This is a genomic window from Stenotrophomonas sp. STEN083, assembly GCF_056759195.1.
In genome coordinates, this window is record NZ_JBRRCU010000005.1 from 57,672 (window position 1) to 115,342 (window position 57,671).

The following is a 57,671-nucleotide window of genomic DNA, read 5'->3' on the forward strand; positions in this document are numbered from 1 at the left end:
CGATCGAAGCCGTGCTGGGCAGGGTCGGCTTCAGCCGCCGGGACCTGGCAGCGATCTACTTCGGCAACTGGCTGCGCGACTATTCGCAGCTGCTGGATCCGAAGATCGTGCGCCCGCCGAACATGCCGAAAGACCTCGGCAAGTACATTTCCCGCGAGGCACTGACCAAGATCGTCGACATCCTTGCTGGCGGCGAATTCCACGAGCTGCGTTACCGCGACAAGGCCCATTACGAGGTCACGCCTGCGCGCCTTGGTGTCTATCGGCCCAGCGAGCATATCGACAACCCAAAGAACATAAAGCCCGATCCAGCCGACCCGAAAACCATCGACAAGGACTTCGAGCCCTGGGTCACTGCCAACAGCCCGCTGCTTGGGGTCGACAAGACCACATCGCTGAAGCGCTACATCAGCAGCTCCAGCGCCTTCATGGCATCGGAACTGAGGCAGGCGATTTCCCTGGGCCGCACTGCCGACGGTATGCGTCACTTTGGCTCCGCGCTGCATGTACTGGAAGACTATTTCGCCCATTCCAACTTCTGCGAATTGAGCCTGCGCAAGATCGGGCACAACAACGTACTGGTCTGGACGGGGAAGGCGGACTGCAAACACACGTACCCGGTGGTTACCGGCATGTTCGGTTCCACCGACGTGATTGCCAGCCTGGCCGAACCCATCGCGCACAAACTGTTCAGCGTGGAGAGTTGGGAGTTCAAGGCCAGCAAGCCAGGTGATCGTTCGGACAGCGAAAGAATCATGCTCGTCCTGCTTTCCGAGCAGAGCGACCAGCGCTACTTCACCGCCTTCCAGAACTTCCTGAAACTGCGCGACCGCATGCTCAGCATTCCTGGCCACGAGTACCTGGAACGCGCTGGCTGGATCGCCTCGGCACCGATGCGGCTGATACTGAACAGCTACAACCTTGTCTACCAGCAGCTGCTGCTGCTGATCGGCAACAGCGTCGACGACGCCCAGACCATGTTCGACTCGGACCCGAACAAGAACGGTTCGACCGACCCCAGCCATTCGCAGCTTGCCAAGGATCACGACGTGCATCCGCTGCACACGTTGGCCGCGAAGCTGGCCCAGCAGGCAGTGACCGAGGTTGGCAAGGCCATGATTGGACGCTGGAACGGCAATGGGCTTTGTGATCCGGTGAAGATCGCGCAGGGCTACCTGGTGCATCCTTACGACAGCACCTGGCAATGTCCACATGTATCGGCCTGGGCCAAAGACCATGCCGCCAATATCCGCAGGGCTGCATCGGCGACCGAGATCGAGCACCTGCACGAAGAGCATGGCAAGGACGCACTCGAGGGCATCCGCCGCGTTGGTCGCTACGGTACCGAGAGCTGGGATTACATCACCAAGTTCTATGAAGATCTTTTCGGCGAGAAGAACCAGGTCAAAGGGAGCGGCAAGAAGTGAAAAAGCGCGTACTGGTCACCGCACTGCTCGGTTTGGCGCTCATCGGCTGCGATGTCAGCTCATCGCATGCAGAGTCGTCGAAGACCACAAGCACCGCGGCGGCCAGCACCGCGAAGCCCGCACTTGAAACCACGCCCACAGGCCTGACCTACCAAGGCAAGGCACTGCAGCTTGGCGCACCGATGAGCGCGTGGATCCAGGCACTGGGCCCAGACCATCGAAGCACGCAACCAAACCCCAGCCTGACGGTTCTGGTCTGGGACAAGCTCGGCATCCGCGTCTATCCGGATAATGCCAAAGAGCCAAACGCCAGCATCGTCACCATCGTCCTGAATCACATGGACAGCGAAGCGGCAGGCTTTGACGTACCCGCGCCCGGCACCGAGCTGGAACCACGGAGCGTCTTCAACCAGACAATCTCTTTGCAAGGGCTGCCGATCACCAACCGGACCACGGTACGCGAGCTGCGCGCTGCCGGTGGTGATGCCTGGGATGTCAGCTGCACCAAAGGCGTGGCCACCTGCTTCACCCATCGCACCGATCTTGCAGCGGACCAGCTGTCCATCGCCTTTGCGGTTGACGGGCGGATCGAAGACAGCGTGATCTACACAGTGGAACTGCAGATGGCAGATAAGCGATAGGCACGCAGTAGGCACTGGCAAAGCGCTGGGGAGTCGCTACTGCATCATGCCGACAAGACGTCCGACGGTAGCTTGGGAACTGAACACCTTTTTACCAAGGTGGAGCCAGCGACCGGCCACGGAAACAGGTACACCTGCACCCGCACCTTCTTCACCATCTCTAGCGCATCAATGATGCGGACGGTGGCTCAAAGGCAGCAGGCGTCTATAGCCTCAATCCCAGAAGTCACTCTTGGTATACGACGTGATTTCTTCGAAACCCATGCCCTGCAAGCCAGCATCTTCACACGCTGCACGAAACAACGCGTTGCACACCAAGGTGTGGCCGAGATCCAAGCAAAGAAACGCCGCACTTCCAGGCACCTTTTTCTCATCGACAACAAAACTCTCAACCGACTCCAGGACCGGCGCATCCGGAAAATACTTTTGATGCAAGACTTCGCCAGTCGCCAGGTCTTTCTCGAGCTCATAGCGAGAACGATCCAAGTCGATGACAGAAGCCCACGCGGACCATCTTAAATAGAAGTATTTCTTAACCGACGATGCGCCATCGGAAAGCACTACATCCACTGGAACGGCATCAACGCCAACATCAAATTTCCGGCATATCTCGACAAACTGCTCCGACGCCATCCAGTTCAGGTCCCAGTAGTCGAAGTTCAGAAATTTGTGTTTGGCTTCGTAAACATATCCGACCTCAAATCCGGCATTTGACAAATCCGGATCGAACGCATTCCACGCCCAAGGCTTGTTCAACTTTCCTTTCAAGACTACAGGGCATCCAACGTTGTCAGGAATGTAACGAACCATGTAAAGCATAATCAATCACCCCATCCTGCATGCATTTGATAGCGCGCGTGCCACCTTGCCGCTTTCAATATCGGCAAAAGCCCGCGACTGAACATTGCGAATACCTAACAAAAGCTGCATATCCGACAACTTTCCACTCTTCCAAGCGGTATTCAGCTTATCAATTTTTGCGGAGATATCGGCGGTATACATGTCATGATTACTCCAGTGCCCTACCATGCCTGTCTTTTTTGAAAGACTCTCAGAGCCCGGCATATGTATGCCATTTGCAGCACCGTTTCTATCAAAGCCCATCGACTCCAGGTGATCAAACATATCCTTGAAGGCGGGATTGTCCATCACCTCCTCAGGGATTAGATGATGCGCCTGCATGCCATCACCGACCCTGCCACCGATATTTCTGTCGAGCTCGGTACTCCCCCCCTTCAAGCCAAGTGGATCGGCCCACCTCAGCGTATTGACTGCGTACTCATATATGTTGATACCGCCGAGTATCCTGATGGGATCCTTCGAAACGAACGCGCAGATGTCAGAGGAAAAGTACCTATGCCTGGCATATGCGAGCCCGGTCTCGTCATCGTGGTACTGCCCTTGCAGGCCAATCCGGTTGGCTACCCGGCTTTGATAGGGACCTGACGAACCGCCGATACCAGAGCCTGCGGACCAGGCAATAGTTCCGAACCTGTCAATCAAGGCATGCGGAGCTCCATTCGGATCACACTGGTAGATGTATACCCGGTGCAGCCCCTTCCCCGCCAGAACCGACCCACTGTCTGGACGGGATCCCATTACCACGCCTACGGGCGTGCGTTTCGAGTCCTCGGTTTCGCCAATACGCTGCTGCGTCACCAAAGATGCCCCCATCGAACGCACCGGGCCCACCCCCACAGAGATACCAAGCTCCGTGGCTGCCCCCCCCAGAACCATCCCACCCAATCGACCTAGCGATGATTGATCTATCGATGTACCGATCTGCACTCGTTGTTCCAATGATGTAGACGAATCGACAGCAGCGATTTCGCTGATGGCGCCCGCCTTGATATCGGCCTGAGCGACTGGTGCGAGCCGATCGTTGGCCGCTTTGCCAGGTTCAATCAGGGCCAGGGGAACAAACGATTTGGCGCAGTAAACATACTCCCGCACCCGTTCATGCAACCTGGAGAGCTGCTGCTGTCGCGCCCGTACCTCCACCAGACTTGCAACATCTCCGACCCAGATCGGTGCGACCTCATCTTCATCGTTGGCCTGCTGGACTTCGCCCAGCAACGCGTCACCATCCCAGAAGAACCAGGTTGTGCAAGCCTGATTCCGTTTGAATACCCGTCGCCCAAGGGGGTCGTATCCATAGTCGGTCGTTACGTGATTCTTTGTACTTTCAGCAAGCCGATGATTCGCATCCCAGACAAGAGTGAGATCATCCGATCCACCTTGCAGACTCCCCCTGCGTACCAGGTCACCGCCCCTATCGAACACATAGTGCACTCCCTGATAGGTCCCCTCGCGCGTCCATGTTCCTTGAGCGTCGCTTTCACCACCCACGATCCTGCGCGCTTGTACCTGTTTGATCTCTGTCCGCAGACGATCACCCGCCGGATCAGTGAAAAATCGCTCTATCTTGCCCTTTGGATCGGTGTGCTGCAGCAGCCGCCCAATGACGTCGTACCGATACTCGTCCACGCCTTGGTCACTGTCATTGCGCCGTACTAGGTTGCCGCTCCGATCGTAGTCGTAACTTGTTTCAAGCAGCGGCGCCGCGTCCTTCAGGATGGACTGGGAGATCATCAGGTTGCGACTGTTGTAACTGAAGTGGCGCAGCAGATGCGGGCTTAGTACTTCCTGCGTAATCCGACCCAACGCATCGCGCTGCATCAGGATTGGCGACTCATCATTGATCGCGATCGACACCGCTTGATCGAGAAGATCGTAGACAATCGCCACAAGGTTGCCGGCGGAAGTCCGCCGCGACACGCGATTTCCAACCTCATCGTATCCATAGCTGACCTTGAAGCCGTCCTGCAGCTCCTCCAGCATTTTTCCGGCAGGATCGTAGCGTCGCTTTATGCTCCTCGCCGGATTCCGCAGTTCAGTCAGGCGTCCGACCTTGTCGTAGCCGAAATGCTCCTGCACCTGCCTTCCTGGATGCCTTACATCGGGCATTGTCTTGCAGACGATGCGCCCCAGCTTGTCGTTTGCGAAAGAGATTCGCTGCCCCAGCGCATCCACCACGCTTTTGAGGCGCCCCGCCGCATCGTAGTCATAGCGGCGTTCCTGACCCCAATAATCGACCTCGTTGACGATACGTCCAAGCGCGTCGCGTACCAGCTGATAGGACTCTCCGCGCTGGTTGATCACCGCGATCAGTTGTTGCTCGCTATCGTAACGGTACTGCACGCTATGGCCATCTGCCTGCATGCGGGTAGACACCTGCCCGACACCCACATACTCCAGACGAGTCTCTGTACCCGCCTCGTCGACGTACCGGATCAACTGGTCTTCAGCATCGTACTCACATCGGATGCTGGTTCCCTCTGGAGCTCGGACAACCAACAGGCGGCCCTTTTTGTCGTATTCGTAATGATTGGCCTGCCCTAGCGCATCCATCTGTTGCAAAAGATTGCCGAGAGGGTCGCTTGCATAGCGCGCTTCAGAGCCGAGCGCATCAATCACCGCACAGACCAGACCGTGCCGATCGTAACGCAACCGTGTCATCGCCTGCCGGGCATTCTGCTGGGCTAGAAGTTGACCTTCCGGGCTGTACTCGAAGCTTGTTCTCGCACCGAGTGGATCCACCTGTGCCACCAGCTTGAACTTATCGTCGAATTCCTGCTGCCACGTCGCGCCGTCTGGGGTCCGCAGAACAACCATGTTGTCCAGCGGATCATAGTCAAACTGAAAGCTGCTTCCATCTGCCCGTGTCAGGCAGCACAAGTTGCCGCGTGCATCGTAAGCAAAGCCCGTGCGCAGGCCTTCCGGATCCGTGACCGCCACCGTACGCCCGAAGTCGTCGTACTCAAAGAAGGTGACGCCATCGAGCGGATCAATTTCGCACAGTGGTAGCTGGTTCTCATCGAACTTGATCACACTCAGGTGGCCGAGCGAATCAGTCACGCGCGTCTCGCGCAGCAGTGCGTCGTACTCGAAGTGATAGTCGTACAGGCCGCCATCGCCCCAGGAGTGCACTACCCGTCCCTGCGCATCGAACGCGTAGTAGAACGACAGCCCGACCCGGTCCGTGTGCTGCACCAATCGATGCTGTTGATAGACAAATGTGCGCGCCGCACCCAAAGCGTCCAGCGCTGCAGCCAGATCACCTTCACCGCTATAGCGGTAACTCACCAGCGGATGCACCAGCCCGGTTGCCGGGTCGTGCAGTGCCATCCGCTCGATGCGGCCATGGCGCGTATCCACGTCGATGAAGCGGCCCTGTAAGCCGTCAACTCCGCTTTCAACGATACGTACCAGATGGCCATCATTGCGCTCGAAGCGCCAGAAGTTGCCACTGGCGTCTTCGATGCGTTCCAACGCCAGCAGGCCATGCACTGGTAGCGCAGCAACTCCACTCGGCAGGTCCCCGCCGAACACATATTGCAGCCCGCCCTTGAAGCGCACCCGCAGCTGACCGTTCCGGCGCAGCAGGCGCGCGCCATCCACAAAATCGAGTATCGCTGCCGCTTCACCATCAACCGGTGGCAGCTCGGGGAAGAAGGCCACCTGCCCCGGCCCCGACATCCACACCGAGCCGTCGGCCAACACTTCCAAAGTAATATCGGCAGGTGTCTGCCAGCCGATACCACAGGCGCCGCCGCGCCCGATCTGGGCGGAACTGTAGCTGCGCTGCCACGCGAACGGCAGACGGCCTGGGATTTCAAAATCCCGGTGACTGACCACCACGCTGCCGTCGCGGATATCAACCGGTTCAGCGCGCAGGATCTTGCACTTCAACGTGCCAGACGGCAGATGGCCCCACTTACCTTGACGCCAAGCCTTGAAGGCATCCATCTTGCCCTGGAAGAATTTGCTCTTGCGCAGCTTGCCCAACCCGGCAAACGCGGCGCGGAACGCCATCGCTGTCCACGAAATTGTTGGCGGCCCGCCCACGGTCACGCTACTGGGAATGGCCACGTTCAAACCGGTCGGCAGTGACATCGCGCGCAGCGGTTTCTTCGGCTTCTTCACCCGAAAGGGATTGATCATCCCGGCCAGGTTGCAGTCCAGCACCGGCATCGCCAGCCGGGAGAACGGCTCGCCATCCGCGGATACGGTACGGCTACCCATGAAGATTTCTTCGCCGTCGAACTGCGGACCCATTGGTGCCGCCAACGGTGGCGCCCACACGCCCAATGGAATATGCACGTCCAGCCCGCCAGTTCCGGCGGTGGCGCGGTGCACACCATTGACCTTGATCGTCGAGCCGATAAACGGAATGTAATCGAAGGGATCCAGCACCAAGCCGATATGCGGCGTTGGCAGCGGGCTTGGCGGCACCGCATACATGTGGATGTCGATGCCCAACTGCGGATCGAGGTGTTTGGCGGCGATGCTCATGGCAACACTCCTTGTCGCTCAGATCGCGCGCAGCAACGCACGCAGGAAGGCTTTGACCTCGTCGCGATAGTCGGCGCTGATCCAGGCCACCACGATGATCCCGACCACGATAGCCACCGCCATCACTACTGTTTTTCTGCTTGGCGTCATGCCAGTGCTGCTCCTGCCGTTGTTGATGCGTCACGTGTCACAGCCGATGGCTGCAGTAGTGCTGATGGATCGGGCAGTGGCTGCATCGCCGGCGGCTCGCTCCATACGGGTATCTCGTGGTCCAGCGGGTGTTCGAGCGTCGGAATACCGTTCCAATGGGGATCGAGGAAGTCGCGGCCCACGGCCACGATCTTGCGGAAGAACTCATCGCCGGCCTGGATCAAGCGCTCGCGTTCCTGCTGGGCGCGATGGAATCCCTGCTCCAACGCTGCGTCCAACTGCACCTCGATGGCGTCGAGCGCAGCGCGTGCGGGCCGCGGGCCCAGCGCCATGGCGTTGCTCTCGGCATCGACAAACACCTTGGTACTGGCCTGTATATAGTCTGCCGAAACCCCTTGCAGCTTCTCGCAGCGTCGTGTGTCCTGCAGCAACAGTAGGTCCCACAATGCCTGCGGCAAGGTCGTCGTCTTGCGGTCTGCCGGCGACAACGGCTTTGCGATGCGAATCGCTTCCAGCAGCTCGGTGCGCGCGACTTCTTTATTACCCGCCTGCAACTGGCACCAACCGGCCATGCGCTGCCCTTCCAGCTGGAACATCGGATTGGGGATACTGGCAGCCGACGCCGATGCCTGCAGATAGGTCTGTGCTGCGCGTTCTGGCTGCTTCGCAGTCAACCAGCAACCGGCTTCGCCAAACCAGCTCTGCATCACCAGATCCGCGCCTGCGGCATTGCCGCCTGAGCGGGCACTCTCAGCAGCGCTGCGGGCAGTGCGGTAAGCATGGATGGCATTGGCGTGGTCGCCGTGCTTGAGCCAGCTGCCCGCCACCATCATCTGCACTACCGATTGCTGATCGTGCCAGCCGCTGCGTGACGCCAGCGCCTGCGCGCGCTCGGCGCGGGCAAGCACCTGTGCGGGGCTACCGCGTTCGATCAGCAGCATCAGGTCAGCAAGCAACTGACGGTACAGCACCTCGGGGCCGCGTCCACTCGCCTGCGCGGCGGTGTCACGGGCAATGGCGAACATATCGACGTCGCCGCCGATCAAGGTAGCCGTGTCACTGTGCTTGTCCAACAGCGGCTGCCAACGCGGATCTTCCTGGGTGTCGACCAATACCAATCGCAGTCGCTTGCCAAAGCCAGCGCTGAGCGCCGCCGAGACCCAGCGTTCAAAGCCGTCACCCGGGGCATGACGTTCTGGTTCCAACACCGCCGCCATCAAGCGCATATGGTCGCCATGATGTTCAACAAAGCTCTCAAGCACTTCGACCACGCCCGCAGCCGAATCCGGGTGGGTTTCATTGGGGCCGCGCCAGCCGAGTGACACGCCCTGCTCGCGCAGTTCATCCTGACTGCCGAGGTAGCGCTCCAACAAGTCCTGCTTGATCTGCCGGCTGTAGCGGAAGCCGAGCTCGTAGCGCGCATCGATACGCAGGAAATAGTCCGGCGTATTGCGTCCTTCGTCGTGCCGCTGCATCTCGAAGAAAGCAGCAAGCAGACGGCTGGCGTTGGCCGGCAAACGCCATATCAGCAATCGCCTGGAAGGATCGGAGCTGGCCTGTAACCAGGCTTCGCGCAAGGTATCGAGGCCGCGCAACATGGGTGTGTCCTGCACGCTGAATCTCCGTTCTGCTTAGCAGTTGAGCTTGATCTCGCTACCGTTGACCGACACGCCACTGGCGTTGATCACCACCTCAGAACCACCGGCGCTGATCCTGATCTCACCGGCGGTAATCTCGATGGCGGATGATTCGCCCACTGCAGCGATCAGCTTGGCTGCGGACGACAAGGTCATGTCGCCGGTCGAGAACTGCGAATGGGTTTCAGTGACACCCTGCTCGAACGTTCCCTCCACACCGATGGTGCGCGAGCCCTTGTTGGCATCCTCCACCGCGCCGGTCACGCCGCGCTTGTCCAGGCCAGTAATCGTGGTTTCCCGTCCCGCCAGGTACTGCTCGGTAACTTTTCCCTGCACCTGCTCCCACGAGGTCGAGGTGATGGTTTGCTTCCACGTGCCAGTGCGCTGACTGATGTAGTTGCCGGTCAACGTCGTGGTGAAAGGACCGGTGATGGTTTCGGTATAGCCGAAAGCGAGAATCGTCTTGGTCTGACCTGTGTGATAGGTCTCGGCGACTGCGCCGGTGACATCGGTAGTGCGAGTGCCGGTGACGGTCGAGGTATCGGTGCCGGTAACGGTGATGCCGCGATTGCCGGTGATACCGATGGTCTGGTTGCCGCCCACCGTCATGCCGTGGTCAACCGTAACACTCGTGGTTTTGTTGTTGAGAATGCTAGCGGTCTGGTCATTGAGCACAGTGGTGACCATGTCGCGCTGCGCGCGCATGTTCAACAGCTCGCCACCCGCACCATCGTGCATGGTGACTTCGTTCCAGCCGCCACCCTTGACCGTTTTCGACTTCAGGCCGCTGACTTCCATGCCGAACGGCGGCATGTTCTGCTCGTTGTAGACACGACCGGTGATGATCGGGCGGTCCGGATCGCCGTCAAGAAAATCGACGATGACTTCCTGGCCGATGCGTGGCGGCGACACACCACCCATGTCAGCGCCAGCCCAGGGACTGGAGCTACGGATCCAGCACGAGGCGTTCTCACGTCGATCCAGCTTCCTGTCCCAGTGGAACTGCACTTTCACCCGGCCATAGGCATCGGCATGCAGCTCTTCCCCAGGCGGGCCGACCACGGTTGCGGTCTGCGGCCCAGGCATGCGTGGCCACGGCGTCTGCCGCAAGGGTCGGTACGGAATACGCCGACGCAATACCTGCGCCTTCATCTCAACGCTGGGCAACTCCGCACTGGAGAAATCGCTGGCGAAGTTGTTGTGGCCCTCGCGCTGCATCGACACCACGAAGAACTCACGATCCGCCTCGTCGCGACCAATGAAATCGGGATGCCGCTCCAAACTGAAGCAGGCGCCTGCCCCAAGTTCCCTCGCATTACCTGCGCACTCGAACAACTTGGTCGGCCAGCTGACCTCCTCATTACGCACGGCCGCCAGCGCTTCTCCAACGCGACTGTTCGCAAAGCGCGCTGCACCGTCATAACGGTATTGCTCCAGTGGCGGCAATAAGCCCATCGGCACCTGATTGCCCTGGTTTCCGTCGAGTTGTTGCTTGGGCTGCTTGAAATCGAAACTGCGCAACGTCTGCGCGCTTGGCCCTACCCTGCGCCGCGCACCCCAACGATGCAGGCCGGTACGTGCCAAGGTGCCTTGATCGGACACATACGCGATCGCAGCTGGTTCACCGTGTACGACACTGAGCGTGGAGTCATCGCTGATGATCAGCGTATGCCCTTCGTCATCGTGCACGAAGCTGTAGTACAGACCCGCGTCTTCCAGCAGGCGACTGACAAAGGCAAAGTCGGATTCGTTGTACTGCACGCAATACGACAAGGGCGGCAGCTTGCCCGCGTTGAGATCGTAGCGATAGCGCGCCAACTGCTCGTAGCCGGCAAACACTTCTTCGATGATCTGCAGAACATTCTTGTCCTGGAAGATACGGCAATTGCTGGTGTAATCGAGGAAGGCGAACCACGGCGCCACCTCGGCGCGGTAGCTGTTGAACTGCGCCTGTTGCCCGGTGCTGGCGAACTCGCGTACATAGCCGTGCACGCTACGGCCACCAAACTCATCGCCAAGCAGCAGACGTAGCGGCTGCCCAACCAGCTGCTTCAGCTCCAGCCTTGGCTGGGTAGACAGCAACTCGACGTGATAGAGGAATGGTGCGGAGACCGATTCATTGCCGTCAAAACGCTTGACCAGAAAGGTCTCTGGTGAAAGCGCGGTTTCCACGCGAACCAGGCGGCGGTCTTGATGCAGGCGTTGCAAGCCGCCTGCTGCTGAAAGTGATTCTGCAAACATCGGGCGTTCCGTCGTCCCATGCGTTGTGGAGAACCCGACTGTGCCATCGCTTTATGTAACGCGCCAGTTTTCTGACACCCATATCGGGTCATTGAATGCTGAATTCGTAGGAATGTATTGGTCGAAGATGAACTTCATCACGCCGCCCTCACGCAATCAAAGCGGGGTCTGGCGGTGAACTGCGCGGATTCTGTTGTCGGTGGCTTGCAGACGGTGTTCGTTGTCTGGGCATTCGAGACAGGTCTTTAGCGATGTAGATCACACAAAGCTGTGCAGGCGGGTACCGTTGTCTGGATAAGCGCAGCGCAACCGGGGGAAAAGGAACCAGAATTCCTTCAGGCTTTCTGCCTGCGTTTCCAGGTGCGCTGCCCGCACCGGGGATACGTGCTACGAGTGCTGATGGATCGGGGGCGAAGCCCCTGCCGAGCATGGCTCGGCACTACCGGAGGTACGCACGCGTTGGATCAAGCGGATGCGCAGTGCTCGACTATCAGCTGGATGGCTTTGCCGCCGCGGTAGTCGTCGCTCACCAGTCGGTAGGCGAGCTGCACGTGCTGCGCGGGCGCGGTGCCGGTCCAGCCGCTGAAATGGATCGCGTTGATCCGCGCCGTGCTGCCTGTCTGACGCAGTACGAACTTCAGATGACGCTCCTTGAGCACGCGCCATTCAAGCACTTCGAAAGCACCGTCAAACAAAGGTTCGGCGAAGCCCTGCCCCCACGGACCGGCAAGACGCAGTGCTTCGGCGTGCTGGAAATCCAGTTCGGCAGGTGACAACTCGCCATCGCTGAGCAGCTGCTGTTGCAGCAATGCCGGGTCCAGACTGCGTTGCACCTGCTGCTCGAAGGCTGCCTTGAATGCATCCAGATTTGCCAATGGCAAACTCAGCCCCGCAGCCATCGCGTGACCACCGAACTTTTCCATCAATCCTGGATGATTGGCGTTGATCGCGGCCAAGGCATCACGAATGTGGAAGCCGCTGATCGAACGCGCCGAGCCACGCAATGCATCGCCACCGGGTTCAGCCGGTGCAAAGGCGATCACCGGCCGATGCAGGCGATCCTTCATCTTCGATGCAACCAGGCCCACCACACCCGGGTGCCACTCAGCGTCGAACAGACAGGCCGCGACGGGGCGCTGCATGTCGTCATCCAGCACGGCGCGGGCAACAGCACGTTCGGCATCGTCGGTCATGATCTGCTGCACGGCGCGGCGCTCGGCATTGATCTCTTCCAGCAACGTGGCAATTTCCCGTGCCTGTGCTGGATCTTCGGTCAACAACAGCTCAATGCCCAGCGCCATGTCTTCCAGACGCCCTGCCGCATTCAAACGCGGCGCAACGGCGTAACCGATGTCGCTGGCGCTGAGCCGACGCGGGTCACGTCCGCTCACTTCGATCAAGGCCTGCAGGCCGACGCTGGCCTTGCCGGCGCGCAGACGGCGTAAACCCGCTGAAACCAGGGCGCGATTGTTTTCATCCAGTGCCACCAGGTCGGCGACAGTGCCGACGGCGACCAGGTCCAGCAGCGTCAGCAGATCAGGTTCCGGCTGGGTCCCGAATGCTGCCTGCTCGCGCAGGTGGCGACGCAGCGCCATCAGCACATAAAAGATGACGCCGACACCGGCCAGTGCTTTGCTGGGGAATGCGTCACCGTCCACGTTCGGATCGACGATCGCATCGGCTGGCGGCAGCTGTTCACCAGGAAGATGGTGATCGGTGACCAGCACCTGCCAACCCAAGGCTTTTGCTGCGCGCACGCCAGCATGGCAGGCGATGCCATGGTCGACCGTGACCAGCAGATCCGGCTTCAACCCAGCCAGTTCTTCCACCAAGGATGGCGACAAGCCATAGCCATGCACCATCCGGTTCGGCACCGCATGCACCACATCACGCGCGCCCAGCATGCGCAGGCCACGCACACCCACCGCGCAGGCGGTGGCACCATCGCAATCGAAATCACCGACGATCAGGATGCGCTTGTCGCTGGCAATGGCATCGGCCAACAGCTGCACCGCTGCCTGCATGCCGCCCAGCAGATCAGGCGCGTGCAACTGGGCAAGCCGGGGCTGTGCCTGCTCTGGCGTGGCAGCACCGCGTGCGGCATAGATACGGCGCAGCAACGGCAGGGTCTCATCGTTCCAGCCGTCGACCGCGACCATGTCGCGGCGAACGATCTTCAAACTGTCACTCATCAGCAAGCGTCATGATCGGTTTCTTCCACAGGAGCCAACGCTGTCCGCGGGTGATGCGGTAGCCGGTGCCATCTTCGAAATCCAGCTGCAACTCGCTAAGTTCGCCACGCTTGAGTGCATCGAGCAAGGGGGCGATTGCATCCCGTGCAAGCTGCTGCAGCGAGCGTAGCTGACGCAGATCGACCAGTGCATCCACGCTCTGCTCGCCGCCCAGGCGCACGCCGGCCATAGCGGCCAAACCCTGCACCAGGGCATCGCGGCTGCGCACCTGCGCGTGCGCGGTATGTACCGATGCCGGCAGGCTGCCAGCGCCCCAGAACCACAGCGAATTGACCGCACGCTGGCCTTGGGCCACACGTTGTTCATTCCATGGATGCTGGTGCAGGACCACCTGCGCTTCGGTCAGCAAAGCGCGCCACCGGCGTCCGTTCTCACCGTTGGGCAGATGCGAAAACAAGTCGTCGCCGAGCACGACATCCGGTTCTGCGAACTCGGGCAGCGGCGTGTCGGCCGGCAAACGCAGGTACCAACGAGACGGCGTCGGCGCATCCAATTGGTAGCCGAAGCCGGCGAACAAAGGCTGCAACGCAGGCAACAAGGCGTCCACGTCAGCTTGTTCCAAGCGCAGCGTCTCGGCAGCTGCCATCAGACGCGCGCCTTGCATGTCCGGCACGATATTGGCTGGATCGGCGCGCAGCCAAAAGCCGCCAGCAGCATCGCCGGCATCGGTCTGGCGGGTCAAGGCGGCAGCCGACCAGTTGGCCGGCTGCACGCTGAAGTGACGGCGCAGCTGCGCCGACTCACCGGCCGTACCGAGCGAACGCTCGGCACGGCCCAGTGCCGCGGCCACCTGCGTCGGCAGTTCGCCTGCCGGAAAACGGCTGCGCGCTGGCAGCAGCAGTGTGGCCTTGGCCATCGTCAGTCGAGGTATTCGACGCTGACGATTTCGTACTCGCGCTGGCCAGCCGGCGCGTCGATGGCGATGGCGTCGCCTTCGTGCTTGCCGATCAGGGCACGCGCTACCGGCGAGGAAATGGCAATCAAGCCCAGCTTGATGTCCGCTTCCAGGTCACCGACGATCTGGTAACGCTTCTCTTCGTCGCTCTCGACGTCAGCCAGGGTCACCGTTGCGCCGAACACCACCTTGCTGCCGGCGTTGAGCTTGCTGATGTCGATCACTTCCGAATGCGACAATTCACCTTCCAGCTGCTTGATGCGGCCTTCGATGAAGCCCTGCTCTTCGCGCGCAGCGTGGTACTCGGCGTTTTCCTTCAGATCACCGTGCTCGCGCGCTTCGGCGATGGCGGCGATGACCTTGGGGCGCTTTTCCGACTTCAGGTGATCCAGTTCCTCACGCAGGCGTTTGGCGCCCTTCATCGTGATGGGGGCTCTCATGCATTCAACTCCTTGTGCAGTTCCTGCAGCGACAACACCGGACCGGTGCCACGGAACTCCAGCGACTGCACCAGCGCCTTGGCGCCAGCAACGGTGGTGGAGTACGTGATGCGGTTCTGCAGTGCCTCGCGGCGGATCGAGAACGAGTCGTTGATCGCAGCACGGCCTTCGGTCGTGTTGACGATGTAGACGATCTCGCCATTCTTGATGCTGTCCACGATGTGCGGACGGCCTTCAACTACCTTGTTGACGACGTCACAGGTATAGCCATGCTGCTGCAACCACGCGGCCGTGCCACGGGTGGCAACCAGCGAGTAGCCACGTTCGACCAGACCTTGCACCGCCGGCATCACGCGCTGCTTGTCAGCGTCGCGTACCGAGATGAAGACCTTGCCGACCGGCGGGGTCTTGATGCTGCCAGCTTCCTGCGCGCGTGCAAACGCAGCGCTGAAGCTGCGGCCCACGCCCATCACTTCACCGGTGGAGCGCATTTCCGGCCCGAGGATAGGATCCACGCCCTGGAACTTGGCGAACGGGAAGATGGCCTCCTTCACCGAGTAATAGCCCGGCACGATTTCCTTGGTCGCGCCCTGCTCGGCCAGCGTCTTGCCGGCCATGCAGCGGGCGGCGATCTTGGCCAGCGCCATACCGGTTGCCTTGGACACGAACGGCACGGTGCGCGAAGCACGCGGGTTCACTTCCAGCAGGTAGATCACGTCCTTGCCATCGGCATCGGTCTGCACCGCGAACTGGGTGTTCATCAGGCCGACAACCTGCAGTGCCTTGGCCAGCTCGGTGACCTGCCGACGCAGTTCGGCCTGGGTTTCAGCCGACAGCGAGTACGGCGGCAGCGAGCAGGACGAGTCACCGGAGTGCACGCCGGCTTCTTCGATGTGCTCCATCACGCCGCCGATCAGGACTTTGCCGTCCTTGTCGCAGATGATGTCGACGTCGGCTTCGACAGCCGCATCAAGGAAATGATCCAGCAGCACCGGCGAATCGTTGGACACCTTGACCGCGTCGCGCACGTAGCGGGCCAGGTCGGATTCGCTGTAGACGATTTCCATCGCACGGCCGCCGAGCACGTAGCTCGGGCGCACCACCAGCGGGTAGCCGATTTCGCGGGCCAGCAGCAGGGCTTCCTGGTCGTTGCGGGCGATGCGGTTCGGCGGCTGCTTCAGGCCGAGCTTCTCGACCAGCTGCTGGAATCGCTCACGGTCTTCAGCCAGATCGATGGAGTCCGGCGAGGTGCCGATCACCGGCACGCCATTGGCTTCCAGCGCACGCGCCAGCTTCAGCGGGGTCTGGCCGCCGTACTGCACGATCACGCCCTTGGGCTGTTCCAGCTCGACGATTTCCAGCACGTCTTCCAGCGTCAGCGGCTCGAAGTACAGGCGGTCGGAGGTGTCGTAATCGGTCGACACGGTTTCCGGATTGCAGTTGACCATGATGGTTTCGAAACCATCCTCGCGCAGGGCGAGCGCGGCGTGCACGCAGCAGTAGTCGAACTCGATGCCCTGGCCGATACGGTTCGGGCCACCGCCAAGAATCATGATCTTGTCGCGGTTGCTCGGTGCAGCCTCGCACTCGTCCTCGTAGGTCGAGTACAGGTAGGCGGTGCCGGTGGCGAACTCGCCAGCGCAGGAGTCAACGCGCTTATAGACCGGACGCACCTTGTGGGCGCGACGTAGTGCACGGATGGCGGCTTCGTTGGTGCCGGTCAGCTGTGCCAGGCGTGCATCGGAGAAACCAGCGCGCTTGAGCTTGCGCAGGCGCGCCGCGTCCAGCGCGTCGATGCCTTCGGCATGCACCTGCTTTTCATCGGCAATGATTTCTTCGATCTGGTCGAGGAACCACGGATCGATATGCGACAGGCCGTAGATTTCCTCCACGCTCATGCCGGTACGGAAGGCATCACCCACGTAGAACAGACGCTCCGGGCCCGGGGCCTTGAGCTCGCGCTTCATGGTGGCGATGTCGTCTTCGTTGCCCAGGTCCAGCTCGGTCGGGTCGAGGCCAACCTTGCCGGTTTCCAGGCCACGCAACGCCTTCTGCAGCGATTCCTTGAAGGTGCGACCCATCGCCATCACCTCGCCCACCGACTTCATCTGGGTGGTCAGGCGCGCATCGGCAGCCGGGAACTTCTCGAAGGCAAAGCGCGGAATCTTGGTGACGACGTAATCGATGGACGGCTCGAACGAGGCCGGGGTCAGGCCGCCGGTGATTTCGTTCTTCAATTCGTCCAAGGTGTAGCCGACCGCCAGCTTGGCGGCGACCTTGGCAATCGGGAAACCGGTGGCTTTGGAGGCCAGTGCCGAGGAACGCGACACGCGCGGGTTCATCTCGATCACCACCACGCGGCCGGTGGTCGGGCTGATGCCGAACTGCACGTTGGAGCCGCCGGTGTCCACGCCGATCTTGCGCAGCACGGCGATGGAGGCATCGCGCAGGCGCTGGTATTCCTTGTCGGTCAGGGTCTGCGCCGGTGCCACGGTGATCGAGTCACCGGTGTGCACGCCCATCGGGTCGAGGTTTTCGATCGAGCAGACGATGATGCAGTTGTCCGCGGTGTCGCGGACCACTTCCATTTCGAATTCCTTCCAGCCCAGCACCGACTCTTCCACCAGCACTTCGCTGGTCGGCGACAGTTCCAGGCCGCGGCTGACGATCTCGATCAGCTCTTCGCGGTTGTAGGCGATACCGCCGCCGCTGCCACCGAGGGTGAAGGACGGGCGGATGATGGTCGGATAGCCAACGCGGGTCTGGATTTCCAGTGCCTCTTCCAGCGTATGGGCAACAGCAGCGGTCGGGCATTCCAGACCGATTTCGCCCATCGCCACGCGGAACAGCTCGCGGTCTTCGGCCATCATGATCGCTTCGCGCTTGGCGCCGATCAGTTCGACGTTGTACTTCTCCAGCACGCCGTTATCAGCCAGGTCCAGCGCGCAGTTCAGCGCGGTCTGGCCGCCCATGGTCGGCAGCAGCGCGTCGGGACGCTCCTTCTCGATGATCTTCGCCACCGTCTGCCAGTTGATCGGCTCAATGTAGACGGCATCGGCCATCTCCGGGTCGGTCATGATCGTGGCCGGGTTGGAGTTCACCAACACCACGCGGTAACCCTCGTCACGCAGCGCCTTGCACGCCTGCGCGCCGGAGTAGTCGAACTCACAGGCTTGGCCGATGACGATCGGGCCGGCGCCGATGATCAGGATGGTTTTTAGGTCGGTGCGCTTTGGCATTTTCTTCTCTAAGTCAGTACAGCGTGTCTGGGGGAAGTGATCGCACGCTGTCGATCAGGAAAACTCTTCTGGATCAATCGTGACACCGCATTGGCTCTGGATGCGCTCGCTCAGGCGCAGCGGCAGGCCATCGGGCATGGCACCCAGCTCCGCAAGCACGGCGCCCAAGGCTTCATAGGAGCCGCTGGCCATGAACTCGCCTACCTGCTTGCGCTCCAGTTCGCTGGGCTCACCCTCGAACTCGGCGGGCAACGCCGTGCCGTACATCATCTGGCGCTGGGTCGCGACCATGCGCTTGCCGCCCTGGCTTGAATAGAACGCCTGCCAGCGCTTGAGGTGCTGCTGCCCGTCGTTGCCGAGATTGGCGACGAGGCGATCCACCAGTGCTTCGTTCAGGACATCGCCGATTGGCTTGGCCATGCACTCGCGCTGTGGTGCCGGAATCTGCTGGAAGAGCGTGGCATTGGCCAACATGGAAGTGGCCGCGTCATTGCCCATGCGCTCGAAGCCGGTCAGCGGCAACAGTTCGCGGATCTCCTGCGCGGTCACTGGCGCCGCGCTGGCCACCGAGGTGGCCAGCAGCGCCGGCAACATCAGCCAGCGCGCCTTGCTCACGCCTTGGCCCCTTCCATCAGGCTGATGAAGCGATCGAACAACGGTGCTACGTCACGCGGACCGGGCGACGCTTCCGGGTGGCCCTGGAAGGAGAACGCCGGTGCATCGGTCAAGGCGATGCCCTGGATGGTCTGGTCGAACAGCGAGCGATGGGTGACCCGTACATTGGCCGGCAGCACGCTTTCGTCGATGGCGAAGCCGTGGTTCTGCGAGGTGATCATCACCCGGCCGTCGTCGATGTCCTGCACCGGGTGGTTGGCACCGTGGTGACCGTGGCCCATCTTCATGGTCTTTGCGCCTGCAGCCAGGCCCAGCAGCTGGTGGCCCAGGCAGATGCCGAAGGTCGGAACCTTCTGCTCGACGAAGGTCTTGATCGCGCTGATGGCGTAGTCACAGGGTTCCGGATCGCCCGGGCCGTTGGACAGGAACACGCCGTCCGGCTTGAGTGCCAGCACCTCGGCAGCCGGGGTCTGCGCCGGCACGACGGTCAGCTCGCAGCCGCGCTCGGCCAGCATGCGCAGGATGTTGGTCTTGACGCCAAAGTCGTAGGCCACAACCTTGAACTTCGGTTCGGCGCGCACGAATTCGTTACGGTCCAGGTCCAGCTGGCCGTCGGTCCAGCCGTAGGACGTGTCGGTGCTGACTACCTTGGCCAGATCCATGCCCTTCAGGCCGGGGAACTTGCGGGCGGCTTCCAGCGCCTTCTCGACATCGATGTCGGGGCCAGCCATCAGCGCGCCGTTCTGGGCGCCGCGCTCACGCAAGATGCGGGTCAGCTTGCGGGTGTCGATGCCGGAGATGGCCACCACACCGCGCTGGATCAACCAATCCTGCAGCGATACCTGGTTACGCCAGTTGCTTGGGCGGCGCGGCACATCGCGAACGATCAGGCCCGATGCCCATACCTTGGAGGCTTCATCGTCCTGGTCGTTCATACCGGTGTTGCCGATATGCGGGTACGTCAGGGTGATCATCTGCCGGGCGTAGGACGGATCGGTCAGCATTTCCTGGTAACCGGTCATGGCGGTGTTGAACACCACCTCACCCACGGATAGGCCGGGCGCGCCTACGGATTCGCCCTCGAATACGGTGCCGTCTTCGAGCACGAGAATTGCGGCTTGGGTCACGGGAATCTCACTTTGGCTACCGGGGGACTCCGAAGCCACGCCTGCGTTCACGGTCAAAAACCGGTTGCAAAAAAGCGCGGACGGCGGTCTGGGAACCGGTCCGGCTAACGTGTTTCGGCGAGCCGGAATTGTAAAGGCAAGGGGGCACCAACGCCAGCGCCCCGTGCGCTTTCCTTCAGCTGTTCAGTGGTTACAAAAGCCACATTCCGGCGGCAACCTGCTCCGTATTCAGCTATTTCAAGCCTGCGCGGGCGTTCCGACCAGATCCCGCACCCGGTACTGGCCCGGACTACGTTGGCGCAGTTGCTTGGCCGCATGCAGCGCCCCGCGCGCAAAAATGTCGCGATTGGTAGCCCGGTGCACCAGCTCCACCCGCTCGCCCAGCCCGCTGAACTGGACGAAGTGCTCGCCGATGATGTCGCCAGCGCGCAGGCTGGCGTAGCGTGGCTCGGCGCCACCATGCTGGGCCGATTCCCCCAGCGTCAACGCGGTACCGGAAGGCGCATCCTTCTTGTGCACGTGATGGGATTCGACGATATCGCAGTCCCAGCCCGGCAATGCCGCCGCTGCCCGCTCGACCAGCTCGGCCAGCACCGCGACACCAAGGCTGAAGTTGGTCGCCCAAACCAGAGGAATCTTGTCTGCCGCAGCGGCCAACGCGCCCTGCTGCTGTTCGCTGATCCCGGTCGTCCCCGACACCAGGCCGACGCCGCGCTCCACGCACAGCGCCAGCACCGGATCAAAGCCCTCCGGCAAGCTGAAATCGATCGCCACATCAAACGCTGGCGCGCCGGACAGCTCGCTGGCGGCGAAATGCGGGATACCGTCGATAACACGCTGGATTGGTGGTTTGCGCACCACCGCAGCAACCACCTGCAACGAGGAGTCTTCTGCCGCAAGGCGCAGCAGGGCTTGGCCCATGCGCCCGGAGGCGCCATGGATCAGCAAACGGGTTGGAGTCGTATTCATGCGCGCACGCTAACGCTTCAATGGCCTGGCGCACAAGCGCACAACGCGTGATTACATCCTGCCGACATGGGTGATCGCGCGACTGCCGGTCATGTAGGTCCTCCAACGACTGCGCTCCAAGGTGTCGCGGCCACGGCTTACCATGCGAACCCCCGCCATTTCGACGATGGCGGAAACCTCAACCTCGGCCGAGCGACCATCGCTGGCAATGCTGATGCTGTTCACCTTCTGCTCGTAGCGCAGCGGCATGCGACCACCGAAGGCTTCCCGGAACTGGCGCAGCTGGCTCATGCTTTCAGCCAGAGAGGCGCAATACTGCTCCCTGTCATAGCGCTGCTCGGCCTGCTGGGTTTCGGTCTTGGTTACCGTGGTCTGCACATAGTCTTTCGACAACATCTCGCACAACGGCTTGTCGTCGCCTGCTTCAAGCGCTTTGTCGGCGCGCAGGTACAGCGCGCGCACCTGGGACTCGGTGATCTTGTTGCCGCCACGCAGATACACCGATCCGCCCACAGCAAACACCACGACCAACATCACCACGCCAATCAATGACTTCATGCCTTCCCCCTGGTTGCTTCCTGCAATCGACGCAGTGTACAGCCGAAGCACATGGGCCTGCACCGCACTGCCAGGACTACCGCAGCTCGGGCAAGCGTTGCGCACGCGGGACAAGGCCTGACTGATCTTTCGGGCCGCCCATCAACGGCCCTGTGTCTGCTGTTGGTTTTCGAGCTTCTCGGTTTACGCCGCTCCTACAGAAAAACGCCGGGGTTACCCGGCGCTTTCGTCATGCTCAATGCTGCTTGGGCTCGCTTGGTCCGCAGCTGTTGCAGCCGCCGCATGCGCCCGCAACGCTGCTAGCCGGCGGCGCCAGACGCCGCCCCCACGCCTGAAGCCGCGGCGAACGCTGCGGCTTCACCAGCCACAGCGCAAGCAGGCCGCGCAGCTTGCGCAATACACCCGGAAATTGTTTCTTCAGCACCACCCAGGCACTGACCAACACCGCCACGGCGATGATCAGGTATTGCAGCAGCAGGCCCTTGTCCATCAGCCGGCTCCCAGCGCCACCGCCACCTGGTAGGTGACGAACGCCGCCAGATAGGCTGCGCCGAACAGGTAGACCGTGGCGAAGGCCATCTGCTTCCACGAATTGGTCTCACGCTTGATCGTGGCCAACGTGGAAATGCACATCGGCGCGTAGATGAACCAGACCATCAGCGACAAGCCGGTCGCCAAGGTCCAGCCATCGCTGATCACCGGGGTCAGCGCCTGGATGGCCGCGTCGTCATCGGCCGCCGACAAGGCATAGATCGTGGCCAGCGAAGACACCGCCACCTCGCGCGCGCCCATGCCCGGGATCAAGGCAATACAGATCTGCCAGTTGAAACCGAGGGGGGCGAAGATCACCGCCATCGCGTGGCCGATCTGGCCGGCGAAGCTGTAATCGATGGCCGGCATGGTCGCATTCTCGGGTGCACCCGGGTACGACAGCAGGAACCACAGCAGGATGGTCAGCGCCAGAATGATGCCACCCACGCGCTTGAGGAAGATCATCGCGCGCTCATACAGGCCGACCAGCAGGTCGCGCGGATTGGGCAGGCGGTAAGACGGCAGCTCCAGCATCAAGGGATGCTCGCTCTTGTCGCGACGGAACTTCTTCATCGTCCATGACATCACCAGCGCACTGAGGATGCCGGCCACATACAGGGCAAACAGCACCAGACCCTGCTGGTTGAACACGCCCCACACGGTCTTGGCCGGGATGAAGGCACCAATCAGCAAGGCATATACCGGCAGGCGCGCCGAACAGGTCATCAGCGGCGCGACCAGAATGGTTGCCAGGCGGTCACGCGGATCCTGGATCGAGCGGGTCGACATGATGCCCGGCACCGCACAGGCGAAGCTGGACAGCAACGGGATGAACGAGCGCCCGGACAGACCGGCCGAGGCCATCATCCGATCCAGCAGGAAGGCAGCGCGCGGCAGGTAACCGGATTCTTCCAGCGCCAGGATGAAGGCGAACAGGATCAGGATCTGTGGCAGGAACACCAGCACACCACCGACACCAGCAATGATGCCGTCCACCAGCAGGCTGCTGAGCGGCCCTTCCGGCAGCTTCTCGGCCACCATCGGCCCCAGCCAACCGAAGGCCGCTTCGATGCCATCCATCAATGGCGTAGCCCAGGCGTACACCGCCTGGAAGATCAGGAACATCACCACGGCCAGGGTCAGCAGGCCGTACACCGGGTGCAACAACCAGCGGTCCAGCGCGTCATCCACCTTGGCGGTCGGTGCCGGCATGCGCACGGCCGATGCGAGGATGTCACGCACCTGTACGTGGTAGTCGGCGCCCGGCTCCACCGCATGCACAGGCATGGCGTCCAGATGCGGCATCAATGTATCGATACGCTCAACCAGCGCGCGCGCACCGTTGTGGCGCACCGCGACGGTTTCCACCACCGGCACGCCCAAGGCCTTTTCCAGCGCCGGCACGTCGATCTCGATGCCACGCTTGCGCGCCGCGTCAACCATGTTCAGGGCAACCACCATCGGTTTGCCGAGCTCGCGCACTTCCAGCGCAAAGCGCAGATGCAGGCGCAGATTGGTCGCGTCAATCACGCAGATCAGCGCATCCGGGGCGGCTTCGCCCGGGTAGAAGCCCCGGCACAGATCACGGGTGATGGCCTCGTCCAGGCTGGCCGGATGCAAGCTGTAGGCACCGGGCAGATCCAGTACCGCGTATTCCTGCCCGGACGGCCCGCGCATGCGGCCTTCCTTGCGCTCGACGGTAACGCCGGTGTAATTGGCCACCTTCTGGCGGCTGCCGGTCAGCTGGTTGAACAACGCGGTCTTGCCGCTGTTCGGGTTACCTACCAGCGCCAGCCGGGCGATCGCCGTGCTCATGCCTGTGCTCCCTGTGCGCTGATCTGGACCCGTGCAGCCTCGCTACGACGCAGCGCAAAGCGGGTGAAACCGACCTGGAACAGCAGCGGCTCACCGCCGACCGGACCACGCGCGACCAGACGAACTTCTTCTCCGTTCACGAAGCCCAGCTCGCGCAGACGGCGCGCGATCGCATCGTTTGCATGCAGGTCCTGAACGCTTTCCACGCGCGCTGAAGCATGCAGCGGCAAATCTGACAACGTCACTGAATGGGCGCCTATGTAAAGTTGATAAGAATGGTTATCAATTCTAGCATCGCCGCGCTGCGTCATGGCGTCCCACCCCCGCACCGCTATGATTCGTCGGATTACCGTTTAGACAGGCATTACCTATGAGCGATGCACTGCTCGTGCAGCACCAGGGCGCGGTAGCGACCCTTTCCATGAACCGGCCGGACCTGCACAACGCTTTTGACGCGGCGCTGATCCAGTCGCTGACCGGGACCTTGGCCAGCCTGGGCGCCGACCCGGCCGTGCGCGCCGTCGTACTGGCGAGTACCGGCCCCTCGTTCTCGGCCGGCGCCGACCTGCAGTGGATGCGCTCCATGGCCAGCGCCAGCCAGGAAGAGAACCGCGTCGACTCGCTGGCACTGGCGCGGCTGATGCGCACCCTGGATGAACTGCCCAAGCCGACCATCGCCCGCGTGCAGGGGGCAGCGTTTGGTGGCGGCGTCGGTCTGGTCGCCTGCTGCGACATCGCCATTGCTGCCGAAGGCGCACGCTTTGGCCTGACCGAAAGCCGACTCGGCCTGCTGCCTGCGGTGATCTCGCCCTATGTGATCACCGCGATCGGCCCGCGCCAGGCACGTCGCTGGTTCGCGACCGGTGAGCACTTCGACGCCACTACCGCGCACCAGATCGGTCTGGTCCACCAGGTCGTGGCCCCTGACGCTTTGGATGCCGCCCTGCAGACCCAGCTCAACCTGCTGGGCAAAGCCGGCCCGGTTGCGTCGGCATCGGCCAAGGTACTGGTCCGAGAGGTACATGCCGCACTGGATGATCGCGACGGGCTGGACCGCGCCAATGCCGGCTTGATCGCTGCCCTGCGCGCCTCCGATGAAGGCCGCGAGGGGCTGACCGCCTTCCTTGAGAAGCGCCCTCCCCGCTGGGCGGCGCAGTAATCTGCGTTGCAGTCCAACCCGCGCCCTCCTCCAGCCAAAGACCGCTCCATGAATGATTTCGTCCGCATTGTCGAAGTAGGCCCGCGTGATGGCCTGCAGAATGAAAAGCAACAGGTCGCCACCGCCGACAAGATCGAGTTGATCGACAGACTCTCGGCTACCGGCCTGCGCAGCATCGAGGCCACCAGTTTTGTCAGCCCGAAATGGGTGCCGCAGCTGGCCGACGCCGCCGAGGTGTTTGCCGGCATCCAGCGCAAGCCGGGCGTCAGCTACCCGGTACTGGTGCCCAACGAACAGGGGTACGAGCGTGCCCTGGCGGTAGGTGTCACCGAGGTTGCCGTGTTTACCGCCGCCTCGGAACAGTTCAACCGCACCAATACCAATGCCGGCATCGATGAGTCGCTGCAGCGCTTCGAACCCATCCTGGCCCGCGCCAAGGCTGACGGGGTGCGGGTGCGTGGCTATGTCTCCACGGTATTGGGCTGCCCCTACCAGGGTGAAGTGCCGTTGGCCGACGTGGTGCGCGTTGCCAGCCGTCTGCACGCCATGGGCTGTTATGAAATATCACTGGGCGACACTATTGGTGTCGGCACTCCGCTCAAGGCCCGCACGATGCTGCAGGCCGTAGCCGCGGAGTTGCCAATAGAGGCCTTGGCCGTGCACTTCCACGATACCTATGGGCAGGCCTTGGCCAATATCGCCAGCTGCCTGGAAGAAGGCGTGCGGGTGGTGGACTCGGCCGTAGCCGGCACCGGCGGCTGCCCCTATGCGCGCGGCGCTAGTGGTAATGTCGCCAGCGAAGATGTTATTTACATGCTGCACGGCATGGGGATGCGTACCGGCGTGGATCTGCCGGCGCTGGCCGCTACGGGGAACTGGCTCGCAGAACGACTGGGCCGGCAGACAGGCAGCAAGACAGGAAGGGCATTGACAGTGTCATGACCGGAACCAGCCAGCTTGGGATATCTGACGACGGCGATCACCGCGCCGCGCATGTCGACGCGCTGGCTGGACTGGAACAGGCACTGCTACAACCATTGCCATTGGGCCTGCAGCAGGCTTTGCTCGCTGCACGCTCGGCCTTGACCGAAGCCATGGCCGAGCGGCGGCTGGCACAACGTCGTTACGCCGCCCTGTTCAATGCGGTACCCGACCCGGTCAGCATTCTCAGCGCCACCGGCGTGGTGCTGGACGTCAACAGCGCCGGAGTCCGCGCCTATGGCCGCACCCGCGAGGAGATCGTCGGCCAGCCGATCGAGCTGCTCAACCCCGACCTGCCGGCCGATCACCTGGAGCCGGTCTGGGAAACCCTCAATCGTGGCGAAACCTATGTGGTGGAAGTCACCAACATGCGCGGCGACGGCAGCCGCTTTCCGGTGGAGGTGCATTCGGCAACCATTGAGCACGACGACGCACATTGCATCGTCGCCGTTGCCCGCGACCTGAGCCGGCGTTGGCAGGCCGAAACCCGCTACCGCCTTCTGCTGGAGTCCATCGACAAGGGCGTGATGCTGTTCGACCGCCAGTTGGGCATCATTTCCGCCAATCCCGCCGCGCACCGCATTTTCAATCTCGGCAGTGTTGCCCCGGCCAAGGTGCCGCTGCACAGCGATGAGTGGATCAGCGTTGATGAACACGGTCGCCGGCTGCGGCCCGAGCAGTGGCCGGTAACCCGTTCCTTTGCCGAAGGCAGGACCATCCCCAGCACCATCATCGGCCTGTACCACCGGCCCAATGGGCGGATGATCTGGATCTCGATCACCACGGTGCCGGTGTTTTCGGCCGGCTGCGACCTGCCCGACCACGTATTTTCCCTGTTCAGTGACATCACCGAACTCAAGCGCGACCACGCCTTGTTCGACCGTGCCCAATCGCTGGCGCATATCGGCGGCTGGGAGTGGGATCGCGGCCAGCAGCGGCTGTACCTCACCGGCGAGGCACAGCGCATTCTTGGCCAGCAATCGGCACCCACCGACCTGGAGCAACTGCTGGCCTGCCTGAGCAGCCTGTCACGCCAGCAGCTGCGCGATGCGATGGAGCGCGTGGTCGAGCAGCGCACCGGCTTCGAGCTGGAGCTGCAGGGCCAACGTGCCAGCGGCCACAGCTTCTGGATCAGGATGATCGGCGAGGTGGAGCTTGGCGATCTGGCCTCAACCCGCATCGCAGGCACCCTGCAGGACATCACCGAGCCCAAGCACGCCGAGCAGACCCTCAAGAACCAGGCCCGCACCGATCCGCTGACCGGCATCATGAACCGCGATGCCGCACTGACCGACCTGGAAGCCCGGCTGAGCAATCCCTCGCACGCCGAGGTCGCCGTGCTCTACATCGATCTGGACCGGTTCAAGACCGTCAACGATGTGCTTGGCCACAATGCCGGCGACCTGCTGCTGATCGAAGCCACTCGCCGCATTGCCGATGCGATCGGCACCGAGGGCCTGCTGGCCCGCTTCGGCGGCGACGAATTCGTGGTCACCTGCGACGCCCGCGAACTGCCAAGCCGACCGGAAAAGCTGGCCGAAGCCATCACCCGCGCCTTCGTTCCGTCGTTCCAGTTCGGCAAGGACGAGTTCCCGGTTACCACCAGCATTGGTATTGCCTGCGCCCCCAAGGACGGCGTGCGCCCGCAGCAGCTGATCCAGAACGCCGATCTGGCCATGTACGAATGCAAGCGCCGCGAGCGCAATGGCTGGCAGCTGTTCTCGCCCGAACTCGCCCGACGCCAACGCGACCGCCTGCAGATCGAGCGGCGCCTGCGCAAGGCACTGGATCGCGACGAGTTCCGGCTGGTCTACCAGCCGCAAGTGGATCTGCGCAGCGGTCAGATCATTGCCTGCGAAGCATTGATCCGCTGGCGCAACCGCCAGCTGGGCGAGCTGCGCCCGGACATCTTCATCAGCCACGCCGAGAACACCGGCGACATCGTCCGCATCGGCGAATGGGTGCTGCACCAGGCCTGCCGGCAGATCCGCGAATGGCAGCGCGAAGGCCTGGGCATGATGCGGGTGGCGATCAACGTCTCCTATCGCCAGTTCAGTGGCGATCGTCTGGCCCGCCAGGTGCGCGAGGTTCTTGATCACTACAGCCTGCCGGGCAGCGCGCTGGAGTTGGAGTTCACCGAGCGGGTACTGATCGAGGACGCCCCGGCGACTTTGCGCACCTTCGCTGAGCTGCGTGCCATGGGCGTGGTGCTGACCATCGACGACTTCGGCGAGGGCTATAGCGCACTCAATTATCTGCGCACCCTGCCAATCCACGGCCTCAAGCTCAGCCAGCTGTTCATCAGTGGTGTGCCCGGCAACCCTTCCGATGTTGCCGTCTGCGAGGCGGTCTGCGGCATCGCCCGCAGCCTCGGCCTGGGTCTGGTGGCCGAGGGCATCGAGTCCGAGGCGCAGCGCCAGTTCCTGCTGGAACTGGGGGTGCCGGTCGGCCAGGGGTTTTTGTTCGCACCCGGCCTGTCACCGCCCGACTTCAGCCGGCAGCTCACCAGGGCTGACATGGCAGGCCCGGTGCCACAGGTCTGATCACGCCAACTAGGCCTGGATCGGCATCAGCTAGAATCGGTGGATCACCCAGCAGGATTGTTCCAATGCAGCTGTCTTCCGTTCGTGCCGTCATCACCGGCGGTGTCTCCGGCCTTGGCCTGGGCGTCGCCCAGTTCCTGGTTGCCAATGGCGGCAAGGTCGCCCTGTTCGACCTCAATGATGAAAAGGGCGCCGCAGCGGTCGCCGAACTGGGCGCCGACAATGCCCGCTACTTCACCACAAATGTCACCGACGAAACCGGCGTGGCCGCCAATCTGGCAGCCGCACGTGAGTTCCTGGGCGGCTTGAACGTGGTGATGAACTGCGCCGGCATCCTCGGTGCCGGCCGCGTGCTCGGCCGCGAAGCAGCGATGCCACTGGCCAACTTCCAGACCACGGTGATGGTCAACCTGGTCGGCAGCTTCAATGTCGCCAAGGCCGGCGCCGAGCTGATGCAGCACAACGAAGCCAACGCCGATGGCGAGCGCGGCGTGATCATCAACACCGCCTCGGTGGCCGCCTATGAAGGCCAGATCGGCCAGGCTGCCTATTCCGCCTCCAAGGGTGGCGTGGTCGGCATGACCCTGCCGATGGCACGCGAACTGTCGCGCTTCGGCATCCGCGTGCTGACCATTGCCCCGGGCGTATTCTGGACCCCGATGGTCGACGGCATGCCGCCGAACGTACAGGAGTCGCTGGCGGCGTCCATCCCGTTCCCGTCACGGCTGGGCCAACCGGCCGATTTCGCCAGCCTGGTCGGCCACATCATTGGCAATACCTACCTCAACGGTGAGACTATTCGCCTCGACGGCGCCGTACGTTTGGCACCGAAGTGACTCCGGAGCGGGGCTTGGGGATTCGGAACGGCGCGAAAGTGCCGTTCGATCAACCCCGGGACCCGCTTCTGGTTTTGCGAATATCCCATCCCGATTCCCCGATACCAGCGCTCAATCCATGAAAGCCAACGACATCAAGAAAGGCAACGTCGTCGAGTACAACAACGGCGTCTACCAGATCCGCGACATCGAGCGCAGCTCGCCGCAGGGCCGTGGCGGCAACGTCCGCTTCCGCTTCATCATGTACAGCGTGCCGGGCGGCAACAAGCTCGATGCCAGCTTCGATGCCGACGACAACCTGCCGGAAGTCGAGCTGCTGCGTCGCCAGTCCACCTTCTCCTACATGGACGGCGATGCCTTCGTGTTCATGGATGACGAGGACTACACCCCGTACACGCTGGACGCTGATGTGATCGGCGACGACGCCGGCTACATCACCGAGGGCCTGACCGGCATCTTCGTGCAGGTCATCGACGACCAGCCGGTCGCTATCCAGCTGCCGCAGCACGTGACCCTGGAAGTGGTCGAGACCCCGCCCGAATTGAAGGGCGGCACCGCCACCAAGCGCCCGAAGCCGGCCAAGCTCAGCACCGGCCTGGAAATCATGGTGCCGGAGTACATCGTCAACGGCGAACGCATCCTGGTGAACACCACCACCGGTGAATTCGGCGGCCGCGCTGATTGATTGACTGCAGTCTCCCGCCAAAACGGCGGGGGCTGCGCACGGTTTTTTGTAGGAGCGGCGTAAGCCGCGAAGCTGATAGGGCTTCAGATCTTGAGGTCCCCGGAAAACCGGCGTCGTTGCCGATAGCCAGCTTCGCGGCTTACGCCGCTCCCACAAAACCGGCCGGCTACGCCACTACCGGGAAATACAGCGACACCGCCGCCCCACCCAGCGCCGACGTACCAATGGTTGCCGTGCCACCAGACTGCGCCGCAAAGCCATACACCTGGCTCAGCCCCAGTCCGCTGCCGTCACCCACACTCTTGGTGGTAAAGAACGGTTCGAACACGCTCTCCTGTATCTCGGCCTGGATGCCTGGCCCGCTGTCGCCCACACAGATGCAGACAAACTGCCCCGCCTCACCCGCGCCCGACGGCACGATGATGCTTTCAAGCTGTGCCGACAACAGAACCTTGCCGACGCCGTGCATGGCATCGCGGCTATTGCTCAGCAGGTTCAGCAGCGCCGCTTCCAATTGACCGATGTCCACCGAAATCGGCGGCAGTTGCTCGGCCAGACTCACGTTCAACTGGATCGTCTCGCCACAGACGCGGCGATAGAGCTCCAGTGAGGCATTGAGCAGATCATCCACCTGACTCAGCTGCGGCACCAGAGTTTGCCCGCGCCCGAACGCCAGCATCTGCCGGGTCAACTGGGTACCGCGCCCAACCGCGCGATGGGCAATGTCCAGAATGCGGCGCACGCTCTCGTCGCCGGAGCGCCGCAGCGACAGCATGTCCAGACTGTTGCCGATCACCGACAGCAGGTTGTTGAAGTCATGCGACAGGCCCAGGGTCAGCTTACCCACCGCGTCCAGACGCTGCGCGCGCAGGGCTACCTCCTGCGCCTCGCGCACCCGCTTCTGGGTCTGGAATGCCTCGGTGACGTCACGGATCAATACCAGCACCCGCACGCCACGCTGGTCGGCTATCCGCTCCAATATCATCGATGCGCGAAAGCGGCCCCCGTCCTTGCGCACCATCGCCAGGCTGAGCTGGTCGCTACCCTGCTGCAGCGTGCGTACCACGGCTTGCTGGGCTATACCGCGCTGCGTATCGGCAGCGCTGAACAACTGCGAGAACGGCAGCCCGCGGATCTCTTCGCAGGGATAGCCAAATACCGTTGCTACCCCGGCATTGCAGCTGAGCACCTGACCATCCAGATCAAGCTGGAGGATCGCGCAGGAGCGCAGCTTCAACACATCCTTGGCCATCGCATCGGCCGTCTGCTGCTCAGTACCAATCAACCGCGCTCTCCTGAAAACCGACCCGGACGCCGCTCATCGAGCGTCGCCGCCTCCCCTGTTTGCGTACCGTACCCTAAACGCAGTCTCTGACGCAGGTACAGCAAGTTCACCTCGATCTGCTCCAACCGCGCGCGCTGCGCTCCGGGCAAGGCAGCCAAAGCGGCCTCCTGCAGGGCCTTCCATTGCTGCTGAGCAAGCCCGGCGCCAGCGGCAGCCTCGGCGCTCAAGCGCACCTGTTCATCCGCATCGGGAATGCCATAGCCCTGATCCGGCCCCAACAGGCCACCCGGCGCCAGCAGTACGGCAGACCGCTCCATCAGCGCCTGGAAGTCCGCCATTTCCGACACTCGTTTGCCACCGGCAAGCAGACTGCGCTTGAGCACGTCCGCTGCAGCCAGCTCCCCCCGTCGCCATGCGGCCTGTTCCAGCAGCAACATGGCCGCCAGCACCTGATCATCCGCCTGCTGCATCCACGTCCGGCGTTGTGTAGGCGGCAGGGCCAACCATGCCTCCGCGTCCTTGGCCGGCAACGGCAGGGCTTTGCGGGCGATCTCGAACACCAGAGCGTAATGGGCCGCAGCCGACTCGAAGTAATAGCCGCCGCGCAGCGCCTGTGCATGATCGCGTGGTGGATCGGCCAATGCCTCGGCACGCAGGCTGTGCAGCAAGCCGGTTGGGGTGATCGACAGCAGCTCGGCCGCGCCCAGCCGCGGCGCGCCATCGCCAAGCAACTTGCCGGTCTCCACTGCGCAGTTGTTGCTGATGAAGTAGTAGCGCCCGTCGTAATCCCAGTGCAGCCGCGCCGCCTGCTGCAACACCGCGTTGATTTCATCACGCTGCAGGCGCAGCGGCGTGGATGAAACCCCACGCAGCTCGACCTTGGTGTATTCCTCGATCACCCGGCTCAGCGGCAACACGAACAAGCGCGACGGATAGGACCCGGTCAGGCCGCGCCAACTGGATATCTGCACATCACCGACGAAGGCGCGGAACGACAGCACCAGGTGGTATTGCAGATCCATCCGACACGCGGGGCCGGGCGTACGCCCGGGTGCACACACCACCAGCCGCAGCATGCTGTGGCCCCAGCGGCTCATCAGCTTCTCGTTGCCTTCGGCCAGCAGGTAGTCGATTTCGTAGACCCGCGCCGGGTCGAGATCGAGCAGATCAGCCTGGCCTTCCTGCTCGCCTGCCTGCATGAACGGCAAGGCCTGCGGGCACTGCGCCACGTCCAGTTGCCGCGGCGCGCCAAGGTTTTCGCCGAACCATGCATGCAGAAGCGGACGCCGGCAGGCGTACTCCGGGTCAAGCAGGTAGTGCTCGAGGTTTACCGCGAAGAACTCGGCCGGGCTTTCCAGTTCGTAGCGATCCGGACTGCGCAGACTGAAGTGGTTGCGCCCACGCCCCGGCCACAACGGCCGTTGCTGCCAACCTGCAAGGTCCAGAAAACGTGATTGACCTGACCAGCCGCCCTTGGTGGAGCGGTCCAGCGCATGTCCCAGCTCGTGTATCAGCGCAGCACGTGCCTGTTGCCACACCTGGGCGGAGCTGGCAGAGGATGCAGGACCACCCTGCAACAACAGCGGCAGCAGGCGCTTGTCCAAGCCAAGCTCACGCCCGCGCGCCCTGCCCTGCACATGCTCGGGCAAGTCGTCACGCCAGCGTAGCTGCAGCGTCAAGGAGCTGCTGCTCTCGATACCGGCGGGAATGCGCGCCAGTACATCGTCGATCAGTTGCTGGCTGGCCAGTAACTGCGCCGGATCCAGCGCCGGCACAGTTGCCTGCAGCTCGATGCGCACCGCCGCCTGCAAGGGCGCGCTGACGCAGAGCAGCAGCAACACCGCCAGCCACCGCGCGGGCGGCAGCCGGCGGAAGTTCATCACAGGGCCAGGATCTTCCGGGCCAACGCCATGTCGCTGGCATCGCGCGCGGCAGCATCACGCTCGCGCAGCTGGATCAGGGCCGCTTCCAGCCATGCGCCACGGATTTCGCCATTGCTGGCAACAAAGCCAGCCGCGTCTTCGCGTGCATCCAGCAACACCTTGTCGTCGCCCGAGGAACTGCCCGACGAATTGGACGATGCGCCCGATGCGGAGCCGGCCGACGTGCCTGCAAAGCTGGAGGCGAATGCCGACATCGGCAGGGCAATCAAGGCACAGAACAGGATCTTGCGGATCATCGGCAGGTCAACATCGGGTGTGAAGGATGCCAAGAGTAACCACCGCCGCGGCAGGTTGGAACCTGCAACCGGCCTGTCCCCCAGATCCGTTCATCATCCCCCGCCAGCAGGATTCCTGCGCAAACCAGACAGACGCAGGCGCAACCAGCGCCAACTGCCATCCACTACCACATAGAACACCGGCACGAAGAACACCGCCAGCACCGTTGCCGTCACCATCCCGCCAAACACGCCGGTGCCAATGGCCTGCTGGGTTTCCCGCGACGCCCCCTGCGCCAGCATCAACGGCACCACACCCAGAGCGAATGCCATCGATGTCATCAGGATCGGCCGCAGACGCAGCCGCGCGGCCCGCAGCGCGGCCTGCGCCGCAGTCATCCCCTGCTGCTGCAACTGCCGTGCATATTCCACGATCAGGATCGCATTCTTTGCCGACAGGCCGATCACCGTGATCATGCCTACCTTGAAGAAAACATCATTGGGCATGCCCCGCAGCAATACCGCCGCCACTGCGCCCAGCAGGCCGAGCGGCACCACCAGCATCACCGCCATCGGTATCGACCAACTCTCGTACAGGGCGGCCAGCACCAGAAACACCACCAGCATCGATATCAGCAGCAGCCAGGGGGCCTGTGACCCGGACGTCTTCTCCTGCAGCGACTGGCTGGTCCATTGCAGCGCGAAACCCGGCGGCAACTGCGCCGCAAGCCGCTCCATCTCGGCCATGGTCTGACCGGTGGAGACGCCTTCGGCTGGCGCACCAGAGACATTCAATGCGGGGAAACCAAGGTAGCGCTGCAGCTGCAACGGCGACTCCTCCCACTGCGGGCTGACCAGTTCGGCAAGTGCGACCATGCCGCCCTGCGCATTGCGCACGTACAGACGCAGCACGTCCTCGACCTCCATCCGGAACGGCGCATCCGCCTGCAGGATCACCTGTTGCAGGCGCCCCGCGTTGGGAAAGTCATTGACGTATTGCGAGCCCATCGCCACCGACAATGTACTGCTGATGTCGGCAAAGCCGACGCCCATCGCCTCGGCCTTGGCGCGATCTATCTGCAGCCGCACGCTGCTGCCGGAGGGCAGGCCATCGGCGTGCACCTCGCCCAGCAACGGGCTGGCCTGCGCCAACGCCAACAATTGCTTCTGCGCGGCGCGCAGCTGCAGCTGGGTCTGGCCGCTACGGGCCTGCAGCGCCAAACTGAAGCCGGAGGAGTTACCGAGGCTGTCAATGGCCGGCGGCATCACGCTGATCACCTCGCCCTCGCTGCTGGCCGCCATCGCCTCCAGGGTAGCCGCCACCTCACCGGCAGCGGTCGCCCCACCGCGCTCCCCCCAATCCTTGAGCATGGTGTACGCCATGGCGGCACTGGGACCCGAACCGGCAAAGCTATAACCAGTGATGACCTGATTGGTGGCGATGCCCGGTCGCGACGCGATATGCGCCTCATAGTCCTGGACCACGGCCAGCGTGCGCTCGGCGGTCGCCTCGGCAGGCAGCTGGATCGAGGTAATGAAGTAGCCCTGGTCCTCCTCGGGCAGGAAGGCGCCCGGCAGCCATTGCAGGCCAAGCAACAACACCAGCAGCAAGCCAGCGAACACCCCCATGACCCGTCCAGCGCGACGCAGCACCGCGGCCACACTGCGGTGATAACGCCCACTCATGCGCGCGAACCCGCGATTGAATGCTGCAAACACACTCCCGCGCGGCCGCTCGTGCGCGACCGGCCGTAGCAGGGTTGCGCACAGGGCCGGGGTCAGGCTCAGCGCCAGCACCGCCGAGATCAGGATCGCCACCGCCATCGACACAGTGAACTGCCGATAGATCGCACCCACCGAGCCACTGGCGAAGGCCATCGGAATGAACACTGCGGTCAGCACCAGGGTGATGCCGACCACGGCGCTGGTCAGCTCGCGCATGGCCTTGATCGTGGCCTCGCGGGGTGCCAGCCCCTGCTCGGCCATGATCCGTTCAACGCCTTCGACCACCACGATGGCATCGTCGACAATGATGCCAATGGCCAGCACCATGCCGAACATGGTCAGCACATTGATCGAGAAGCCCAGCGCCAGCATCACCGCGAAGGTACCCAGCAGCGCGATCGGCGCGACCAGCGCCGGCACCAGGGTGTAACGCCAGTCCTGCAGGAACAGGAACATCACCGCGAACACCAGCAACATCGCCTCCAGCAGGGTCTGCAACACCTTCTGGATGGAGATCTTCACGAACGGCGCGGTATCGAACGGAATGCTGGCTTCCACGCCAGCCGGCAGCAGGGACCGCAGCTCGGCCATGCGCGCACGCACCGCCGAAGACGTGCTCACCGCATTTGCGCCAGGACGCAGCTGGATACCTGCGGCGGTTGCCACCTGGCCGTCCTCGCGGGTACCCCATGCGTAGCTCTGCGCGCCGATCTCCACCCGCGCCACGTCACCCAGCAGCACCCGTGAGCCATCAGCACCAGCACGCAGCACTATCGCCGCGAACTGCGCCGGGGTCGTCAGCTGGCCATCGGCGACCAAGGGCACGGTGATGCGCTGCCCGGTCACGCTGGGCGAGTCACCGATGCGGCCCGGGGCGATGTTCTGGTTCTGCTGCTCGATGGCGGCGACCACATCGCCGACGGTGAGCTCATAACCGGCCAAAGTGGATGGGTCCAGCCAGATCCGCATGGCCTGCTCCGCGCCAAACAACTGCACCCGGCCAACACCGTCGATACGGCGCAGCTCCTCGATGATGTTGCGCGCCATGAAATCGCCCAACTGTGCTTCGTCCACGCTGCCATCGGGAGACTTCAACCCGACCAGCATCAGGAAACCGGAGCCAGCCGCCTCCACGAACACGCCGTTCTGGCGCACGCTGGCAGGCAGCCGCGGCTCGATCGCCTTGATCCGGTTCTGTACGTCGACCTGCGCCAACTCCGGATTGGTGCCCGGAGCGAATGTGGCGGTGATGGAGGCCTCGCCGGAGGTATCCACCGACGATTGGAAGTACAGCAGGTGTTTGACGCTGGACAGCTCACGCTCGATCAAGCCGACAACCGAGTCATCCAGGGTCTGCGGGCTGGCGCCGGGGTAGCTGGCATAGATGCTGACGCTGGTTGGCGCCACCGCCGGGTAGCGCTCCACCGCAAGCTGCGGGATTGCCAGTGCGCCGGCCAGCACGATGAAGATCGCCAGCACCCAGGCGAACACCGGGCGATCAATGAAGAAACGAGCCATGTCTTACCTTCAGTGGTTGCTGGATGCGATAGCGGCCTTGCCCTGCACGAACACCGGTTGCCATGGCGAGGTCTCAACCAGGCGCCCTTCCTGCAGACGCTCCTGCCCTTCCACCACCACCCGCTCACCGACCTTCAGGCCGCTGCGCACGATCCAATGCCGGTCCACGCTGCCGTCGATTTCGATGGTGCGGATGACGGCCTTGCCGTCACCGCCGATTACCCAGGCGTAAGCCTGGCCACCGGCACTGCGCAGCACCGCCTGTTGCGGCAACAGCGGCAGCTGGCTGGCCGCGCCCCGCGGCACCCGCGCACGCACGAACATGCCCGGCAGCAACTCGCGGCGAGGATTGTCGACCAGCACCCGCAACACCACATCGCCAGTACGCGCGTCGACATTGATACCCGAGAACAACAGCTGCCCGGGCTCCTCGTGCAGTTGGCCATTGGCACCGATGATCGCCACCGACAGCGCACTGCCATCGACCACACCCTTGCGCATTTCTGGCAACTGCGAGGCCGGCTGGCGTACATCGACATAGACCTGGTCGATCTGCTGCACCAGCGCCATCGGCTCGCTGTCGGCCGCGTTCACCAACGCGCCTTCCGTCACCATTGCCTGATCGATACGCCCGTCAATGGGCGCACTGACCGTGGCATAGCGCAGATCCAGCTGACGCCGCGCCAGGATCGCTTTGGCCTCGGCCACCGCCGCCCGCGCCTGCTCATATTCGAACGTCGCATCATCGCGATTCTGTTGGCTCACCGCCTGCGCGGCGGCCAGCGCCTGCAGGCGCTGCGCTTGCACCCTGCTGCGCGCCAGCGCCGCCTCGCTGCGCTGCAATGCCGCCAACGCGGAATCGACATCGGCACGGAATGCCGCCGGATCGATCTGGAACAACGCCTGCCCGGCAGCAACTTCGGCACCCTGCTCGAACAGGCGCTTGCGTACGATGCCGCCTACCTGCGCGCGGATCTGCGCGGTGCGCAGCGCAGACACCCGCCCCTGCAGCTCGTCATCGCGCTGCACGCGTTGCGCGGTGACAGTCACCACGCTGACCTTGGGTACCGCTTGCGGAGGTGCTTCAGGGGAGGAGCAGGCCGTCATGGCCATAACCAGAGCCGCACACACGGCCGTCGTAATCCGTCGAATGGTCATCGCTACACGTGGTACTGGAAAGCCTGCAGGAACGCAGGCGCGCAGTGTGCGGGCCGATGATGGGGTTTCGATGGAGGGAATGTGGAGATAGCATGGAGGCCAGAACCTTTCGGCCCCACCCGGCAATGACTGCACATCTACCCGCCGCCGCGATGGCGCAATGGGACCGCTCCCATGATGCACTTGTCCTGATCGTCGAGGACGAAACCGAGATCGCCGACATCATCGCTGCCTATCTGGAGCGGGAGAAGCTGCGTGTCGTGCGCGCCAGCGACGGCCGCGCAGCACTGGAGCTGCACCGCAGCGCCCGTCCCGATCTGGTGCTGCTGGATGTCCAGTTGCCCGGCATCGATGGCTGGGGCGTGCTTTCGCAGCTGCGCCAGAGCAGCGATACGCCGATCATCATGCTGACCGCACTGGATCAGGATCTGGACAAGCTCACCGCATTGCGGATGGGTGCAGACGACTACGTGGTCAAACCATTCAACCCGGCAGAAGTCGCCGCGCGGGTACGTGCGGTGCTGCGCCGCACCCTGCGTGCAGCGCCGCGACAGGCCGCCGCTTCGTTGCGCGCAGGACCATTGCTGATCGATCCGCAAACCCACTGCGTGCACGTCGAGGGCGAAGGCTATAGCCACGAACTGTTGCTCACCCTCACCGAGTTCAAGTTGCTGCACTGCATGGCACTGGCACCTACCCGCATCTTCAGCCGCAGCGAGCTCATGCACCAATGCCTGCCCGAGAGCGAGGCACTGGAACGGACCGTCGACAGCCATGTCAGCAAGCTGCGGCGCAAGCTCGATGACGTAGGCGTGGCCAACATGCCGGCCAGTGTGCGCGGTGTCGGCTATCGTCTGGCGGCGGATCGCTGATGCGCCGCCTTGGTCTCAATCGACACATCACCGTGTCGATGTCGCTGATGGTGGTCAGTGTCATCGTGATCACGATCCTGTCCTCCTGCATGCTGTGGGCGGTTCTGGTGGAATTTTTTCCAGCCAGCGCAGTGGAACAACCAGAAGGCTGGCTGCCGACGGGTCCTGAGCTGGCCTGGATGGCGAGTGTCACCGTGGTCGGTTTGGCCTTGGCATTGGCCACATCGATCCGCCTCACCCGTCGCATCGTGTCCCCGCTCAACACCTTGATGGAATCGGTGCGCGCGCTCGCCGATGGCGACCTGGGCGTGCGTGCCAGCGCCAGCGACGATGCGCTGGATGAGGTTGCCCTGCTGGTCGAGGACTTCAACACCATGGCAGCACGCCTGCAGCACATGGACCGCGAACGCACCCTGTGGCACGCGGCGATCGCACATGAGCTGCGCACGCCGCTGACCATCCTGCGTGGTCGCCTGCAGGGCTTGGCGGATGGCGTGTTCCAGCCGGACGAAGCGCAGTTCCGCAGCCTGCTGTCGCAGGTGGAAGGGCTGTCGCGACTGATCGAAGACCTGCGCGTGTTGGGGCTGGCTGGCAACGGCAGGCTTGATGTACGGCGTGCGCCAACCGACGTGGTGCAGGAAGTGCACTCGGTGATGACCATGGTCGATCCCGCATTCCGCAGCGCCGGTTCGGTGCTGGAGCTGGAAACCCACCGCGACGAACACCTGGCGTACTGCGACCCGACCCGACTGCGTCAGGCCCTGCTCGCCCTGTTGGAGAACGCGCGCCGCTATGCCAGCCCGGGACGGGTGCGGATTTCAATCAAGGACGGCAAGGATCACGTGCAGCTGGCCATCGAGGACAACGGCCCGGGTATCGAGGCCAACCTGCAGCCACATGTCTTCGATCCGTTCATGCGCGGCGATGGCTCGCGCTCGCGCCAAGGTGGCGGCAGCGGACTCGGCCTGGCCGTCGTCAAGGCGATTGCCGATGCGCACGGCGGCCAGGTTTCCTGCAGCAGCGGCGCCTATGGCGGCAGCCGCTTCGTGCTGGAACTGCCACGCGAGTAGCTGCTCCCTGCGGGAGCTCACGCGGCCAGCTGCGCGATTACAGATCGAACAGCTTGCCCGGGTTCAACAACCAGTTCGGATCGAACGCGCGCTTGACCCCGCGCATCAAGGCGACTTCGGCCTCGCTACGGGTACTGGACAGATAGGCCTTCTTGACCAGGCCGATGCCGTGTTCGGCCGAGATGCTGCCATCAAACCGCAGCAGCACCTGCGCCAGCAATTTGGTCACATGCTCGCACTGGCTGAGGAACTCAGCGTCGCTGGTGTTATCGGGTTTGAGCACATTGATATGCAGGTTGCCGTCGCCGATATGGCCAAACCACACAACTTCAAAGTGTGGGTAGGCACCATTGATCAGCGCCTGGGTTTCAGCCAGGAACGCCGGCATCGCCGAGATCCGCACCGACACATCGTTCTTGTACGGCTTGTAGCGCGCCACCGACTCGGTGATGCCTTCGCGCAGACGCCACAGCTGCTGCGCCTGTGCGTCGCTGGTACTGATCACGCCATCCAGCACCCAACCCTGCTCCATGCAGTGCTCGAATGCTGCCAACGCGGCCGCTTCACCGGCTTCATCGGCCGAGGCGTATTCGGTCACCACGTAATACGGGTGAATCTCCTCGAACGGATACTGCGCGCCGTGTGCGGTGACGTGCTTGACCGCCAGGTCTGTGAAGAACTCGAAGGCCTCCAGCTGCAGGCGCTCGCGGAAGGCAGAGAACACCTGCATCAACACTTCGAACGAGGGCAGCGCCAACACCATCACATTGGTGGTCGGCGGCGGATCGGTCAGCTTCAAGGTCGCTTCGACCACGATGCCGAGCGTGCCTTCCGAGCCGATCATCAACTGGCGGAAGTCGTAGCCGCTGGAATTCTTGATCAAGCCCTTGTTGAGCTCCAGCAGCTCACCGTTGCCGGCAACTACCTTGAGCCCGGCGATCCACTCGCGGGTATTGCCGTAGCGGATCACGCGGATGCCGCCCGCATTGGTGGCGATGTTGCCGCCAATCGAACAGGAGCCGCGCGCGGCGAAATCCACCGGATAGATCAGCCCATGTTCCTTGGCAGTGTTGTGCACCGCTTCCAGCGGCATGCCGGCCTGGACCACCAAGGTACGGTCCACCGCGTCGAAGCCCAGCGGCTTGTTCATGCGTTCCAGGCTCAGTACCAACTCGCCGGCGGCGGCAACTGCGCCGCCGGACAGACCGGTACGGCCGCCCGATGGCACTACAGCGACATTATGCTGGTTGGCCCAGCGCACCACCGCCTGCACTTCTTCGACGTTGCCCGGCAAGGCGACGGCCAACGGGGCCGGCGTCCAGCGCCGGGTCCAGTCACGCCCGTAATGCTCCAGATCGCCCGGCTCGGTCTTCAGACGCAGGTCGGGGCAGGACTGCAACAGGGATTCCAGGCGCGGATCGGTCATGGCGGTGTTTCGGCGACGTGAAAGCCGTCAAGCGTGACACCGGCATGCCGTCGCGTCCAGTCTCAACCCCGGCAATTGACGCCAGCCCTGGATTTCAGATGAAACCTTTTGCCATCAAGGCTTTGCGGCATTGCGCAGCGCACAAAAGCGGACGCAGTTCTGGCATAGTTGACGGCCCACCCCTCTATGCCGCCGTTCACGACATGTCGCCCAAGAAGACCTCGTTTCCGAAGCAGGACATCCGCGTTTTGTTGCTTGAGGGGGTCAGCCAGACCGCCGTGGACGTCTTCAAGGCGGCCGGTTACTCGCAGATCGAGCTGTACAGCAAGTCGCTGCCCGAAGAGGAATTGAAGGCACGCATAGCCGAAGCCCACATCGTCGGCATCCGCTCACGCACCCATCTCAGCGCCGAGGTGCTGGCCGAAGCCAAGCGCCTGATCGCGGTCGGCTGCTTCTGCATCGGCACCAACCAGGTTGACCTGGAAGCGGCCGAGCTGGCCGGCATTCCGGTGTTCAACGCGCCCTACTCCAACACCCGCTCGGTTGCCGAGCTGGTGATTGCCGAGGCGATCATGCTGACCCGCGGCATTCCGCAGAAAAACGCCGAATGCCACCGCGGCGGCTGGTCGAAGTCGGCCGCGGGCAGCCACGAAGTGCGCGGCAAGACGCTGGGCATCATCGGCTACGGCCATATCGGCACCCAGGTTGGCGTCCTGGCCGAGGCGCTGGGCATGCACGTGATCTTCCACGACATCGAAACCAAGCTGTCGCTGGGCAATGCGCACCCGGCCATCAGCCTGGATGACCTGCTGGCGCGCTCGGATGTGGTCACCCTGCACGTGCCTGAGAACGGCTCCACGCAATGGATGATCGGTGCCGAGCAACTGGGCAAGATGAAGAAGGGCGCACACCTGATCAATGCAGCGCGCGGCACCGTGGTTGATATCGACGCGCTGGACGCGGCATTGGCCTCGGGCCACCTGGGCGGCGCTGCCGTGGACGTGTTCCCGGTCGAGCCCAAGGGCAATGGCGACCTGTTCGAGTCGCCATTGACCGCGCATGACAACGTGATCCTGACCCCGCACGTCGGCGGCTCCACGCTGGAAGCGCAGGAGAACATCGGCGTGGAAGTGGCGGCCAAGCTGGTGCGTTACAGCGACAACGGCTCGACCCTGTCCGCCGTCAACTTCCCGGAAGTGACTCTACCGGAGCACGAACAGAGCCTGCGGTTGTTGCATATCCACCGCAATGTTCCGGGCGTGCTGTCCAAGATCAACGAGATCTTCTCGCGCCACAACCTCAACATCGACGGCCAGTTCCTGCGCACCGACCCCAAGGTCGGATACGTGGTGATCGACATCACCGCCAGCGAAGAACAGGCCGCTGCGATCCGCGAAGAGCTGGCCACGATCCAGGGCACGCTGCGTACCCGCATTCTGTATTGATAGAGCCGCCCTCACCCCAACCCCTCTCCCGCTGCACGCGGGAGAGGGGCTAGTTGTCCGTGCGCCGCAGCACCATGTAGTGCCGAGCCATGCTCGGCAGGGGCCTTGCCAGTCAGGTCTGGTGATGTTGTAGGAGCGGCGTAAGCCGCGAAGCTGACAGACATTCAGATTGCAGACATTGCCAGCAATCAGGCATTGCCTGCTTCGCGGCTGACGCCGCTCCCACATGCCGCTTCTATCTCTGCAGCCAGCGGATCGCCATCCGCCGCATGGATTCATCTTCGTCGCTGGCGATCTCGGCTACCGGCCGCCACACCAGCTCCAGCGACTCTTCGCTCACCACGAACGCCTCATTGCTACCGGCAACGACCACATAGCGCACGTCGTAGTGCCAATGACCGGGAACATCCTTGCGCTCAGGAATCCAATGCCGATCCAGATCAAAAATCTCAGCCGACGCCAGGGTCAAGCCAAGCAGACCCGATTCCTCCTCGGCCTCGCGCAGCGCTACCGCGGCCAGATCGTGGTCACCATCGGCATGCCCGCCCAACTGTAACCAGCGTTGCAGCTTGCGGTGATGGGTGAGCAGCGCGCGCTGGCCATCGGCGCTGACCAGCCAGGCGCTTCCGGTGAAATGGCCGGCCAGCCGCTCGCGGGTGAATGGGTCCACCGCGCCTTCATCAAGCAGGTTCAGGAACTCCCGCGCCAACTCCTCATGCTCCCCGTGACGTCGGGAATAGTCCTCAAATGCCTGTCGCAACTGCTGATCCTGTCCAAGCATGACTGTAAGCACATCCCATCTTTTCAATTCGACGGTCATTATCGCTGTCGATGTTGCAGTTGCGCTTGTCGAGTTTCGCTAGCTTTGGCAAGGTAGAGCAGTTGCCGACCGTTCAGCTTGCGTCGCCATACAACCGGCCCCGTCGCCTCCGTGCGTTCGGGCCAATACACAGCTCGGGAATTTGCGGAATGCTTAAAGCACTGTTGAGGGTCAAGCCGGTCGAACCGGCCGCACATGTCGATGCCGGTGAGCCGGTCGAAGGCAGCCTGCAAGGCGAAGCCACACTCAAGCGCACCCTCACAGCCAAGCATCTGATCCTGCTGGGCATAGGTGCGGTGATCGGCGCGGGTATCTTCGTGCTGACCGGCCAGGCTGCGGCCAACCACGCCGGGCCGGCAGTGATGCTGTCCTTCGTCCTCGCCGGCATTGCCTGCGCGCTGGCCGGCCTGTGTTACGCCGAGTTCGCGGCAATGATGCCGGTCTCCGGCAGCGCCTACTCCTATTCCTACGCCACTCTGGGCGAAGGCATGGCCTGGTTCATCGGCTGGTGCCTGGTATTGGAATACCTGTTCGCCTCGGCCTCGGTAGCGGTCGGTTGGTCGGCCTACCTGATCAGCTTCATCACCACCACGCTGCACATGCCCTTCCCCGACGCCTTGTCGGCGGCGCCGCTGGCCTGGACCGGTAGCGAGTTCGTCAACTCCGGCAAACTGTTCAACCTGCCTGCGGTGTTGATCGTGGCAGCCATCACCGGCCTGCTCTATGTCGGCGTGACCCAGTCCACCCTGGTCAATGCCATCATCGTGGCGATCAAGGTCATCGTGATCTGCCTGTTCGTCGGCTTCGGCATCCAGTACATCGACCCGGCAAACTGGCAGCCGTTCATCCCCGAAAACACCGGCACCTTCGGTGAATTCGGCTGGAGTGGCGTATTCCGTGCCGCCACCATCGTGTTCTTCGCCTACATCGGCTTCGATGCGGTCTCCACCGCTGCCGGCGAAACCAAGGACCCGCAGAAGAACATGCCGATCGGCCTGCTCGGCTCGCTGGCCATCTGCACCCTGGTCTACATCGTCGTCTGCGCCGTGCTGACCGGCATGCTGCCGTACAACCTGCTGGGCACCGACAAGCCGGTGGCCACTGCGCTGGAAGCCTACCCGACCCTGTCCTGGCTGAAGACCGCAGTCGAGATCGGCGCCATCGCAGGCCTGTCCTCGGTGGTGCTGGTGATGATGATGGGTCAGTCGCGCATCGCTTACACCATCTCCCGCGATGGCCTGCTGCCGAAGATGTTCGGCAAGGTCCATCCGCGCTTCCGCACCCCGTACGTCAGCACCGTGGTTGTCGGCGTGCTGGCTGCCCTGCTGGCCGGTCTGGTGCCGTTGAATGTGCTGGGCGAGCTGGTGTCGATGGGCACCCTGCTGGCCTTCGCCACGGTCTGTATCGGCGTGCTGGTGCTGCGCCGTACCAAGCCCGACATCGTGCGCCCATTCAAGGTGCCGGCCGCATGGTTGATCTGCCCGCTGGGCGCACTGGCCTGTCTGGCCTTGTTCATGCAGGCCTTCGTGGTGCATTGGCACCTGTTCGTTGGCTGGACGCTGCTCGGCCTGTGCATCTATTTCGGCTACGGCATCCGCAACAGCAAGCTGAACAAGCAAGCCTGATCCACACCCTGACCGGCGCCCAGCGCGCCGGTTCTCTTTTGCGCGCCCGCCGCGCACCGATGAGCGAAGACCCGAAACATGTTCAAGCAACTCTGGGCCACCAAACATCCGCACGCCGCACATGAGGAAGCCAATGGCCTGAGCCTGCGCCGCACCCTCGGCCCCTGGGGGCTGACCGCACTGGGCATCGGCGCGGTGATCGGCGGCGGCATCTTCGTCATCACCGGCCAGGCCGCGGCCAACCACGCCGGCCCGGCCATCATGCTGTCCTTCGTGCTTGCAGCCATCTGTTGCGCCTTCTGCGCCCTGGCCTATGCCGAGTTCGCCTCGATGGTGCCGGTCTCCGGCAGCGCCTACACCTATACCTACGCCACCTTCGGCGAGCTGTCGGCCTGGTTCATCGGCTGGATGCTGGTACTGGAATACGGCGTCTCGGCCTCGGCGGTGGCGGTCAGCTGGACCGGCTACTTCCTCAGCTTCCTCAACCATTTCGACATCCACCTGCCTGCAGCATTGGTCAGTGCGCCATTGGATGCCCAGCTCAAGCCCACCGGCGCCATCGCCAACATCCCGGCGGCGATCCTGGTGCTGTTGCTGACCTGGCTGTGCTACGTCGGCATCAGCAAGTCCTCGGCGATGAACATGGCCATGGTGGTGCTCAAGACCGGCCTGATCATCCTGGTGATCGTCGCCGGCTGGAAGTACGTGGACACCAGCAACTGGACGCCGTTCATTCCGGCCAACGAAGGCCCCGGCAAGTACGGCTTTGAAGGCGTGCTGCGTGGCGCTGCGATGGTGTTCTTCGCCTATATCGGCTTTGAAGCGGTGTCGGTGGCGGCGCAGGAATCGCACCGCCCACAGCGCGACCTGCCAATCGGCATGTTGTTGTCGCTGGTGATCTGCACCGTGCTGTACATCGCAATGGCTGCAGTGATGACCGGCCTGGTGCCGTACCAGCTGCTGGGCACGGCCGAGCCAGTGGTCACCGCCGTTGCTGCGCATCCGCAGCTGGATTGGCTGCGCATCATCGTCGAAGTCGGCGCACTGATCGGCTTGGCCTCGGTGGTGCTGGTGATGGTGATCGGCCAGCCGCGCATCTTCATGATCATGGGCCGCGACGGCCTGCTGCCGCCGGTATTCACCAAGATCCACCCCAAGTACCGCACCCCGCACATCAATACCGTGATCACCGGTATCGGCATCGCCCTGCTGGCGGCATTGTTCCCGCTGGACATCCTCGGTGAACTGACCTCAATGGGCACGCTGATTGCCTTTGCCGCGGTCTGCGCCGGCGTGCTGGTCCTGCGCCGCACCCAGCCAGACCTGCCGCGTCCATTCCGCATTCCGATGGCCTGGCTGATCTGCAGCCTCGGCGTGCTCAGCTGCATCGCCCTGTTGACCGCGATGACCCTGCACAACTGGATGCTGATGGGTGTGTGGACCGCCACCGGCTTCATCATCTATTTCCTGTACGGCGTGCGTCACAGCAAATTGAACGCAGCCAACAAGGCCGGCAAGAACTGATACTCAACCATGCCCCGGGTCAACGCCCGGGGCATGCCGCCGCCTGCGTTTGCAGGCGGACGGCCGGTTATCCCGGTTACCGCATGGCGTGTTGCAACATCCTTAGTGCTTCCAGAACCAGTCAGATTTCAGGCGCCAGCCCTGTCTGCTCATACAGGCCGTGTACTCCTGGTCCCGGTCGTACTCGTTTACGTCCAGCACATAGGTCTCGATTTCCGAGTGTTCGACATAATTAATCTTGCGCTTCTCGTCATCGCACTTTTCGCCGGCGCCGCGGCAAGGCTCCTCGCGCTGCACATAGACCGTGCGGTAAGCGACTTCGTTCTTGATTGGGAACTGTATCCTTCCCTTGCTACGACACTGCGACGATGCCTCATCGAAAGGCGGTGCGCCTTCGTAGGGATACCACATGCTGGTGCAGCCACTTAGCAAAGACGCAGCAAAAGCTGCCATGGCGACTGCGGCGAACCGTCTTGATGATGCGTTTCCTTCCATGTCACCCCCTAGTCAAATCATCAACTCGATTCTGTTGCAGTCACTTTTTGCTTGTCCATCCCACGACGCATGACCTTTCCCTGAAAGGGCCGTTTGTCTCGATTCAAATGCTGAACCATGACTGTCCGAAATAAACCTATAGCGAACTGGCCTTATCCCGAGAGGGAATATGGCTCCAGTAGTTCCGACGGAACGCCAACGGCCGACAAACTCCCCGGCACCGGCAAGGACACGTAAAATGGCGATCATGAACGCGCCTACCGTCCCCTACGACGCCCAGCGACTGAGCGAACTGGCCCAGCTGCTGATCGACAACATCCGCGAGCTGGCCCACGCCGGCTGGACACCTGCCACCAGCAGCAACTTTTCGCACCGGCTGGACGACCAGCATGCGGCCATCACCGTGTCCGGCAAGGACAAGGGCCGGCTGATCGAAAGCGACATCATGGTGGTGGACTTCGACGGCAAGGCCGTCGGCCGGCCGCTGCGCCCTTCGGCGGAGACCCTGCTGCACACCCAGCTCTATGCCCGCTTCCCGGAAGTCGGCTGCGTGCTGCACACCCATTCGCCGGTGCAGACCATCGCCTCGCGCCTGTACGGCAGCGACGGTCATATCCGCCTGGAGGGTTATGAGCTGCTCAAGGCCCTGCACGGCAACTCCACCCACGAGACCGCCGTCGACCTGAAGGTGTTCCCCAACACCCAGGACATGGATGTGCTGGCCGCCCAGGTCGAGGCCGAACTCGACAAGGGGCCGATGTGGGGCTATCTGATCGATGGCCACGGCCTGTATGCCTGGGGCCGCGACATGGCCGAAGCCCGTCGCCACCTGGAGGCCTTCGAGTTCCTGCTGCACTGCGAGCTGGAACTGCGCCGCCTGCGCGGCCACGCCTGACCCTTCTTCCTACTACGTCGAGTCCCCCATGAGCCGACTGCGCATTTTCAACGAAACCGCCCCGGACGCGCCGCTGTTCGACAGCCGCGACGGTGAGGTCATCGCCGCCGAACTGAACAAGATCGGCGTTACTTTCGAACGCTGGCAGGCCAAGCACCCGGTCACCCCGGGCGCCAGCCAGGAAGAAGTGTTCGCCGCCTACCGCGAGGACATTGATCGCCTGGTCGCCGAGCACGGCTTCAAGAGCGTGGACGTGGCCTCGATCGCCCCGGACAACCCGGCCCGCGCCGAGATCCGCAAGAAGTTCCTCGACGAGCATTACCACAAGGAAGACGAAGTACGTTTCTTCGTCGCCGGCTCGGGCCTGTTCACCCTGCACGTGGGTGACAAGGTCTATGAAGTGGAGTGCGTCAAAGACGATCTGATCGCCGTCCCCGACAGCGTCAAGCATTGGTTCGACATGGGTGAAGAGCCCAGCTTCGCCGCCATCCGCTTCTTCACCGAGCCGGACGGCTGGGTTGGCCACTTCACCGGCACCGACATCGCCCAGCGCTTCCCCCGCTACGAGCCCAGCGCGGCCTGAACCGGCGCTGCTTTATAAGCCCCTCTCCCGTTCACGGAAGAGGGGTTGGGGTGAGGGCAGCTCCTGGCTCCTGCACTCCAACCTCGCCCAAAACGCGCGCTTCTTTGAAAGCACTGCGCAGGACTTCAAAGTATGACCATCAAAGCCATCCTCACCGACATCGAGGGCACCACCTCCAGCATCTCCTTCGTCAAGGAAGTGCTGTTCCCGTATGCCCGCAACGCCCTGCCCGGCTTCGTGCAGGCACACGGCAACGAACCGCAGGTCCGCCAGTGGCTGGACGCGGTGGCCACCGAAATTTCCGCCAGCGCCTGTCAGGACGAGGTCATCGTCGAAACCCTGCAAGGCTGGATAGACCAGGACCGCAAGCACACCGCGCTGAAAGCACTGCAAGGCATGCTCTGGGACGTGGGCTACCGCAACGGCGACTACACCGCCCACCTGTACCCTGAAGTTGCCGATGTACTGCGTGGCTGGCACGCCAGCGGCCTGCCGCTGTACGTGTATTCCTCCGGCTCGGTGCCGGCACAGAAGCTGTTCTTCGGCTTCAGCGATGCCGGTGACTTGAACGGCCTGTTCTCTGGCAACTTCGATACCGAGGTAGGCGGCAAGCGTGAAGCACCCAGCTACGCGCATATCGCCAAAGCCATCAACATCGATCCGGCTGAAATCCTGTTCCTCTCCGACGTCGTCGAAGAGCTGGATGCCGCGCGCGAGGCCGGGCTGCAGACGGTGCTGGTTGACCGCCTCAGCGATTACCCGCAGCCTCGCAGCGGTGAAGCCACCCACGGCCACACCCGGGTAGAACGCTTCGACCAGATCGCGCTTTGATCGTTTGAGCGATGGACACAAAGACGGCCCCACAAGGGGCCGTCTTTGTATGCGGCGCCAGCCGGGAGGACCCGATCCAAGCAGCGCCGATTTCACGCCAGCAGCACATCGGCATCACCACTGGTAAAGGAAACCCTGCTCAGGATCAGCTTTCAACCTCCAGCCCTGCCACCGCAGCCAAGGACGCCCGAGCATGAGCATCACCGAAGAGATCAGTCAGGCGCTGGCCGCCGAGTTCGCCATTCCCGATGTCGGCACACTGACCGTCATCGTCTCGCGGCTGGCCACGGCCATCGTGTTGGGCGGACTGCTTGGTTTGGAGCGCGAGCGCAAAGGACGCGCTGCCGGCTTGAAGACCCATATCCTGGTCTCGGTGGGTTCGGCATTGTTCGTACTTGCGCCGCTGCAGATGGGCATTTCTGGCGCCGATGTCACCCGGGTGATGCAGGGCATCGTCTCCGGCATCGGCTTCCTCGGCGCTGGCGCCATCCTCAAGCTCGACAACGAAGAGCGTATCCAGGGCCTGACCACGGCGGCCGGCATCTGGATGACGGCCGCCATCGGCATGGCTGCTGGCATGGGCATGGAGATGGTGGCCTTCATCACCACGATTGCTGCATTGGCTGTCGTGAGCACGCTACCAAAGCTTATGCCTGACAAGCGCAAGAATATTGACGGCAGCGAGGCTGACCTCGATACCTGACCAAGCTGGCATCGAACCCTGCTTTTTGTAGGTGCGGCGTCAGCCGCGAAGCAGGCACATCATTAAATGACCAAGATGCCAAAAGACTGAGCACCGCCAGCTTCGCGGCTCACGCCGCTCCTACAAATCCGACTACTCGGCGGGGCTGCGCAGCACCAACACGTCGATGCTGGAAGGCACGCCAAGACGTGCGGTGAAGCCGTCCCATTGGCCCACGCCGCTGCTGACGAACAAGGCCATCTCACGTACGCGGTACTCGCCGCGTACAAACCCGTGGTTGAAGGGAGCTACCACCCAACGATCGAATCCCAGCATGTGCCCGCCATGGGTATGCCCGGAAATCTGCAGGTCGATCGCGCCGGTCGCGGCGGCCGCGCGCGCCTGCTTGGGCTGGTGTGCCAGCAATATATGGACTTCGCCGCCCCTGCCACCATCCACGACCGCCTGCATGTCTGGCGCCAGACCACCATGCATGTACGAGCTCGGCTTCAGCGCCGCGAGGTCGCCAATGCCCGAGACTGTCAGCCTGCGGCCGTTGATGTTCAGCAGGGCGGTCTGGTTCTCCAGCACGCCCAGCCCCATCTGCCGGAAATGCGCCATCCAAGCGGCGTAGTCGTAGTAGTACTCATGATTGCCCGGAGCCAGCCAAACCCCGTAAGGCGCCTTGAGCTGCGCCAGTGGAGCGGCGAAACGACCGCTGTCCTCCAGACCACCATCGGCCATGTCGCCGGGCAACACGATCATGTCGGGTTTGACCGCCTGGGTTGCGTCGACGATGCCCTGGGTGCGCCAAGTGCGTTTGACCGGGCTGATATGCAGGTCGGCCAATACCGCCACACGCAGGCCATCCATTTCCTTGGGCAAGTGCGGCACGACCAGGTCGCGCTCATGCACTCGTGGCGGCTTGAGGCCGTTGTAGATGGCAAGCGTGGCCAGCAACACGATCACCAGCGCCGCGCCCTGATTGAAACCAACGCCGTGCCACAGCGTTGCGATGCGTGATGCGCGCGGCAGCGGGCGTGACAGCAGCCAACCGGCTTCGCGCAGCAGCACGAACACCAACACCAGCATGAACATCACCAGCACCCAACCGAATACCAGCTGGATCCAGGCTTCGACCGTGTAACTGAAGATGTCCAGCCGCCACAAGGTGGCGAAGCTCAAGCCGATCAGGGCCAGAGCCACAGTCGCGCCAATGCGCCAACGGCGCTGGCGTTTGGATAAGGGATTGACCGGCCACCAGAACAGGATGGCCAGCAACGGCAGCAGCAGCGATACGATAAAAGTCATCAGCGGTACGCGATAGGTAAACGACGAACGCCGGCGACAAGACCGCCAGCGGGCGCAAAAAGATTGCCGTGCACTGTGGCACAGCAACATGCTGGACCGGGCATCTAAAGCTGGAACACTACGTAGCCCAACTGTATAGCCGAGCCATGCTCGGCTGGGGCAATACCGGCTATCCGGTGTAGCCCGCAATCATCTGATTGCGGGCCATTCTGCCGTTTCATTGTTGCCAGCTTCGCGGCTGACGCCGCTCCTACAAGCATGCCTTTGTAGAGCAGAGCCGAGCCATGCTCGGCTGAGGCTCTACCGGGAAAGCCCATGCCGAGCATGGTTGGGGAGGGGTTGGCTTTTTGCGGTAATGCCCCTTGCCGAGCATGGCTCGGCACTACATTGGGGCTGATGGATTGCTGGTAAAGCCCTTGCCGAGCATGGCTCGGCACTACCTGTAAGCGGCTGCGCCGCTTACTTGGACTTCTCGGCAATCCAGGCGTTGACCTTTTCGTCGAGAACGTCGAGCGGCACCGAGCCGTCCTTCAGCACTTCGGCGTGGAACTCGCGGATGTCGAACTTGGCGCCCAGCTTGTCCTGCGCGCGCTTGCGCAGTTCCTGGATCTTCAGCTCGCCGGTCTTGTAAGCCAGTGCCTGACCCGGCCATGCGATGTAACGCTCGGCTTCGGCAACAGCATCCGGCTCGCTCACCGATGAGTTGGCAAACATGTAATCCAGCACCTGCTGGCGGGTCCAGCCCTTGGAATGCAGGCCGGTATCCACCACCAGACGCACCGCACGCCACAGCTCGCCCTGCAGGCGACCGAAGTAGCTGTACGGATCGGTGTAGACACCCAGGTCCTTGCCCAGGCTTTCGGCATACAGGCCCCAGCCTTCGATGAAGGCGGTTTCGCCACCGAAGCGCCGGAACGCCGGCACACCCTTCAGTTCCTGCTGCAACGCCAGCTGGAAGTGATGGCCCGGGATGGCTTCATGCAGGAACAGGTCTTCGGCGTCCCAGGTCTTGCGCGTCGGCAAGTCGTAGGTGTTGACGTAGAAGATGCCCGGACGGCTGCCGTCTTCGCTGGGCTGCATGTACTCGCCGCCGGCAGCCGACTTGGCGCGGAACGCCTCGATCGGGCGGATTTCGAAACCGGCCTTCGGCGTCAGCGAGAACAGCTTGGGTACGTTGGCATTGATCTTGGCTTCCAGCCCACGGTAATGCTCAAGCAGTTCCGGCTCGGACTTGAACTCGAACTGCTTGTCCTTCTGCATGAAGGTGAAGAATTCCTGCAGCGAGCCCTTGAAGCCCACTTCGGTCATCACGGTCTGGATTTCAGCGTGGATGCGCGCCACTTCAGCCAGCCCGATCTCGTGGATCTGCTCCGGGGTCTGTGCCGTGGTGGTGCTTTGCTTGGCATTGAAGGCGTACCAAGCCTTGCCGTCCGGCAACGAGTCCAGACCAACCGTGTCGCGGGTAGCCGGCAGGTATTCGTTGGCGATGAAATCACGCTGCTGCTTGATAGCCGGCATCAGCTTGTCGTTGATCACGCTGCGGAAGGCTTCGGTCAGGCGATCCTTGTCGGCCTGCGAGAAATCGGCCGGCAGCAGTTTGATCGGACCCCAGAACTGGCTGTCCTCGGCCTTGGCAGTGATGATCTCATCGAACTGCGGCACGACCTTTTCCATCAGCACGCGCGGCTGCACCACACCAGCCTTCATGCCTTCGCGCATGTTGGCGTTTTCGGTCTCCAACAGCACCGGCATGCGCGCGGCACGTGCCAGCCAGTTGTCGTAATCCTTGACCGTCTTGAACGGCTGCGCCACCTGGCCCGAGCCCAGCATCACCGCATAGCTGACGGTGGAGCCCATCTGGTTGACCGGCATCATCCAGCTCGGGAATTTCTCCCCTTCCAGCGACTGCTTCTGCTCTTCGACGAAGATGCGGTAGCTGAGCAGGTCCTGCCCGGACAGGCCGGCGTCGCCGATCTTCTCGGCCTTGCCCAGCCATTCCTGGGTGAAGTCATGGCTCTGCTTGCGGAACTCGGCCGAACCGAAGTCCGGCAGCAGGTCGTTGTAGCGGTTGTCGCCCTGGAAGGTGGCCTGCAGCGGGTTCAGCTTGAGCACGCCTTCCCAATAGTCGGCGTACAACTGGTTCAGCTGCGCGGCCTTGTCGGCCTGCGGCGCCTGCGCGCTGCTCTCGCCAGCGGCTGGCTGCGATGACGGCGAACAGGCGGCCAGCACGGTGGCCAGGGAAAACGAGACGGCTAGCGCCAACGGTCGAACGGTCATCGGGGATTTCCAGCGCAGGGAACAAGGCCGCCAGCGTCAGCGCTACTGTGCCCTGCTGGAAGGGCCAAAGGTCATTACCGCCAGGTTTCACATCGCGGTCCAGCCTGCAAACCGTCATAATCCGTCCCCTGCTGCGGCCGCCACCGGCGGCCGCCAACCTTGTTCACGCTCTCCCGGGCCTTCCGTACCCGGCGCGAGCCTTTGCCGTTGCTGTATTTATGACTACTTCGCGTCGCCCGCTGGGCTTCTGGTCCGCTACCGCCCTGGTCGTGGGCAGCATGATCGGCTCGGGCACCTTCCTGTTGCCAGCCACCCTCGCCCCCTATGGCGCGGCCACCCTGATCGGCTGGGGCATCACCTTGTGCGGTGCGTTGCTGCTGGCGGTGACGTTTGCCCAGCTCGCCAAACGCTGGCCGCAGACTGGCGGTCCCTACGTGTTCGCCCGCAATGCCTTTGGCGAGCTGCCCGGCTTTCTGGTTGCCTGGAGCTACTGGATCTCAATGTGGTGTGCGATTGCCGCGATTGCAGTGGCATTCGCCGGCAGCATCGGCGCCATCTTCCCGGCCCTGACCGCGACCCCGGTGCGCGCTGCGGCCTGCGGCCTGATCGCGCTGTGGCTGTGTGCAGGCGTCAACCTGATCGGTGTGCGCGAAGCAGGACGCCTGCAACTGGCAACCACCGTACTCAAGGTCGTACCGCTGCTGATGTTCGGCTTGGTCGCACTGTGGCTGGTGGATACCAGCCACTACGTACCCTTCAATCCGTCCGGCCAATCGCTGGGCAGCGTGGCTGCCGCCACCGTGGCGTTGACCCTGTGGGCGATGATCGGCCTGGAGGCCGCCACGGTCCCGGCCGAGTCGGTCGATGACGCACCACGCACGGTCGCCCGTGCCACCGTCGCCGGCACCGCCATCGCAGGTATCGCCACGGTTTTGGCCTGCACCACGGTACTGGGCCTGCTGCCGGCCGATGTGCTGGCCAGTTCCAGCGCACCGATGGCCGATGCCGCCGCCGCATTGTGGGGCCCGACCGCCGGCATGTTGCTGGCGGTGGTGATGGCCATCTCCTGCGTCGGCGCACTGAACGGTTGGACCCTGCTGGCGGCACAGCTGCCGATGGCAGCCGCTCGCGACGGCGTGCTGCCGCGCGCCTTCGCCTATGAGAACAAGCGCGGTGCGCCGGTGTTCGGTGTCATCGTCAGCTGCCTGCTGGCCACGGTACTGGTGATCTGCAACTACAACCGCTCGCTGGTGGACCTGTTCAAATTCTCGGTGCTGCTGTCCACCGCCGCCACCCTGCTGCCCTACCTCGCTGGCGCCGCCGCATGGCTGTGGCGAGGCAGCGGCCTTGCCTCGCGCATCGCCGCTGCTGGCGCATTGATCTTCAGCCTGTACGCGATTGCCGGCATCGGCAGTGAGGCCCTGTTGTGGGGTGGAGCGTTGATCGCCTCCGGCCTGCCGATCTATTTCTGGTTGCGCCGACGCTGACTGTGGGAGCGGCGTAAGCCGCGAAGCCCGCACATCATCAGGTGACAAAGCTGGCGAGGATTGCGCAACGCCAGCTTCGCTGCTTACGCCGCTCCCACAAGAATCTGATGCCAGGACCGGCATCGGGTTCCTGATCGATCAAGTTCGGCCCACGGATCTCTCACCCAGCGCCCGATAACGGAAATCACTGATCGCCACTTCACCGCTTCCTGCGGCATAGATGCCGACCTTCAGGCTGAGAAAGCCACCGAACACATTGTGGTGCAGGCCGGATACCTCCATGCGGGTCGGGTGCAACTGCCAGCTGCGGCCACCGTCATGCGAGTAATGGAAGGTCACCACGTTGTTGCTGTTGTTCAAACGCACCCTTACTGGGCCAGCGGCGCGTGGCGCACGTGCCCACACCAGCTCTTCTGCGTATTGGAAGTTCTTGATGGTGTTGCCATCGAATCCGACGCCGATGAAGGCCTTGTTGTTGTAGAACAGCAGCAGGCCAGCTTCCGCACCCGCGTCGGGTGACAGAGTGACTTCGACCTCATAGGAACGGTCAGGCACCACGCAGGTCAGTGGCGAGCTGTCGATGGGTGAAACACCGCTGGCTTTCAGTCGCAGCGCGCCTTTGTCATGGCGTGCGCGCTGGCGCTCGTCCGGCCCCGGATTGTGGAACGCCCACTGGGTGCCAAAACGAACACCCGAGAAGTCGTCCGACAGTGCAAATCCCGCCGCGCTGGCCTTGCCACCTGCCGGCTTGCGCAGCGGTCGCGACAGATCCCCGCCCAGCGCCCGGAACCAGCCGTCATCGGTCCACTCGATGGGCTCAAGCAGTGTCTGTCGCCCCAGCGTCCGGAAGCCATTCTCGTAGGCGTGATAGACCATCCACCAATCGCCAGCCGGGCCTTCTACCAACGTTGCATGGCCGCGTGACCACCATGGCTCCGCTTCTGATTGGGTACGCACCAACGGGTTCTGCGGGCAGTGCTCCCATGGTCCATGGATGGAGCGCGAACGTGCGGCGATCACCATGTGCCCAGTCACCGGGCCGGCGGTGCCGCCCACGGCAGTGATCAGATAGAACCAATCACCATGACGCAGCAGCTTCGGGCCTTCGGGCGCGAAATTCTCGGTTACCCAGTCATCCGGATAGCGCCACGGACTATAGGCCGCTTCCAAGGCGCCATCGGTGGCCAAGCCGTCATCGCTCAAGCGCACCCGGCGGATGCCGTTGACGAACAGGTAGCGCTTGCCATCCTCGCCGACAATATGGCCGGGATCTATGCAACCGTCGATTTTCAGGTCAACCGGCTCGCTCCAGGGGCCGGCGATGTCGTCGGCCCAGATAACGAAGATCGACCAGCCATCACCGGTCGGGTTGGCCGGCAGGTAAATGAAGTAGCGATCGCCGTGCTTGCACAGGTCCACTGCCCAGATATCACCGAGTGTCCTGTGCAGCGCCGGCCCGATTGGCGCCCAGTTGACCAGGTCGGTGGAATGCCAGATGACCAGGCCCGGATAGGAATAGAACGACGAGAAGGTCATGTAGTAATCGTCACCATCCTTGAGGATGGTCGGGTCCGGATGATCCCCGGCGACGATGGGATTGAGATAGGTGCCGTCCCCGAGGTCAGCGATGCGCTGGCCTTCCGGCCCCTGACCCCAACGCGGCGTTGTGCTCGCACAGGCCCCCGCGGCGGCGGGCTCCGCCAGCAGTGACAGTGGCGCCACCACGGCGCCGGCAGCGATGGCTTTGAACAGATCCCTGCGGGAAGTATCGGGCATGCAACTCACTCTGGGTCAGTGGAAGGCCGTCGCGACAGCTTGGCGGCCGGAGCTGTACGAGTGTAGCCGCAGATCGGCGCAGCCCAGCCAGCCCAAGCCCGCCCTGGTGCAACACTTTCAATCAGTCGCTCGGTGGCGGTGCATTGCCAACGGCCTTGTTGACCGCGACGAACTGGCTACGCAGCAGGGCTTCGCTATCAACCAGGTCGCGCCGCGTCTGCAGATAACCTCTGCGTGCATCAAGCACCGCCAGGAAGTCGATCAGGCCGGCATCGTGTCGTGCCTGGGCGATCTTGTAAGCATCCAATGTGGCCTGTTCGCGCATACGCAGCTGCGTGCGCTGCTGCTGGGCGGCGCTGTAGCCGTTCAAGGCATTGTCGATTTCCTGCCAGGCCTGCAGCACGGTCTTCTGGTAGCCCACGGCGGCTTCTTGTTGTTCCAGCTCACGCAACTGCACCACACTCTTGCGCCGGCCGTGATCGAACAGCGGCAGGTTCAGCACTGGGCCGATCGACCAGGTGCGGCTGCCCCAGTCCGAGAACTCACCGGACAGGTACGACTCGTAACCGAACTTGGCACCGAGGCGGATGCTGGGATACAGATCAGCCTGGG

At 62.9% G+C, this 57,671-nt stretch carries 45 protein-coding genes (2 of these 45 cut by a window edge); 17 read left to right on the plus strand and 28 right to left on the minus strand.

The genetic code is table 11. From position 1 onward, the window contains the following. A protein-coding gene (gene tssI, locus ACVOK8_RS02950; protein WP_481565505.1) for a type VI secretion system tip protein TssI/VgrG crosses the window boundary here: on the plus strand, positions 1-1,427 show its 3' portion. The gene continues 3,166 nt to the left of window position 1, outside the view; the window shows 1,427 of its 4,593 coding nt (coding positions 3,167-4,593); its start codon lies off the left edge, out of view; the stop codon is at positions 1,425-1,427. Beyond that, the gene (locus tag ACVOK8_RS02955; protein WP_481565506.1) at positions 1,424-2,068 is read left to right on the plus strand and encodes a DUF7738 domain-containing protein; all 645 of its coding nucleotides are present in this window, start codon (positions 1,424-1,426) and stop codon (positions 2,066-2,068) included. The genes tssI and ACVOK8_RS02955 overlap by 4 nt, the downstream gene beginning before the upstream one ends. Positions 2,069-2,281: 213 nt before the next feature. Here ACVOK8_RS02955 and ACVOK8_RS02960 read toward each other — a convergent pair whose 3' ends face one another. From ACVOK8_RS02960 to ACVOK8_RS03035, 16 genes are all read right to left on the minus strand, one after another. After that, entirely contained in the window at positions 2,282-2,878 is a 597-nt protein-coding gene (locus ACVOK8_RS02960) for an imm11 family protein (protein WP_481565507.1), read from the minus strand. Between the two features lie 15 nt (positions 2,879-2,893). Further along, positions 2,894-7,423 carry an RHS repeat-associated core domain-containing protein gene (locus tag ACVOK8_RS02965; protein WP_481565508.1) on the minus strand — a complete coding sequence of 1,510 codons (4,530 nt, stop codon included), beginning with the start codon at positions 7,421-7,423 and terminating at the stop codon, positions 2,894-2,896. 18 nt (positions 7,424-7,441) lie between these two features. Then, complete coding sequence (locus tag ACVOK8_RS02970) at positions 7,442-7,573, minus strand: hypothetical protein (RefSeq protein ID WP_481565509.1); 132 nt, start codon at positions 7,571-7,573, stop codon at positions 7,442-7,444. Beyond that, entirely contained in the window at positions 7,570-9,186 is a 1,617-nt protein-coding gene (locus ACVOK8_RS02975) for a hypothetical protein (protein ID WP_481565510.1), read from the minus strand. The genes ACVOK8_RS02970 and ACVOK8_RS02975 overlap by 4 nt, the downstream gene beginning before the upstream one ends. Before the next feature lie 18 nt (positions 9,187-9,204). After that, positions 9,205-11,451 (minus strand): type VI secretion system Vgr family protein, encoded by a 2,247-nt coding sequence (locus ACVOK8_RS02980; protein ID WP_481565511.1) that lies wholly within the window; start codon positions 11,449-11,451, stop codon positions 9,205-9,207. Between the two features lie 464 nt (positions 11,452-11,915). Continuing rightward, on the minus strand, positions 11,916-13,643 hold the full coding sequence (gene recJ / locus ACVOK8_RS02985) for a single-stranded-DNA-specific exonuclease RecJ (protein WP_481565512.1): 1,728 nt from the start codon (positions 13,641-13,643) through the stop codon (positions 11,916-11,918). After that, positions 13,636-14,559 carry a phosphoglycerate mutase gene (locus ACVOK8_RS02990; RefSeq protein WP_481565513.1) on the minus strand — a complete coding sequence of 308 codons (924 nt, stop codon included), beginning with the start codon at positions 14,557-14,559 and terminating at the stop codon, positions 13,636-13,638. Before ACVOK8_RS02990 ends, recJ begins: the two co-directional genes overlap by 8 nt. A 2-nt stretch (positions 14,560-14,561) precedes the next feature. Next, positions 14,562-15,026 (minus strand): transcription elongation factor GreA, encoded by a 465-nt coding sequence (gene greA / locus ACVOK8_RS02995; protein WP_481565559.1) that lies wholly within the window; start codon positions 15,024-15,026, stop codon positions 14,562-14,564. 8 nt (positions 15,027-15,034) lie between these two features. Beyond that, positions 15,035-18,277, minus strand: a complete 3,243-nt coding sequence (gene carB / locus ACVOK8_RS03000; protein WP_481565514.1) for a carbamoyl-phosphate synthase large subunit — start codon at positions 18,275-18,277, stop codon at positions 15,035-15,037. A gap of 54 nt (positions 18,278-18,331) precedes the next feature. Then, positions 18,332-18,892, minus strand: a complete 561-nt coding sequence (locus ACVOK8_RS03005; protein ID WP_481565515.1) for a DUF2059 domain-containing protein — start codon at positions 18,890-18,892, stop codon at positions 18,332-18,334. Continuing rightward, positions 18,889-20,019 carry a glutamine-hydrolyzing carbamoyl-phosphate synthase small subunit gene (carA, locus tag ACVOK8_RS03010; protein ID WP_481565516.1) on the minus strand — a complete coding sequence of 377 codons (1,131 nt, stop codon included), beginning with the start codon at positions 20,017-20,019 and terminating at the stop codon, positions 18,889-18,891. Before carA ends, ACVOK8_RS03005 begins: the two co-directional genes overlap by 4 nt. A gap of 237 nt (positions 20,020-20,256) precedes the next feature. Next, positions 20,257-20,988 carry a 4-hydroxy-tetrahydrodipicolinate reductase gene (dapB, locus tag ACVOK8_RS03015; RefSeq protein WP_481565517.1) on the minus strand — a complete coding sequence of 244 codons (732 nt, stop codon included), beginning with the start codon at positions 20,986-20,988 and terminating at the stop codon, positions 20,257-20,259. 51 nt (positions 20,989-21,039) lie between these two features. After that, positions 21,040-21,546, minus strand: a complete 507-nt coding sequence (locus ACVOK8_RS03020) for a hypothetical protein (RefSeq protein WP_481565518.1) — start codon at positions 21,544-21,546, stop codon at positions 21,040-21,042. 235 nt (positions 21,547-21,781) lie between these two features. Next, entirely contained in the window at positions 21,782-22,036 is a 255-nt protein-coding gene (locus ACVOK8_RS03025; protein WP_481565519.1) for a DUF6587 family protein, read from the minus strand. After that, positions 22,036-23,892: a ferrous iron transport protein B gene (gene feoB, locus ACVOK8_RS03030; protein WP_481565520.1), complete on the minus strand. Its 1,857-nt coding sequence runs from the start codon at positions 23,890-23,892 to the stop codon at positions 22,036-22,038. The genes ACVOK8_RS03025 and feoB overlap by 1 nt, the downstream gene beginning before the upstream one ends. Then, a complete protein-coding gene (locus ACVOK8_RS03035; protein ID WP_481509755.1) occupies positions 23,889-24,137 on the minus strand; it encodes a FeoA family protein in 249 nt (82 codons plus the stop codon). Before ACVOK8_RS03035 ends, feoB begins: the two co-directional genes overlap by 4 nt. 125 nt (positions 24,138-24,262) lie before the next feature. Between ACVOK8_RS03035 and ACVOK8_RS03040 the strand changes: the two genes are divergently transcribed. The 5 genes from ACVOK8_RS03040 to yeiP all read left to right on the plus strand — a co-directional run bounded on the left by ACVOK8_RS03040 (position 24,263) and on the right by yeiP (position 30,096). Further along, positions 24,263-25,051, plus strand: a complete 789-nt coding sequence (locus tag ACVOK8_RS03040; protein WP_481565521.1) for an enoyl-CoA hydratase-related protein — start codon at positions 24,263-24,265, stop codon at positions 25,049-25,051. A gap of 48 nt (positions 25,052-25,099) precedes the next feature. Next, complete coding sequence (locus ACVOK8_RS03045; RefSeq protein WP_481565522.1) at positions 25,100-25,993, plus strand: hydroxymethylglutaryl-CoA lyase; 894 nt, start codon at positions 25,100-25,102, stop codon at positions 25,991-25,993. Then, entirely contained in the window at positions 25,990-28,575 is a 2,586-nt protein-coding gene (locus ACVOK8_RS03050) for a sensor domain-containing protein (protein WP_481565523.1), read from the plus strand. Before ACVOK8_RS03045 ends, ACVOK8_RS03050 begins: the two co-directional genes overlap by 4 nt. Positions 28,576-28,640: 65 nt before the next feature. Continuing rightward, on the plus strand, positions 28,641-29,411 hold the full coding sequence (locus ACVOK8_RS03055; RefSeq protein ID WP_481565524.1) for an SDR family NAD(P)-dependent oxidoreductase: 771 nt from the start codon (positions 28,641-28,643) through the stop codon (positions 29,409-29,411). 118 nt (positions 29,412-29,529) lie between these two features. Further along, positions 29,530-30,096, plus strand: coding sequence for an elongation factor P-like protein YeiP (yeiP, locus tag ACVOK8_RS03060; RefSeq protein WP_062167704.1), 567 nt, complete (start codon positions 29,530-29,532; stop codon positions 30,094-30,096). A gap of 166 nt (positions 30,097-30,262) precedes the next feature. Here the strand turns inward: yeiP and ACVOK8_RS03065 are convergent, their stop codons facing one another. The 5 genes from ACVOK8_RS03065 to ACVOK8_RS03085 form a co-directional block, all read right to left on the minus strand. After that, positions 30,263-31,381, minus strand: coding sequence for a two-component system sensor histidine kinase NtrB (locus tag ACVOK8_RS03065; RefSeq protein WP_481565525.1), 1,119 nt, complete (start codon positions 31,379-31,381; stop codon positions 30,263-30,265). Further along, positions 31,378-33,261, minus strand: a complete 1,884-nt coding sequence (locus tag ACVOK8_RS03070) for a DUF7844 domain-containing protein (RefSeq protein WP_481565526.1) — start codon at positions 33,259-33,261, stop codon at positions 31,378-31,380. The genes ACVOK8_RS03065 and ACVOK8_RS03070 overlap by 4 nt, the downstream gene beginning before the upstream one ends. Next, a complete protein-coding gene (locus ACVOK8_RS03075) occupies positions 33,261-33,560 on the minus strand; it encodes a DUF2388 domain-containing protein (RefSeq protein ID WP_481548629.1) in 300 nt (99 codons plus the stop codon). The genes ACVOK8_RS03070 and ACVOK8_RS03075 overlap by 1 nt, the downstream gene beginning before the upstream one ends. Positions 33,561-33,653: 93 nt before the next feature. Next, on the minus strand, positions 33,654-36,782 hold the full coding sequence (locus tag ACVOK8_RS03080; RefSeq protein ID WP_481565527.1) for a multidrug efflux RND transporter permease subunit: 3,129 nt from the start codon (positions 36,780-36,782) through the stop codon (positions 33,654-33,656). A gap of 9 nt (positions 36,783-36,791) precedes the next feature. Next, positions 36,792-37,889, minus strand: coding sequence for an efflux RND transporter periplasmic adaptor subunit (locus ACVOK8_RS03085; protein ID WP_481565528.1), 1,098 nt, complete (start codon positions 37,887-37,889; stop codon positions 36,792-36,794). Positions 37,890-38,065: 176 nt separating this feature from the next. On the opposite strand from ACVOK8_RS03085, the gene ACVOK8_RS03090 reads away from it, so the two are divergent. Then, on the plus strand, positions 38,066-38,812 hold the full coding sequence (locus ACVOK8_RS03090) for a response regulator (RefSeq protein ID WP_481546533.1): 747 nt from the start codon (positions 38,066-38,068) through the stop codon (positions 38,810-38,812). Next, entirely contained in the window at positions 38,812-39,882 is a 1,071-nt protein-coding gene (locus tag ACVOK8_RS03095; RefSeq protein WP_481565529.1) for an ATP-binding protein, read from the plus strand. The genes ACVOK8_RS03090 and ACVOK8_RS03095 overlap by 1 nt, the downstream gene beginning before the upstream one ends. 37 nt (positions 39,883-39,919) lie before the next feature. Here ACVOK8_RS03095 and ACVOK8_RS03100 read toward each other — a convergent pair whose 3' ends face one another. Further along, complete coding sequence (locus ACVOK8_RS03100) at positions 39,920-41,308, minus strand: FAD-binding oxidoreductase (RefSeq protein ID WP_481565530.1); 1,389 nt, start codon at positions 41,306-41,308, stop codon at positions 39,920-39,922. A gap of 203 nt (positions 41,309-41,511) precedes the next feature. Here ACVOK8_RS03100 and serA point away from each other — a divergent pair, with 203 nt between their 5' ends. After that, positions 41,512-42,753 carry a phosphoglycerate dehydrogenase gene (serA, locus tag ACVOK8_RS03105; RefSeq protein ID WP_481565531.1) on the plus strand — a complete coding sequence of 414 codons (1,242 nt, stop codon included), beginning with the start codon at positions 41,512-41,514 and terminating at the stop codon, positions 42,751-42,753. A gap of 235 nt (positions 42,754-42,988) precedes the next feature. On the opposite strand, the gene ACVOK8_RS03110 is transcribed toward serA, so the two are convergent. After that, positions 42,989-43,534, minus strand: coding sequence for an NUDIX hydrolase (locus tag ACVOK8_RS03110; RefSeq protein ID WP_481565532.1), 546 nt, complete (start codon positions 43,532-43,534; stop codon positions 42,989-42,991). A gap of 188 nt (positions 43,535-43,722) precedes the next feature. Between ACVOK8_RS03110 and ACVOK8_RS03115 the strand changes: the two genes are divergently transcribed. Continuing rightward, a complete protein-coding gene (locus ACVOK8_RS03115) occupies positions 43,723-45,198 on the plus strand; it encodes an amino acid permease (protein WP_481565533.1) in 1,476 nt (491 codons plus the stop codon). 78 nt (positions 45,199-45,276) lie between these two features. Then, on the plus strand, positions 45,277-46,722 hold the full coding sequence (locus tag ACVOK8_RS03120) for an amino acid permease (protein WP_481534756.1): 1,446 nt from the start codon (positions 45,277-45,279) through the stop codon (positions 46,720-46,722). Positions 46,723-46,824: 102 nt separating this feature from the next. Here ACVOK8_RS03120 and ACVOK8_RS03125 read toward each other — a convergent pair whose 3' ends face one another. After that, positions 46,825-47,217 (minus strand): hypothetical protein, encoded by a 393-nt coding sequence (locus ACVOK8_RS03125; protein ID WP_481565534.1) that lies wholly within the window; start codon positions 47,215-47,217, stop codon positions 46,825-46,827. A 247-nt stretch (positions 47,218-47,464) separates the two neighbouring features. On the opposite strand from ACVOK8_RS03125, the gene ACVOK8_RS03130 reads away from it, so the two are divergent. The 4 genes from ACVOK8_RS03130 (at position 47,465) to ACVOK8_RS03145 (ending at position 50,229) form a co-directional block, all read left to right on the plus strand. Next, a complete protein-coding gene (locus ACVOK8_RS03130) occupies positions 47,465-48,112 on the plus strand; it encodes a methylthioribulose 1-phosphate dehydratase (protein WP_282269952.1) in 648 nt (215 codons plus the stop codon). Positions 48,113-48,140: 28 nt separating this feature from the next. Next, positions 48,141-48,695 carry a 1,2-dihydroxy-3-keto-5-methylthiopentene dioxygenase gene (locus tag ACVOK8_RS03135; protein WP_481565535.1) on the plus strand — a complete coding sequence of 185 codons (555 nt, stop codon included), beginning with the start codon at positions 48,141-48,143 and terminating at the stop codon, positions 48,693-48,695. Between the two features lie 132 nt (positions 48,696-48,827). Then, positions 48,828-49,526 (plus strand): acireductone synthase, encoded by a 699-nt coding sequence (mtnC, locus tag ACVOK8_RS03140; RefSeq protein WP_481565536.1) that lies wholly within the window; start codon positions 48,828-48,830, stop codon positions 49,524-49,526. Positions 49,527-49,719: 193 nt separating this feature from the next. Continuing rightward, positions 49,720-50,229, plus strand: a complete 510-nt coding sequence (locus tag ACVOK8_RS03145; RefSeq protein ID WP_481565537.1) for an MgtC/SapB family protein — start codon at positions 49,720-49,722, stop codon at positions 50,227-50,229. Positions 50,230-50,361: 132 nt separating this feature from the next. On the opposite strand, the gene ACVOK8_RS03150 is transcribed toward ACVOK8_RS03145, so the two are convergent. Both ACVOK8_RS03150 and ACVOK8_RS03155 read right to left on the minus strand, forming a co-directional pair. Continuing rightward, a complete protein-coding gene (locus tag ACVOK8_RS03150) occupies positions 50,362-51,519 on the minus strand; it encodes a metallophosphoesterase (RefSeq protein ID WP_481565538.1) in 1,158 nt (385 codons plus the stop codon). A 459-nt stretch (positions 51,520-51,978) separates the two neighbouring features. Then, entirely contained in the window at positions 51,979-53,796 is a 1,818-nt protein-coding gene (locus tag ACVOK8_RS03155; RefSeq protein ID WP_481565539.1) for a DUF885 domain-containing protein, read from the minus strand. Between the two features lie 218 nt (positions 53,797-54,014). Here ACVOK8_RS03155 and ACVOK8_RS03160 point away from each other — a divergent pair, with 218 nt between their 5' ends. Beyond that, positions 54,015-55,283: an amino acid permease gene (locus ACVOK8_RS03160; protein ID WP_481565540.1), complete on the plus strand. Its 1,269-nt coding sequence runs from the start codon at positions 54,015-54,017 to the stop codon at positions 55,281-55,283. A 138-nt stretch (positions 55,284-55,421) separates the two neighbouring features. On the opposite strand, the gene ACVOK8_RS03165 is transcribed toward ACVOK8_RS03160, so the two are convergent. Then, positions 55,422-57,059, minus strand: coding sequence for a family 43 glycosylhydrolase (locus ACVOK8_RS03165; RefSeq protein ID WP_481565541.1), 1,638 nt, complete (start codon positions 57,057-57,059; stop codon positions 55,422-55,424). 121 nt (positions 57,060-57,180) lie between these two features. After that, positions 57,181-57,671, minus strand: the 3' portion of a protein-coding gene (locus ACVOK8_RS03170) for an efflux transporter outer membrane subunit (RefSeq protein ID WP_481565542.1). 1,006 nt of this gene lie beyond the right edge of the window; only the last 491 of its 1,497 coding nucleotides appear in the window; its start codon lies beyond the right edge, outside the window — the gene reads right to left on this strand; the stop codon is at positions 57,181-57,183.

Coding starts and splice junctions, on each gene's coding strand:
- ACVOK8_RS03075 (WP_481548629.1), bottom strand. CDS start 33,560: ATGATCCGCAAGATCCTGTTCTGTGCCTTGATTGCCCTGCCGATGTCG.
- dapB (WP_481565517.1), bottom strand. CDS start 20,988: ATGAATACGACTCCAACCCGTTTGCTGATCCATGGCGCCTCCGGGCGC.
- ACVOK8_RS03145 (WP_481565537.1), top strand. CDS start 49,720: ATGAGCATCACCGAAGAGATCAGTCAGGCGCTGGCCGCCGAGTTCGCC.
- ACVOK8_RS03055 (WP_481565524.1), top strand. CDS start 28,641: ATGCAGCTGTCTTCCGTTCGTGCCGTCATCACCGGCGGTGTCTCCGGC.
- mtnC (WP_481565536.1), top strand. CDS start 48,828: ATGACCATCAAAGCCATCCTCACCGACATCGAGGGCACCACCTCCAGC.
- ACVOK8_RS02980 (WP_481565511.1), bottom strand. CDS start 11,451: ATGTTTGCAGAATCACTTTCAGCAGCAGGCGGCTTGCAACGCCTGCAT.
- ACVOK8_RS03165 (WP_481565541.1), bottom strand. CDS start 57,059: ATGCCCGATACTTCCCGCAGGGATCTGTTCAAAGCCATCGCTGCCGGC.
- ACVOK8_RS02965 (WP_481565508.1), bottom strand. CDS start 7,423: ATGAGCATCGCCGCCAAACACCTCGATCCGCAGTTGGGCATCGACATC.
- ACVOK8_RS03025 (WP_481565519.1), bottom strand. CDS start 22,036: ATGGACAAGGGCCTGCTGCTGCAATACCTGATCATCGCCGTGGCGGTG.
- ACVOK8_RS03135 (WP_481565535.1), top strand. CDS start 48,141: ATGAGCCGACTGCGCATTTTCAACGAAACCGCCCCGGACGCGCCGCTG.
- recJ (WP_481565512.1), bottom strand. CDS start 13,643: ATGAGTGACAGTTTGAAGATCGTTCGCCGCGACATGGTCGCGGTCGAC.
- ACVOK8_RS03050 (WP_481565523.1), top strand. CDS start 25,990: ATGACCGGAACCAGCCAGCTTGGGATATCTGACGACGGCGATCACCGC.
- ACVOK8_RS03085 (WP_481565528.1), bottom strand. CDS start 37,889: ATGACGGCCTGCTCCTCCCCTGAAGCACCTCCGCAAGCGGTACCCAAG.
- ACVOK8_RS03155 (WP_481565539.1), bottom strand. CDS start 53,796: ATGACCGTTCGACCGTTGGCGCTAGCCGTCTCGTTTTCCCTGGCCACC.
- ACVOK8_RS03160 (WP_481565540.1), top strand. CDS start 54,015: ATGACTACTTCGCGTCGCCCGCTGGGCTTCTGGTCCGCTACCGCCCTG.
- ACVOK8_RS03020 (WP_481565518.1), bottom strand. CDS start 21,546: ATGAAGTCATTGATTGGCGTGGTGATGTTGGTCGTGGTGTTTGCTGTG.
- ACVOK8_RS03040 (WP_481565521.1), top strand. CDS start 24,263: ATGAGCGATGCACTGCTCGTGCAGCACCAGGGCGCGGTAGCGACCCTT.
- ACVOK8_RS02970 (WP_481565509.1), bottom strand. CDS start 7,573: ATGACGCCAAGCAGAAAAACAGTAGTGATGGCGGTGGCTATCGTGGTC.
- ACVOK8_RS03115 (WP_481565533.1), top strand. CDS start 43,723: ATGCTTAAAGCACTGTTGAGGGTCAAGCCGGTCGAACCGGCCGCACAT.
- ACVOK8_RS03150 (WP_481565538.1), bottom strand. CDS start 51,519: ATGACTTTTATCGTATCGCTGCTGCTGCCGTTGCTGGCCATCCTGTTC.
- ACVOK8_RS03070 (WP_481565526.1), bottom strand. CDS start 33,261: ATGAACTTCCGCCGGCTGCCGCCCGCGCGGTGGCTGGCGGTGTTGCTG.
- feoB (WP_481565520.1), bottom strand. CDS start 23,892: ATGAGCACGGCGATCGCCCGGCTGGCGCTGGTAGGTAACCCGAACAGC.
- ACVOK8_RS03125 (WP_481565534.1), bottom strand. CDS start 47,217: ATGGAAGGAAACGCATCATCAAGACGGTTCGCCGCAGTCGCCATGGCA.
- ACVOK8_RS03120 (WP_481534756.1), top strand. CDS start 45,277: ATGTTCAAGCAACTCTGGGCCACCAAACATCCGCACGCCGCACATGAG.
- ACVOK8_RS03090 (WP_481546533.1), top strand. CDS start 38,066: ATGACTGCACATCTACCCGCCGCCGCGATGGCGCAATGGGACCGCTCC.
- ACVOK8_RS03045 (WP_481565522.1), top strand. CDS start 25,100: ATGAATGATTTCGTCCGCATTGTCGAAGTAGGCCCGCGTGATGGCCTG.
- ACVOK8_RS03110 (WP_481565532.1), bottom strand. CDS start 43,534: ATGCTTGGACAGGATCAGCAGTTGCGACAGGCATTTGAGGACTATTCC.
- carB (WP_481565514.1), bottom strand. CDS start 18,277: ATGCCAAAGCGCACCGACCTAAAAACCATCCTGATCATCGGCGCCGGC.
- ACVOK8_RS03130 (WP_282269952.1), top strand. CDS start 47,465: ATGAACGCGCCTACCGTCCCCTACGACGCCCAGCGACTGAGCGAACTG.
- yeiP (WP_062167704.1), top strand. CDS start 29,530: ATGAAAGCCAACGACATCAAGAAAGGCAACGTCGTCGAGTACAACAAC.
- ACVOK8_RS03080 (WP_481565527.1), bottom strand. CDS start 36,782: ATGGCTCGTTTCTTCATTGATCGCCCGGTGTTCGCCTGGGTGCTGGCG.
- ACVOK8_RS03100 (WP_481565530.1), bottom strand. CDS start 41,308: ATGACCGATCCGCGCCTGGAATCCCTGTTGCAGTCCTGCCCCGACCTG.
- ACVOK8_RS02960 (WP_481565507.1), bottom strand. CDS start 2,878: ATGGTTCGTTACATTCCTGACAACGTTGGATGCCCTGTAGTCTTGAAA.
- ACVOK8_RS03095 (WP_481565529.1), top strand. CDS start 38,812: ATGCGCCGCCTTGGTCTCAATCGACACATCACCGTGTCGATGTCGCTG.
- ACVOK8_RS02990 (WP_481565513.1), bottom strand. CDS start 14,559: ATGGCCAAGGCCACACTGCTGCTGCCAGCGCGCAGCCGTTTTCCGGCA.
- serA (WP_481565531.1), top strand. CDS start 41,512: ATGTCGCCCAAGAAGACCTCGTTTCCGAAGCAGGACATCCGCGTTTTG.